This is a genomic window from Acidobacteriota bacterium (genome assembly GCA_026393675.1).
Lineage (GTDB): Bacteria > Acidobacteriota > Vicinamibacteria > Vicinamibacterales > JAKQTR01 > JBAXOX01.
Map to the genome: position 1 here is coordinate 1 of JAPKZQ010000008.1, position 53,336 is coordinate 53,336.

The following is a 53,336-nucleotide window of genomic DNA, read 5'->3' on the forward strand; positions in this document are numbered from 1 at the left end:
GGTCTCACGACCTCACGCAGGGGACCGCGCTACCCTACTGCTCAGCGGTTCATAGGGGTGGGCTCCTTTCATCCCACGAGGAACACGCCGCTTCACGGCGCACCAAAACGCGCCTTGTCGGGAAAAGTCGCCGACCTTACGATGTGGGACCCTCGCCCAGACCCTGTCCTGGCCCTACCGGCACGTTTTGCAAACTGACGCCCTTCGACTTCGCTCAGGACTTCGCTGTCGGCTTGGTTCGAGGGGCCGCTCCGGAATCCGCTCGCCCGCCGGCTCCCCGCCGGACCGACTCTTAGTACTTCCGCACGTCGGCGGCGTCGAGGCGAACCTCGACGCCACGATTGATCATCGTGATCGCGACCAGGAGCAGGGTCTTGGGTCCTTTGTGAATCAGCCGCCCAGTCACACCCGTGAGGGGACCGTGGATGACCTCGACCATGTCGCCCTCGTGCAGGAGCGGACATGCATCAAACTGCAGCTCGGACGAGACGACGCGCTGGATGGCCTCAATCTCGGCGTGGGGAATCGGCGCCAGTGTACCGTCAAACGAGATGATCGTCGCGACGCCCACGCACTTGCGCACATCGAGCGCTACGCGCGGGTCAAAGCGCGCGAAGCAATAGCCAGGAAACAGCGGCCAGTCGATCTTCTTCTTGCGGTCCTTCCAACGGCTCCACCGCTGGATCGTCGGAAGAAACACCTCGATCCGCTTCCGCTCCAACTGCTCGACGACGGATTTTTCCGCGCGGCTTCGCGTCCAGATGGCGTACCACGGGGATTGGTCGGCGACGACGAACTCGGGAATCAGAATGTCGATCGCGCCGGTGTCCTCGCTTACAGACATGGTCTACCCTTCGGCTCAGTTGAGTTGAGCACAACGTGGCTTTCTCCAGTGCCGCGAATCCAGCAACCAGCGCTGACTGCGTTCCCAACTCAAGCGAGCTCAGGGTTTCACACGCCCGGGTTCTTCGGCTCCGTGGGTGGCGCGGAGGTCTTCGCGATCCACAGCTTCTGCATCTCCTCGTTCTTCCACTCAATGATGCCTTCGCTGCGGAGTCTCCGGATGTACTTGTCGAATTCGGCCCGCCGTTTCGCGTCGTAGACCTTGTTGCCCACCTCTTCGCGCGCCTGCTCGAACGGCTTGACATCGGCCTTGGTCGCCGTCTCAAGTTTCAGAATGCCGTAACCTTTCGGCGTGCGATATACGGCTGTGGTCTGGCCAGGCTTGAGCGGATCAACCAGTTTCTTGATGTCTGGCGCCAGTTCCTCCGGCTGGATCGGCCCCACCAGGCCGCCGTTCGCCTTGGACGGCGAATCGGACAACTCTGCGACGAGCTTCTCGAAGGCCTCGCCCGCCTTCAGGCGCGCGAGCACGCCTTCGGCCTTTCGCTTGGTTTCCTCATCTCTGGCGACGTTGACGTTCTTGCCATCAGTGGGCACGTTCACAACAAGTTCGCGAAGCGTGATCGCCGCCGGCGTCGTGAAGTCACTCTTGTGCTCGTCGTAGTAGCGCCGGGCTTCCTCTTCGGTCAAACCGAGCTTGCCCATCACCTCAACCTGCTGCACCTGGTTGATGATGAGCTGCCGCTCGAGGTTCTTGCGCAGCACCGACATGTCGAGCCCTTCCTGTTTGAGGGCCGCCCCGAAGGCCTCGTCCGACTCGAGCTTGTTCTCCTTGCGGATGTTGTCGAGCACGCGCTTGTACTGGTCCTCGGTCACCTTGTAGCCGAGTTCCTTGCCGCGCTGCATCAGCAACAATTCGTCGACGGCAGCAACGAGGATGTCGGGCGTCAACTCGGCGATGGCCTTCTTCAGTTGATCGTCGTTGAGTGGCTGGCCGCGACGGCGGAGCTCATCGATCTGCCGCGCCTCGAGATCGGTCTTCGTGATGATGTCGCCATTCACTTTGACGAGGATCTGCTCGAGCAGCATGCTCGGCAACGCCGGCGCGACTGCTGGGGTGGCCGGGACCTGCGGCGCCTGCGCGGGCGGCTGCGCCGGGGGCTGGGGGGGTGCTGTCTGCGCCTGCGCGACGAACGGAAGAACAGCGAAAGCGGCGCCAAGGACGAGGACCTGCAACTTGCTCATGAGCATCCTTCTATCTTACCAATTCCGACGGGGTTCGGGCGTCGGGGTTCGGGATTCGGAGTTCCCGCTTTCTCACCACCGGCGTCGCTTCCGCTTGGCCGTGGTGCGTTGGTCCGCAAGGCGGCCCCTCGAACCAAGCCGACAGCGAAGTCTGCAAAACGTGCCGAAAGGGCCAAGACGAGCGGCGCGAATAGCGCGACCGTCAGGTCGGCGACACGTCCCGGCAAGGCGCGTTTTGCCGGCTTGCGTGAGCGGGGACGCCCTGCGGACTAACGCGCCACGGGTGCCCATGTCCCACTACCGTCAGGTAAGACGATCAGGACGTTCGCGTGGCCGCCGGCTACGGCAACAACTGCTTCAAGAGGCCGCCCACGCGGTCGAAAACGCCGCCCTCGGCGCGCGGCTGTTCGCTCGGCGGCTTCAGAATTTCCTGCTTCGAGAACCCCGACTCAACCGATCCTGCTGTCGCCCGGGCGGTCCACCACGAGGCGGTTGGACTCCTGCCCTCCGCTGGTCCCCGCCGCTGACCCTCTTCCCGCCCAGGCAGTCTGCCGCCGCGGTCCGGGTGATGAGCAAGGGACTTTGAAGCCGAGATGCCCGCGCGTGGTTGGACGCCCCGTTCGCCATGCGCCAGTCGGCCGGCCGACGCACGCGCATCCCCCAGCAAACTGAGGCGGAGAGACGATGGCGGCAGCAGCGTGAGATCCGGACGACGCGTCATAAGACCGAGAACGCGCTGGGGATCAGGCGCGCGCGACCCGGCGTTTTCGCGGAACTTGAGGACCACGTGCTCGCCGTGCCTGTCGACCGACTCCAATCCCAGTCGATCCGCCATCACCCGAATGCGGCCGTACTCTCCGAGGTTCAGCATCGATTCGGGCAACGGTCCGTAGCGGTCACGAACCTCGTCCAGGATCTCGTCGACCTCCTGTTCGCTTCGCGCGGCAGCCACCTTGCGATACACGACCAGTCGCTGAGCCATGTCGGGCACATAGCTCGCTTCGATTCGGATATCGATCCCCAGATTCACCGTCGCGCGCACATCGTCATCAATCTCCTCGCCCTTGAGTTCGCGCACGGCCTGTTCGAGCAACTTCATGTACATCTCGAAGCCCACGGCCTCGATGTGACCGCTCTGCTCGCCGCCCAGCAGGTTGCCCGCGCCGCGAATCTCCAGATCGAGGGCCGCCACGCGAAAGCCGCTGCCCAGGTCGCTGAACTCGCGTATCGCCGCCAACCGCTTCTTGGCTACCGGCGAGAGCGACATCTCGGGCGGAATCAGCAGATACGCGTACGCGGCGCGATCCGATCGACCGACACGGCCCCGCAACTGGTAGAGCTGCGACAGGCCATAGCGGTCGGCGCGGTTGATGATGATGGTGTTGACGTTTGGGATGTCGAGGCCGTTTTCGACAATGGTCGTCGCGAGCAGAATGTCGAAGCGTCTGGCGACGAAGTCGATCATCGCCTTTTCGAGTGCGTGCTCGCCCATCTGGCCGTGAGCGACGACGACCCTGGCTTCGGGCACGAGTCGCGTGAGCAGATTGCCAATCGAGAAGATCGACTCCACGCGGTTGTGGACGAAATAGACCTGGCCGCCGCGCGCCAATTCGCTGCGAATGGCCCGGGCAATCACGTGCTGGTCGAACTTGACGACATTGGTCTGAATGGCGAGGCGATCTTTGGGCGGCGTCTCAATGATGGACATGTCGCGAATGCCCACGAGCGACATGTTCAGCGTGCGCGGGATGGGCGTTGCGGTCATCGTCAGCACATCCACACGCTTGCGGAGTTGCTTGATCTTCTCCTTGTGCGCCACGCCAAAGCGCTGTTCCTCGTCTACGACCAGAAGACCCAGATCCTTGAAGACGACGTCCTTTGATAACAGCCGGTGCGTACCGACAATGATGTCGACCTTGCCTTCGGCGAGATCGGTGAGCGTCGCTTTCTGTTCCTGTTTCGTCCGAAAACGGCTGACCATGTCGATGCGGATCGGGAATCCGCCGAATCGTTCGCCGAGCGTCCTGACGTGCTGGAACGCGAGCACTGTGGTGGGCGCGAGAAACGCGACCTGTTTGCCGTCCATCACGGCCTTGAACGCCGCACGCATCGCCACTTCGGTCTTGCCGTAACCGACATCGCCGCATAGGAGGCGATCCATGGGCGTCGGCGATTCCATGTCGCGTTTGATGTCCTCGATGGCGGACTGCTGGTCCGGCGTCAGGACGTAGGGAAACGCGCCCTCGAATTCCTCCTGCCAGTGCGTGTCGGGACTGAAGAGATGGCCGGTGATGGCCTTGCGCGAGGCGTAGAGCTTGAGCAGTTCCTCGGCCATATCGCGCATGGCCTTCTTGACGCGCGTCTTGGCTTTTTCCCAGCTCGTTCCGCCGAGGCGATCGAGCGATGGGCGAGATCCGCCCGTGAACTTCTGAATCAGGTCCAGGCGCGACACCGGCACGAATAGCTTGTCATCGCCCCCATAGCGAAGCTCGAGGTACTCCTCGGCGCCTGCGGCCGCGGCGGTTCCCGCGCTGGCGAATCCGGAACTGACGTTCAGTTGCTTGAGGCCCACGAACTCGCCGATGCCGTTGTCGACATGGACGACAAGGTCGCCGACCTTGAGGTCGCGAAGGTCGGAGAGAAACGCCTTTGTCGCGGACCGGCGGGCCCGCTCCTGAGCGTGGTGCTCCTCCTCGAAGAGATCCGTCTCGGCGTAGATCTGCAGGTTGGCGGCCGGCAGACGGAAGCCGCGAGACAGCACGCCCGTCGTGACGAGAACGGTTGCGGCAAACGTGTCTTCGGCGTGATCAATTTGCGCGGCGCGCAACTCGTAGTCCGCGAGCACCTCAACGATGCGTTCGGCGCGTCCTGGGGTGGCAGCCACAAACAGCACCGTGTCGCCGCGTTCGCGGGCGGTGCGGATCTCGGCAATCCAATCGGCGAGACGCCCGGAAAACGAGAGGGCCGGCTGACACGGGATGTGAGTCGCTTTGTCTTCCGCGGTCACAGCTTCGAGACCAAGTTCGGCCAGGTGCGTTGCGCTAGCCAGATGCGAATCGACTTCCGACAAGGAAATCAGTAGTTGTTCGGGGGCTGGCGCGTTGTTCGTCTGGCTGTAACTCTCGGACACCTGTGCGAGCCACCGCTCGATGCGGTCGCGAATTTCATCTCGCTCTGAAACAAGAAAGACCGGGCGCTTGACGGGGTTCAGTGCTTCGACTCGCGAGTGCGGGCGACTAGCACTTTCGATCGCATGGCCCGCAGCGGCTCGCTCAGCACTAAGTCCCGAAGGCACAAATTCGTTGCCGGATTTGTGCGTCGAAGGACTTAGATAGTCGAAGAACGGGACCAGGTTGAGGTGCGAGTCCTGGTTCTCGGGACCTGCGTCGGGACGCTCGCGGAGCGGAACCACGCGGAGGCGGTCGATCTCGCCAACCGAGCGTTGTGTGCCCGGGTCGTAGCGTCGGATGGTTTCGACAGTGTCTCCGATGAGTTCGATGCGCGCCGGCTGGTCGTCTCCGGCCGGGAAGATGTCGATCACGCCGCCACGGATGCAGAACTCGCCGTGCTCGTCGACCGGATCGGTTCGCGTAAAGCCGGCCTCAACCAGCGTGATCGCCAGTTCTGTGGTGTCGATGTCGTTGCCGGCCTGCAGATCGAGGGCGAGGTTGGTGAGCACCGCCGGGGTACTGACGCGAGGCAGGAGCGCCGTTGCGGATGCGACGACAACCCGGGCTTCGCCGGTGGCGAGCGCGTACAGCGCGCGGGCGCGGGCCGACGCGATACGGAAGTGTGGTGCCAGCCCGCGGTATGGGTCGACCTCTTGCGAGGGGAACGGCAGAACGACGCGATCGAGTTCGTCGACTGAGCTGCCCTCAAGACCACCAAGGAAGAAACGGATGTCGGCGACGGCCTGATCAACATCGCGATCGGCTGGGACGATGACGATGACGACTTCGTTTCGCGGATCCCGGGTGGCCGCCCCAGCCATCCACAGCGACTTGGCGGCCGCGGAGAGTCCGCTAATCTCGCGGGGGGTCGCTGCGACTCCGGTCGTGGTGGGCGCTTTCGCCGACAAGGCGAAACCGGCGCGCACAAGTACGCCCCGCAGCAACTCTTGAAGCTTCAGTGACGGCATTCGTTGAAATGACTGGAGACGGTTTCAAAACCTGCGTCAGCGGCCCGCTTTTCGGCCGCCTTCGCGTGGGGCTCCGGCGTGCCAAGGCCGCCAGAACGGGCTTTGAAACCGGTTGCAACCACAATGCCCGCAGTGACGCCTGCGGCGTTCAGTCAGTGTACTGCAGATGCGTCGTCGCGATCTCTGTCTGATGCCGGCTTCCGACGGTGAGAAGAAGTAGTCGCCGCACAGTGTCGCGTCTTTGATACAGAGTATTTGCGTCAGTCTCCAAATCAGGAGACCGTGCCCGAGATTGCACAACATTTAATCCGTTGCCATTGGCGCAGCGGAACTACGTGTTAACCTTTCCGCATCGGAGTCTGTCTAAGTCGTACGATGCGCATGGTTGTGTTACTCGCTATCGCCGTTTTGCTGGTAGTAGCTGTGCCGGGTCTGGCGTGGGCCTATATTGACCCGGGGTCCAGCAGTATGGCGTACCAAGTGCTGCTCGCTGGTGCGCTGGCGGTCGGGTTTGCGTTAAGACGCGGTTGGCACTGGCTTGGCGACCATTTCGCCGGACGACGATGGTCGGATCGCAAGGCCACTGGGAATTTCGAGCCGAAGTCAAAGCCTTGAGCCCGGTGCAGAAACTGCCATCTTCATTCCGAGACCCTGCTGGACGGGTGTTCCTGGCTGGCGATCTCCTGCTTCGCACGGTCTTCGAGTCGGGTCGGCGGGACTACGAGCACCTCATCAGTTCAGGCCTTTACGATAGATTGGTGGGTCGAGGTCTGCTGATTCCCCATGAAGAAGTTCCGTCTGAAGGACAGGACCGGCTGGGATCGTGGAAAGTCCTCCGGCCCGAACGGATTCCTTTCATCAGTTACGTGCCCGAGTGGTCGTTCTCCCAACTCAAGGATGCCGCGTCGACAGTGCTGGAAGCCCAGATGGAGGCTCTTGCTCACGGCATGATCTTGAAGGACGCGCCGACAGCCAACGTGCAATTCCATCACGGGCGGCCCGTCCTGATCGACACGCTCTCGTTTGTGCGCGAGGACACCGCCGCGTGGCCCGCGTATTTCCAATTCTGCAAGCATTTCGTCGCGCCGCTGCTGCTCGCGACCTACGGGACCGATCGCGCGCTGAGGTGGTCGGCGGTCGAAACGGACGGCATCCCGTTGGCGGTGGCCGCTCGGCTACTGCCTCGGCGTTCGTGGTTGCGGCCGTTAGCCCTGTGGCACCTGCACTTGCACGCTCGCGCCAACGCGCATGGGAACAACCGCCTCACACCGCTCAGGCGAGCCGATGGGAAGGGAAGCGGGGCATACGAGAGGCTCGGCGTCGTGGACGATCGAGTGAATGGGTCGGAGGTGGCTTCGGCTGCGTCGATCGGGCGAACCCTTGGTCGACAATCCCTGATCATCGACAGTCTTCGGCGCGGCATTGAGAGGCTCTCTTGGACTCCGCCGGACACGCAATGGTCTCGGTACGGCGACGCGCGGCCGACCTACTCCGAAGCGGCGTGGAACGCGCGGTTCGCCATCGTTCGCCGGGTGCTGGCACAACTGAAACCCGCCGTCGTCTGGGACTTCGGGATGGCGGCGGGTCACTTCTCTCGCGAGGCCACAGCCGCTGGCGCCTTTACTGTTGGGTTTGATGCCGAGTCGTCCTGCGTCGAGAAGGCCTACCGCGGCGCTCGCGAGCGAGGCGATACCAGATTCCTTCCGCTGGTTCAGGATCTGTTGCGCCCGACGGGCCCGGGTGGTTGGGCAGAAGCGGAGACCCTGAGCCTGTCGGCCCGAGGACCCGCAGCCCTTCTGCTCGTCCTGGGACTGGCGCACCACCTCGCAGTCCCGGGAGGCGTGCCGCTGGATCACCAACTTGCGCACTTTACGCGCCTGGGAAAGACGGTGCTGTTTGAGTTGGTGCCGGACACTGATCCCGTGCCGCGCGGATGGGCGTCGAAGTTCGATGTGACAGGCCTGGATCGCGCAGCGTTCGAGTCGTCCGTGCTTCCTCACTTCAACGTGATTGAAACCGTGCCCCTTCCCTCTTCGGAGCGGGTGCTCTACCTGGTCCAGGCTCGCTGATGCGCAGGCACGCGCTCTCGGCGATGGGCGGGATAGGCCTCGCCACCGCCTTCTTCATGCCCATTGCGGCGGCCGGGACGATTGACGCCCCTCTTCTGATGTGGACGTCGCTGCACACGATCGAACTGGCTTGTGCGTGGGCTGTGTGTTCAATGATCGGCGCGGCCGGCCTGGCCTGGTTCGGACAGGACCCAAGGCCGCGACGCGAATCCGTCTTGATTCTGATCCTGTCCGCTCTAAGCATCCTGTCGCTGCTCGCGATCACCGGTCGAAATGCGACAGTCCTGGGCGAGGGCACAGATACCGTGCGTCTCGTGGCGATCGGCGGCCTCGCCATCGGGCTGATCATTGCGATTGTCCTGTGGCCCCTGAAGCCCCGTCTCCTCGTCAAGACTCTTCGCGGGGTTCTGCCGTTTGGTTTGATCCTCCTGGTGCCCGGTGTTCAGGCGCTGCTGGTTCTTCCAATGCCCTCTCGCGACGCCCGGCCGGTCGTCGATGCGGGTCTCACCCGTGTGACGACAGTGGGCGGCCGGTGCAACAACGTCTACGTGCTGCTGTTTGATGAACTCGCCTACGACGCGGTATTTTCTGGTGGCCGCGTCACGCTGAGCAGTCTGGCGGACAGAATGTCGACGGCGCGGGTCTACCATCGGGCCTTTGCGCCGACCGACTCGACCAACACCTCGATCGCCGTCTATGTCTCGGCGGAGCCGAAGCACGGGGAGAGTCGGCGCACCGACAAGGCCGGATTGTTTGAGGGGGCGCAGGCAGCCGGCATGGAAACCGAGGTCGTGGGCTGGTACTTCCCGTACTGCGAGGTTCTGGGGAAGGCCGCCACGCGCTGTCGGTCCTACAGTATGTACAACGCGGCTACGTCATATGACGGGTTCAGCCTGGCCGCGCCTGTCGAGACGGTGCTGAACATCTGGCCGTACCAGATGCCCACGGGTCTGCTCAAACGACCGTTCGCAGCGCGACTGCATCGGGCGGAACTCGATGCCATCACCGCCCTGGCGGCGGCACCCCCGCCGGCTGGCCCGGTGTTCAGGTGGGTCCATTTCAACGTGCCGCATGTCCCCTGGCTCCAGGACACGGGTCCGCTGGCGTTCCGGGCCTTCGAACAAACGCGCGAGCGCTACTTGCGGCAACTCGATGAAGTGGACCGTGCGCTCAACACGACGCTCGGCGCGCTGGAACAGACAGCGGCAGGTCGCACCACAACGGTGGTGATCACCGCCGACCACGGCTCGAGACGTGGCCACGCTGGGGATCCGCTCCACGTGCCCCTGATTGTCTGGACGCCAAGCGGCACTCACCTGGACCTTGCCGAGGATGTCCGCGTCGGCGACGTGCTCAACAGAGTCGTCGCAGGCGCATGCCGTCAATAGGCTAATTGCGGAGTTTGTCGACGATGGCGGTTGTCGAATGGCCTTCTTCGATGCTGACGCGAATGACCACCCCGCCGCGGGCTTCGACGATGTCGCGGCCGACAATCCGGTCGGCGGCCCAGTCGGCGCCCTTTACGAGGACGTCGGGCTGAATCAGGCTGATGATCTCGTGCGGTGTGTCCTCATCAAATACGACAGTCGCGTCCACACACGCCAGCGCGGCGACAACCTCGGCGCGCTCCGCCTCGGGATTGACGGGGCGTGTCGGACCCTTGATGGCGCGCACGGACCGGTCGGAGTTGATGGCCACGATCAGCACATCCCCGTGGCGCCGAGCTTCCGCGAGGTAGCGAACGTGTCCCGGATGGAGGATGTCGAAGACGCCATTGGTAAAGACGACGCGCTTCTGCTCGCGCCCTAGCTGCTCACGCCACCGCGCGGCTGCGTCCTGTGTCATGACTGGCATGTGGTTGGTCTCGATCCGGCGTTGCCTACCAGTACCTCAGGCGGTAGTAGATCGTCTTCTGCCACTCAACCAGACCCGCCAGTAGCGTGTTTCGGTCGGTCCACCATGTGTCTGGCTTGTACCGGTCCTGCGCCGCCGGCCGCATGCGGACGACAACGCCGGTTCCGCGCAACATCCATTCGAAGATGTAACCAGCCCGGCGCGTGTGGAACGAAGATGACACAATGATGACTTGGCGGATTTGGCGCGTCTTGATCCACGCTGCGACGATGGACGCCTCTTCGACGGTGGACTTGGCCTGATCTTCCAAGACGACGATGGCTGATTCCGGTACGCCGAGTTCTTTGAGGTAGCGCCGCTGGCGTTCGACGGCGCGCTCCACTTTCACCTTACGCCGAAGAAGTTCGGGAAGAGCTGCACTGTCGCGCTCCGTGGTCAGGACAATCAGCGGCGCCGCGTGGGCAGCAAACAGATCCGCAGCTTCGAGTTCCCGGTCGCCTTCACCTCCCGAGAGCACGATGATGGCGTCCGATGATTCCATCGCGTCCGCGCGCACCAGTTCGCGTCCAATCCACTGGAGGATGGGTGTTCTGGTGGCGTAGAGAACCAGCGCGACAGCGAGAAACGCCCCAAACCAGATCGCGAGACCGCGCCATGGCCTCTGGGTGCGGCGCTGTGGGCTCCGAGTGGCCCGCTGCTGGCTATGGCTCCTGCGTGTCATTCGTCACCGGAGGGTTGAAGCGCACTCCGCCGCTGAAGCTCCATGTGTGGCGCGGCCGGTAGATCCCGACGTCCTGCACGCGGGACTTGACGTGGAAGCTGTAGAGCAGGCGGTGATAGTCGTAGGGGTAGCCGTCGTGCCGATGGAGCGCCACGTCGAGCTTGTAGGTGCCGGCCACCAGGTCGAGTCCATCGATCCGGAAGTTGATCTCGGCCTCGCCCTCGAGGCCCTCGGCCTCGAACTTCTCATGATCGGTGTTGGTGCCAAAGCAGCAGACGCCGTCCATGTTGAACAGGCCGATCCCGACGACGAAATCCGTCAGCGGGTGCGCCGCGTGAAGCTTGATGCGGATGTCGACCCGCTCGCCGGCCTGGAACACGTGCGCGGGCTGGCCCTCCTCGCCCACAAGCTGCACGTCGGTAATCTCCGCCTCGCGCGATCCCCACCGGCCCTCGCCCGCCTGGAACATGTCTGGATGCCCGGCAGGCTCGCCAACAGCGTGTTCAGGTGACTCCTTCTCGGATGCGCCATCATCTGGCGCGTCCGGCCCGGATATGTCGTGTCCACCTTCGGTGGCAACTTCGTGCGCCGGTGCAGTTTCTGTCTCGGGAAAAAAGTCACCCAACCCCTTTTCCCCCAGAGAGTCACCCGCCCCCTTTTCGGCGGCGGTCGCCACGCTCGCCTGCGCCTTCGCATCGGCGGCGGCGATCTGGACCTCTTCCTGGCGGTCGACATCCGTGATGTATGCCGCCACGACGCGTCTCGGGTCGCCGATGCCGCGCGACCGCCCTTCGTCCAGCCACAGCGCCATGTCGCAGAACCGCTCGACCAGCGTCAACTGGTGTGTCACCAGGAGAATCGTCTTGCCGCGGCGGCGGAACTCCGCGAACTTGTCGAGGCACTTGTGCGAGAACGCCTCGTCTCCAACCGCCAGCACTTCGTCGACCAGCAGCACGTCCGGATCCACGTGAATCGCGACGGCGAATCCCAGGCGGACGTACATGCCGGACGAATACGTCTTGACCGGCGCGTCGATGAAGTCCTGCATCTCGGCGAACTCGACGATCTCGTCGAAGCGACGCGTGATCTCCCGCTTCGACAGGCCCAGCATGATGCCGTTGATGAAGACGTTTTCGCGCCCGGAGATTTCGGGATGGAACCCCGCCCCGAGCTCAATCAACGCCGAAATGCGACCTGCAACGGTCACGCGGCCGGATGTTGGCTTGGTGATACCGGCGACGAGCTTCAGCATCGTGCTCTTGCCGGAACCGTTGCGGCCAACAATGCCAAACGTCGATCCGGCTGGCACCTCAAACGACACGCCATTGAGCGCGTTGAACGTCTCGGCCGGATTCAGGTCGCCGACCATCGATCCGGACAGAATCGCGCTCTTGAGCGTCGCAAACTGGCGGCGCCGCGAGTACTTCCGGTAGGTCTTCCGGACGTCGACAACCTCAATGGCGGGTTTCATACTTCTTCGGCGAACGAATCCCTGAGTCGATCAAACATGAAGTAGCCTACAAAGAACAACAACACCGACGCCGCGCCCAACGCGAGCAACCACTTCCAGTGGCCGAAATCCCCAGGAAAAAACAGGATTTCCTGGTACGAGACCGCCAGGTGCGTGAACGGATTCAGATTCAGCACCGTCTTCATGATCGGCGGCGCGCCGTTCATCGAGTAGATGATGGGCGTCGCGAAGAACCAGAATGTCATCAGGTTCGACAGGACGTCCTTGAAGTCGCGAAAGTGCACGGTGAGCGCCGACACGATGAGCGCGAGTCCGAGCGTCAGGATCAACTGCACCAGCACGACGACGGGGAACCACACGACCTCCGACCATTGCAGCGGCGCCTGGTAGCAGATCAGGAACACGACGAGGATCGGCAGCGCCAGCAGGAAGTGCACCATGTTCGCCAGAACGGTGACGATGGGGAGCACTTCGGCCGGAAACATGACTTTCTTGATGAGGTTCCCGCCAGCGATGAGGACGTTTGAAGACTCCAGAAGAGACGAGGAGAACCACGTCCACGGGAGAATGCCGCAGAACAGGAACAACGGGTACGGGTTCATATCCGGTTGCCGCGACACCAGGACGTACGAAAACACGAACGTATAGATGAGCAGCAGCAGTAAGGGGTTGATAAACGACCAGAAGAAGCCCAGCACCGACGCTCTGTAGCGCGCTTTCAGCTCGCGTGCCACCAGGCTCTGGATGAGCTGCCGATACTTCAGCAGGTTTGTGAGGTTTTTCAGCACTACCCTGAACCTGTCTGGATGCGGGCTTTCGCCGGCATGACGAAATCAAACCACCAAAACGCGCCTCTACGATCTCTGGACGGGCACGGGGGCCCGCCCCTACGGTGCCGTCACATCCACAATCACGACCGTAATGTTGTCGGGGCCGCCGGCGGCGTTGGCTGCCTCGATAAGCGTCGAACACAGCGGGCCCGGGTCGCCGTGCGGTGTGCGCGCCATGATGGCGGCGATCGCCGAATCGGGCACGGGCGTCGAGAGGCCGTCGCTGCAGAGCAGGATTCGATCTCCTGGCTCCAACGCGATCGGCGTGATCTCGACATCTGGATCCTCGGCGCCAGCCAGCGCGCGCGTCACCAGGTTGCGCCACGGATGCCGCCGCGCGTCCTCGTCTGTCATCGCTCCCGTCGCGATCTGCTCCTCGACCCAGGAATGATCGCGCGTGATCTGTTCAAGCCGACCCTCGCGCCATACGTACGCACGACTATCTCCCACATGCGCCACGAGTGCCGGCAGGATCTGGGCCTCGCCGGACGCCGCTGGTGGTTGCGCGACCAGCAGGGCAACGGCCGTGGTCGCCATCCCGCGCAGCGCGGCGTCATCTGTTGTCCGTTGCTGGATCTGCCTGTTGGCGAGTCTGAACGCCGACGACAGCCGGTTGCCGTCGATGCCAAGAGCCGGGTTGTAGCCGAACGGCCACGTGGCCTGATCGCACTGCCCCGCGGTGTGTTCGACATACGCCTCAATCGCGTCAACCGCGATGTGCGACGCCACCTCGCCCGCGGCATGGCCACCCATGCCGTCGGCGACGACAAAGAGGCCAAGCGTTGGACGGAGGCTGAAGCTGTCTTCGTTTGATTCGCGACGAAGACCGGGATCGGTCGAGGCAGCGGACAGAATGTGCATCAGAACCTGGTTCGTGCCTTTGTCGCCACCTGAAGTCGGCTGATCGCCTTTATCAATGCGACGCGGGCACGCTCCATGTCGATATCCGATGCCCCTGTTCGCGCCGCCTGGATTTTGTCTTCGGCCCGGCGCTTCGCCTCTTCGGCTCGCCGCAAGTCGATCTCCTCGGCGCGCTCCGCGAACTGGGCCAGCAACCTGACGCGGTCGGGCAACACCTCGGCGAACCCGAAGGCAATCGACAGGTAGTGCTTCTCGGTGCCCTTCCGGTACCACATCTGACCGACGCGCAGACCCGTCAGCAGCGGTGTGTGGCCCGGGAGAATGCCGAGATAGCCTTCCGTGCCCGGCAACTGCACCTCGTCCACCTCCTCGTGGGCAATGGCGCGGTCGGGCGTCACGATCTCGAGCGTCAAATGCGAGGGTAACGACATTATGACGTCTTCATCTGCTCGGCCTTCGCGACGGCCTCCTCGATGGTGCCAACCAGGTAGAACGCCTGTTCCGGCAGCGCGTCGTGCTTGCCGTCGACGATCTCCTTGAAGCCCCTGATCGTCTCCTTCACCGGCACGTACTTACCCGTGAGGCCGGTGAACTGCTCGGCGACGTGGAACGGCTGCGACAGGAACCGCTGGATCTTGCGCGCGCGGCCCACGATGAGCTTGTCGTCTTCCGAGAGTTCGTCGATACCGAGAATCGCAATGATGTCCTGCAGGTCCTTGTACCGCTGCAACACCTGCTTCACCTGGCGCGCCACGTTGTAGTGTTCCCATCCAATGACGTGGGGATCGAGGATGCGCGAGGTCGACGCGAGCGGATCGACCGCCGGGTAGATGCCCAATTCGACAATCGCGCGCGAGAGATTTGTCGTCGCATCGAGGTGCGCGAACGTCGTCGCCGGCGCAGGATCCGTGTAGTCGTCGGCCGGCACGTAAATCGCCTGCACTGACGTGATCGATCCCTTCTTCGTCGAAGTGATTCGCTCCTGCAGTTCGCCCATTTCGGTGGCGAGTGTGGGCTGGTAGCCGACGGCGGACGGCATGCGGCCGAGCAGCGCGGACACTTCCGATCCGGCTTGCGTGAAGCGGAAGATATTGTCGATGAAGAGGAGCACGTCCTTGCCTTCGGCGTCGCGGAAGTACTCTGCCACCGTCAGCGCCGACAGAGCGACGCGGAGACGCGCGCCCGGCGGTTCGGTCATCTGGCCGTAGACCAGCGCCGCGCGCGATTCTTCGGGCACGCCAGCTTTGATGACGCCGCCTTCCTGCATCTCGATCCACAGGTCGTTTCCTTCGCGCGTCCGTTCGCCGACGCCCGCGAAGACCGACACACCACCGTGCTGCATGGCAATGTTGTGGATGAGTTCCATGATGATGACGGTCTTGCCGACGCCCGCGCCGCCAAACAACCCGATTTTCCCACCGCGCAAATATGGCTCGAGCAGGTCGACGACCTTGATGCCCGTCTCGAACATCTGCAATTCGGTCGACTGCTCTTCGAGCGTTGGCGCCGATCGGTGAATTGGCCAGCGTTCGGCCGAGAGCACCGGCTGGTCTGGAAAATCGACCGGCTCGCCGAGCACGTTCAGCACGCGACCGAGCGTCTGGGGGCCGACGGGCATGGTGATGGGGGCGCCCGTATCCACGACCTTCATGCCGCGCTGCAGGCCGTCGGTCGGCTTCATGGCGACGGTTCTCACGCGCCCCTCGCCCAGGTGCTGCTCGACCTCGACGATGATGTCGAACTTCCGACCTTCGACTTCGGCCAGGATGTGCAGCGCGTTATAGATGGGGGGCAGATCGCCTCCCGGGAACTCGACATCGACGACCGGCCCGATTATTTGGACGATGCGGCCTTCACGTTGGGTTGCGACTGTACTCATACGGTTCGTCATCCTTATAACGCCTGCGCGCCCGACACCACCTCGATGATCTCCCGCGTAATGGCCGCCTGCCTGACCTTGTTCATATAGAGCGTCAGGTCGTCCATCATCTCTGTCGCGTTCTTCGTGGCCGCGTCCATCGCCGTCATCCGCGCCGCATTCTCGGCCGCGCCCGATTCGAGCAGCACGCGCCATACGTGCGTCCGCACGTACGCGGGCAACAGTTGTTCGAGCAGCGCTTTCTCGTTGGGCTCGTACAGATAATCCACCCGCGCGGCCGGCGCCTCGTCATCCAGGCGCTCGCGTGGGATGGGCAGCAACTGCTCCGTCACTACGCGCTGCTGGAGGACCGACTTGAACTCGTTGTAGACCAGGTAGACCGCGTCCACCTTCTCCTCGACGAACTGCGCGGCCGCCAGGTCCGCGATTTCGCGCGCATCCTCGAAGTTAAGACGCTGGAACAGGCTTACCCGTTCGTATCTCACGTCGTAGCCACGGCGACGGAAGAAGTCGCGGCCCTTGCGGCCCACCAACCCCAGCGTCACCGCGCGCGATGGATCGCCAAGCAGAACGTGTCCGGCGGCCTTCATGATGTTCGTATTGAAGCTGCCGCAGAGACCCTTGTCGGCCGTGACGATGATGATGAGCGCCGACTTCTCTTCGCGCACGGCGAGCAACGGGTGCGCCGACGGGTCGGTGCGCGCCGCCAGACCGCGCAGCACGCGCAGCATCTCGTTGGAGAACGGCCGCGCGTTCAGGATGCGATCCTGCGACTTGCGCAGTCGCGAGGCGGCGATCATTTTCATCGCCTTGGTGATCTGCTGCGTCGACTTGACGGCGCGGATCCGGCGACGGAGGTCAATTAACGATGGCATCTTTGCTCAACCATCTACGCAACCGCGCTCTTCTTCCCTGCCGCAAACGTCTCGCCGAACTCCTTGAGCGCCGCGCCCATCTCGGCCTTCAGCGCATCGGCCAACTGCTTCTTCTCGGCAATCGCCCGCAGAATCGCCGGCTTGCGCGAGTCGAAGAAGCGGTAGAGTTCCTGCTCGTACTCGCCGATGTTCTCAACCGGCACGGGATCGAGATACCCGTTGGTGCCCGCGAAGATCAGCAGCACCTGCTTCTCGATCGCCAGCGGCTCATACTGCGGCTGCTTGAGAATTTCGACGAGTCTTTTGCCGCGGTTTAACTGCGCCTGCGTCGCCTTGTCGAGGTCGCTGCCAAACTGCGCGAATGCCGCCAACTCGCGATACTGGGCCATGTCGAGGCGTAACGTGCCGGCAACCTGGCGCATGGCTTTCACCTGGGCCGACCCGCCAACGCGCGACACCGAATTGCCGACGTTGATTGCCGGCCGGACGCCCTGGTGGAACAGGTCGGTCTCCAGGAAGATCTGGCCGTCGGTGATGGAGATGACGTTGGTCGGAATGTACGCCGACAAGTCGCCCGCCTGCGTTTCGATGATCGGCAGCGCGGTCAACGAGCCACCGCCCTGCTCCTTGTTCATTTTGGCCGCGCGTTCGAGCAGCCGTGAATGCAGGTAGAAGACGTCGCCCGGGTACGCCTCGCGGCCCGGCGGACGGCGCAGCAGCAGCGAGATCTCGCGGTACGCCTGCGCGTGCTTCGAGAGGTCGTCGTAGATGCAGAGCGCGTGGTTGCCGTTGTCGCGGAAGTACTCGCCCATCGAGCAGGCCGAGTACGGGCTGATGTAGAGCATCGCGGCCGGCTCCGACGCGGCAGCGGCCACGACAATGCTGTACTCCATCGCCCCGGCAGCCTCGAGTGTCTTGACCACCTGCGCGATCGTCGACTGCTTCTGGCCGATCGCGTTGTAGATGCAGATGACGTCCTGGCCCTTCTGGTTGATGATCGTGTCGACGGCAATCGCCGTCTTGCCGGTCTGGCGGTCGCCGATGATCAACTCGCGCTGACCGCGACCAATCGGCACCATCGAATCGATGGCCTTGAGGCCGGTCTGCAGCGGCTCGCGCACGGGCTGACGGGCGACAACGCCTGGCGCGATGCGCTCGATGGGCGAGAACTGCTGCGTCGCAATGGGACCCTTGCCGTCGACCGGCTGGCCGAGCGAGTTCACGACGCGCCCCACCAACTCCTCGCCCACGGGCACGGAGATGATGCGGCCGGTCCGCTTGACCGGGTCGCCTTCCTTGATGGTGTGGTACTCGCCGAGTAGCACGGTGCCAACGCTGTCTTCCTCGAGGTTCAGCGCGATCCCGAACACGCCATGCGGGAACTCGAGCATCTCGCCGGCCATCGTGTTCTCGACGCCATGGACGCGCGCGATGCCATCGCCCACAACGACCACGCTGCCGACTTCGGACACGTCGATATCGATGGCCTGGCTGCCAATCTGGTCGCGGATGACTTTGGTGATCTCTTCGGCCTTGATGTTCATAAGCTCGTGTCTAGGGTTACGCGGAACGTCCAATTCGCTCCCGCATCTTCTCGAGTTGCCGCTTCACGCTTCCGTCGTACACCGTGCTGCCGATGCGCGTGACGACGCCGCCCAGCACGGTGGGGTCGGTGGCCGTCGTCATCAGCACCTTTCGGCCCGTGAGCGCGCCCAGACTGGCTTCCAGTTTCTGAACGCGATCCGGCGGCAATGCTACGGCGGAGGTGACCTGCGCCCGAACAACCTTCTGATGATCCATCAACCGGCTGCGGTACGCCTCGATCAAATCCGGAAGCAGCGCGATGCGGTCGCGGCCGGCCATCATCGTCAGCAACTTGTTGAGCACCGGAGTCAGCTCGAGCTTCGGCAGCATCGCGGAGACGATGCCCTGCTTCTGCGTGGTGGGCACGGCGGGATTGGTCATCACTTTCCACAGGTCGGCGTGACCGCGGAACAGATCGGCCACCGCGGCGAGCTGCTGTTCAACCACCTGCGGATCGGCTTCCGCAAGGGCGACATCGAGTAATGCCCGGGCGTATCGTGCTGCGCTGGTTCGTGCTGTCATCGCCTACTTCCCGACCTGCACCAAGTATCTATCCACGAGGCGGATTTGATCCGCATCAGTGATCGTGGTCCTCACTCGTTCTGATGCGACGGCCACGGCCAGATCGGCGGCCTGCTTCGTCAGTTCGCGTTCGGCGAGTTTGAGCTGGGTGCCGATTTCGCGCCGCGTCACTTCGAGCAGCCGCTCGCGCTCAGACTGGGCGGCCTGCCGGATGCGCGCTTCCTCGGCGACGACTTCTTCGGCGCCGGCCTTGCGTAGTGCCTCAAGCTCGGCTGGCAGCGACTGCATCTTCTGTGCGATGGCTGCCTGCTCGGCGGCGGCTCCTGTGCGCATGTCGCTGGCTTTGACGAGACGCTCGCGGATCTGCGTGGAACGGTTCGTCAGATAGACGGCGAGCGGCGAGCGAAGCAGATAAAAGAGGGTGCCGGCCAGCAGCGCGAAATTGAACAGCCTGGCGATCGTGGCAACCATCGGATTGCCGTGTTCGGCTGCGGCTGCCTCGTTTTCGGGGCCTGCTGCCGCTGTCTTGTGTTCGCCGGTTGCGGCTGCCTGATGCCCTGCTTCCGCGCCTGCGACCGCGGTGGGTTTGTGTTCGCTGACTGCGGCTGTTTGATGCTCGCCTGCCGCGCCTCCTGCGGGCGGTGGCTGGGTCGCGTACGCGGTCGGCTGGGTCGTGGTCGCGTGCACAGGCTGGGCCAGCGTGACGGCCGCGCCGGCGACCGTAATCACCAACGCGGAGACGAGAATGGCGATGGTCCAGGAGTGTCGAACCGGCACGCGCATGTGGTCTGCCCCGATATCCTCACGGCGGGCCGGTAATCCGAACCCGATCTTACCCTTCGACCCAAGTCGTGTTGGGCGCCGCCTCAACGCTGCGCGCTGGTCGATCGCCGTCGTCTTGGGCCGTCCTCGATCGCAACACAGGCGGGCTCAGGATTCAGTTCGTGCGCCCAAGCACCTTGTCTGCGATTTCGCGTCCAAGCTGGTCCGCGTCCCGTTCGAGCGTGGTCCTGGCCTGGGCCACCTGTGCGTCGAGCTGTGTGCGCGCGTCGGCGAGCGTCTTATCAACCTCGCCCCGCGTTTTCGCTATCAACTCGGTGCGGTAGGCATCGCCGGCCTTGCGGCGCTCGTCCAACTGCTTGTAGAGATCGGCCCGTGCCACGCCCATCTTGGCGTCAAATTCGGCGCTCGCGGCTTTCGCTTTTGCGGTTGCGTCTTCCGCCATCTGCATCGCCGACTGGACAGCCGTCTCGCGCTCACGAATCACGCGCAAAACGGGCTTGAACAGCCAACGGTCGAGAATGACCGCCAACACCAGGATGGCTGCGATGACCCAGAGGACGGACAAGTCCGGAAGCACGCCTTCGCCTCCGCGTACGGCACACGTACGCCTTACGCCAAAACCTAGATTCTACACGGGATCGCGAGCGTTGGTCCAGTGGCTGACGTTGATATCAACGCTCGTGCGCAGGGCTGTTGTCGTTGTGAGAAGCCGATCCGTCTCGCGATATCGCGGAAGCACGGCCGTGACCAAACGGAAGGTTGGTTCATTGGCAAGCGCTGACCTCGGAAGAGGACTGGGGTCCAGTGAACGATGGAGTCAACGGCGGGTAATGGGGTCAGACCCTCTTTTTCACCCGTCCGACGCACCTACTGGCTGACCGGCACGTGCGGTCGCACGAGCTTCACGACCAGGCGGGCCGACTCGCGAGCGTCTGTCGCATCGCCCTTCCGATAGAAATCGGAGGGCGTTAGGTCCTCGGCACCGTAGAAGGCCAGTTCCCGATCGCGGCGTAGGGCGCGCGAGACCGCGGCCAGTCGTGGAATGTCCGGCCGGAGCGCCTCTGGAATCCGGTCACGTTCGGCCTCGAGCACGTCGGCGACGTCGTGGATGCGCGGCGGCTCGACGCCGGCCGCCCGCAGCAGACCCTTGAGGGCGAGCTCCACCACTTCCTGCGACTCGCGGACGACGTCGGCCCAGCTCTCGGCGTCGAACAACACGTCAAGCGCGCGCAGCCTGGCTTCCGCCCGGCGCACGTGATCGCTCGCGAGATCTCGATTTCGCATCAGGCTGCCACCGTCCAGTAGGGCTGGCCATGGACCGAGCGCCGCACCAGGCGGCCGGTCGCGATGTCGCCCCGCACCGCGGCCAGGTGGCGCGTCAGTGCGCCATCACGCTCGAACAATACGACGCCGTCGATGGCCGCTTCGCACCAGGCGCCCGGCATGGTCCGGACATCGGCTGGAATATGGACGAAGTGCGGATCGATACTAAGTGCCCCGATTCCGAAGTACGCCGGCGGATCAGCGTCCCACTCACGGTACAGGGCTCGCGAAAGCGGAATCGAACTGTCGACGACCACGAGGAGGTCGACATCCGACGTGGCGGCCGCGTTGCCTCTGGCGTACGAGCCAAACACGAGAACACCGATAAGTCTCTCGGAAAACTGCGCGAGCGACCACTCAACCGCCGCCCGAGCCCCTTCGTCGATCAACAACGTGGGTCCCGGCACACTCAAGCGGCGGGCGCAGTATTCGTTCAACGAGATGCCGAGGCCTCGCGCGGTGGCCCGGAGGCGCGCGTGGACCTGTGCCTGTAATCGCAGCAGGAAACGCCCAGATACCGATTTCGAGGCAGACCGTCGCATGGTTCTGAATGATATCACATGCGTTGGTGTGTCGATATCAGCGCGTGTGCGCAGGGCTATCGTCCTGGCGATTAGCCTGCCCCGTCTCGTCTTCAGTCGATGCCCAACAGCTCAGGGTTTAGACGATTTTGAGCAGGCGGTCGCCTTCTGGCAGCGCTTCCCCGATTCGCATCGCGACGACGCCGGCACGGGTAAGCGCTTTGTCGACCGCGGCGGCGTGTTCGGCGGCGGCGGCAATCAGCAACCCGCCCGATGTCTGCGGATCGAACAACAACAGGACGAGGTTCGGGTCGAGCCCGTCGGCGATGCGCACGCGCGCCTCGAAGTGGTCGAGGTTGCTGCGCATCCCTCCGGACTTGCTGTCGGCGGCCAGCGTCAACGCCCCGGTGAGAATCGGCACCTTGCGGGCTTCGAGTCTGAGCGTGACGTGGCTCGCGATCGCGACTTCGCTCGCATGCCCAATCAGGCCGAAGCCTGTTATGTCCGTACAGGCATGCACCCAGCCAGCGGGCAGCGCGCGGAGTGTGTCCGCGGCATCGCGGTTCAACTGCACCATCGATCTGGTCGCAGCCGACACGACGGATTCCGTTGCGCGGCCTGCCTTGATCGCGGTGCCTACGACGCCGGTGCCGATGGCCTTGGTGAGAAAAAGCTTGTCGCCGGGTCTGGCGCCGGCATTCGACAGCACCCGCGACGGATCAATTTCGCCAGTGACGGCGTAGCCGAACTTGATCTCGTTATCCTGAACCGTGTGGCCGCCAAGTAGTGCCACGCCCGCCTCGCGAAGCTTGTCGAAGCCTCCCCGAAAGACGGCGCGGATGGTGGCCGCGTCAAAATCCTTCTTCGGGAATCCTGCGATCGCGAGCGCGGTCAGTGGGCGCCCACCCATCGCATAGATATCGCTCAGCGCGTTGGCGGCGGCAATCTGGCCGTAGGTGTATGGGTCGTCGACGATCGGCGTGAAGAAATCAACCGTCTGAACCAGCGCAGGGCCAGCAGCCCACTTGTACACACCAGCGTCGTCCGCGGTCCGGAAGTCGATCAGGATGCGGTCATCTTGCTGCGCGGGAATGTCGCTCAGGACCTGAGCGAGCTCGCCTGCGGCGAGTTTGCTCGCTCAACCCGAGCAGGAGACCATCTCGGTCAGACGCTTTGCCATATCGATCCTTGTCACGCTTTCCTGTTCATGTGGTCTGTTCTTCGCAAAACGCCGCGCCAGCCAGAGCCCGCCCTCAACGCTCCGTCAGTGCCTCGTAAAGGCGCTGCAGTTCGTCCTCGTTCTTGAACGCGATCCGAATCACGCCGCCCTTTCCGCGGCGGATGATGTCCACGTTTGTGCCAAGCGCCATCCGCATCTTGTCCTGCGCCGCACGGGTGTGAACGTCGACGCCGCGCACGGCCGCGCCCTTCTTCGCGTCTCCAGCAGGCGTGGTCAGCGCTCGCGTGACCACCTGTTCTGTTTCCCGCACCGAGAGACTGCGCGCGACAATGTCGCGGGCGAATGTGCGCTGGGCCAACTCTGTTTCGAGCGCGAGCAGCGCCCGCGCGTGACCCATGCTGAGCCGTCCGGCCGACACGTCGTCCTGCACGTCGGCCGGCAGTTTGAGCAGGCGCAGATAGTTGGCAACCGAGGATCGGTCCTTGCCGACAGCCGCTGCGATGTCTTCCTGTTTGAGATGAAACTCGTCGGCCAGTCGCCGATACGCTTTCGCCTCCTCGATGGGATTGAGGTTCTCGCGCTGGATGTTCTCAATGAGCGCCCACTCGAGCAGTTTCTGATCGTGGTCGTCGGGCACGTCGCGCACCACAACCGGGACCGTCATGAGGCCGGCCCGCTTCGCGGCGCGCCACCGGCGTTCACCAGCAATGATCTGGTACGCGCCGCCTGCGCGTCGGACGACGATGGGCTGGATGACGCCGCTGGTTTTGATCGAGCGCGTCAGATCGTCGAGCCCCGCCTCGTCTGCGCGCGAGCGCGGCTGATACTGGTTTGGCGAGAGTTGGGCGATCTCGACTTCGAACGGCGCGCCGGCCGTCGGTACTGCCAACGAGAGCGGTTCACCAATCAGAGCGCCGAGTCCCCTACCGAGCGCGGGTCGTTTCTCTGGCATCGTCGTTCCTGACTATTGGCTGGCAGCCGCGGCATGGGGCGCGCGGCCGTTGCGGGCCAGCATTTCGCGTGCGAGCGAGACGTACGCCTCTGCCCCGCGCGATTTGACGTCGTACAGAATCACGGGCATGCCGTGGCTGGGCGCTTCGCCGAGCCGCACGTTGCGCGGAATGACTGTGTGGAACACCTTCTCCTTGAAGAACTCGCGCACATCGCGCGAGACCTGCTGTCCCAGATTCGTCCGGTCGTCGTACATCGTCAACACCACTCCCTCGATGTCGAGCGCGGGATTGAGCACGGCGCGGACGCGCTTGAGCGTGCTGACGAGATCGGCCAGGCCCTCGAGCGCGAAGTACTCGCAGTGAAGCGGAATGAGCACGGCGTCGCAGGCGACGAGCGCATTGAGCGTCAACAGGCCGAGCGAGGGCGGACAGTCGATCAGGATGTAGTCGTATTGCTGGCGAAGCGGCTGGACGATACGGCGGAGTCGCGATTCGCGAGCGAGGACGGACACCAGTTCGATTTCGGCGCCAGCGAGATTTCGATCCGCGGGAATGGCGAAGAGCCCGGTGATACTGGTGGACAGCACAAACGAGGCCGGATTGGTGACTTCGTCTACCAGCATCGCGTCGTAGATGTTGCCGGCCGCTGTGTGCTGACCTTTGAGGCCGACACCGCTGGTGAGATTGCACTGCGGGTCGGCGTCAACGAGGAGGACGCGCTGGTCGGCGAGGGCAAGCGATGCGCCGAGGTTGATGGCCGTTGTGGTTTTGCCGACGCCACCCTTCTGGTTAGCGACAGCGAGGATTCTTCCCATTAGGCTAGTCACCAGAAAACAGTACAATCTGATACGCGGCCACAGGAGAATATCACGAAACGGATGGAAAACGGAACGAAGAGCATACATGTTCCACGTGGAACTGTGATGTTCTAAAGGACTTTTCGGAGAACTACGAGCCGGCTGCGCAGCGATTCGACCAGGGGGAGGGTGGCCTCGTAGGCGAGAGGCGGTGCGACAAGCGGGGGCGCCTCGGTCGCGACGTTACTCCGAAAGAGCATGATGCGCCCGCCAAGTCTAAGGAACGCCTGGAGCCTGGCGAGAAGCTTCTGTTCGATGCGCACGGCGCGGACGGTGACGGCGTCGTGTGCTTCGTGCAGCTCGGGCCGGGTAAGGAGATCCTCGGCGCGCGCGGTTTCGACTGCGGCATCGTGGAGATCCAGGTGACGGATGGCTTCACGGAGGAAGGCTGATTTCCGCGTCTTCGATTCAACCATCAATAAATGAATCGCGGGCGCCGCAAGCTTGAGCGGAATGGCCGGGGAGCCGCCTCCCGATCCGATGTCGAGCACCCGGGGATGCGGCCCAAGTTGCGCTTGGCCGTGTCCGTGGCCGTGCGGGCCATGGAACAGGCGTGCAGCGACCAGTGGCTCGATGAGGAGGCGATCAATGGCCTCGTCTGGCGCATCGACGAGCGAGAAAGCCGTCAGGTTGATCTTCTGATTCCAGAACTCGAGCAGGCGGTAATAGGCGCCCAAAGCTTCGGCCAAGGATGGATCAATCGTGACGCCCGCTCGACGCGCGCGCTTCGTCAACCGATCCGAGAATTCTCGAGGCGTCATTGGGCAGCCGTTTCAGAAAAACCACCACAAGGGCGACCGCGGCGGGCGTGACACCGGGAATGCGCGCCGCCTGCCCAATCGTCAGCGGCTCAACTTCGGTGAGCCGGTGAACGACTTCTCGCGACAACCCCGGGATTCTCTCATAGAGGAACCCTGCGGGGATAGCACGACCTTCCTCTTCCCTGTTCTTTCCGACCTCCGCCGCCTCCCGCTTCAGGTATCCATCGTACTTCACCGTCGCTTCCGCCGTTGCCAGGTCGTGGTGTGCGCTGTCGGGATCGATGTCGAGGTCCACCGCGCCTTCCCGCCAAAGCGATTCCAGCGAAATCCCGTGTTGGCGCAGGCGCTGGTCGGCGGCCATCTGCCTGCCATTGTCGCACCGGACTGTTGCCGTTGAAATCGACGCCAGATTTCGATCGAGCCTGGTTCTGCGCCCCTCGAACCTGTTCCATCGGTCGTCAGAGACGAGACCAACCTCGCGGCCCCGCGGCGTCAGTCTGAGATCGGCATTATCGGCCCTGAGCAACAACCGGTGTTCGGCTCGCGAGGTGAACATCCGGTACGGTTCGAGGCAGCCCTTTGTCACCAGATCGTCAATCAGGATACCGATGTAAGCCTCATCACGGCCAAGCGTGAAGGCGGGTCGCCCCTTGACGGCAAGCGCCGCGTTGATGCCGGCCACTATGCCCTGCCCTGCGGCCTCCTCGTACCCTGAGGTTCCGTTGATTTGGCCCGCCAAGTACAGGCCGCCCACACGCTTTGTTTCGAGCGTGGATCGAAGCTCCGTCGGCAGGACGAAGTCGTACTCGACCGCGTAGGCCGGCCGAAGCATCTCGGCGTCTTCCAAGCCAGGCATAGCATTGACGATCCGCTGTTGGATGCCGCGAGGCAGGCTCATGGAGAACCCATTGACGTAGATTTCGTCAGCGTCCACGCCTTCAGGCTCGAGGATGATCTGGTGCCGCTCTCGATGCGGAAACTTGAGGACTTTGTCTTCCAGCGACGGGCAATAGCGCGGACCGACGCCTGAGATCTGGCCGTTGTAGAGCGGTGACTCCCCCACATGATCCCGGACAAGTTGGTGCACCGCGTCGTTCGTGAACAACTGGTGGCAGCGCACTTGACTCCGTTCGATGTGGCCTGTCATGAAGGAAAGTGGAACCGGGCTGGCGTCGCCGTGTTCCACGTGGAACACACCACGAGCGACTCCTTTTTCGAAATCGATGCTTCGCCGGTGAAGACGCGGGGGCGTGCCGGTCTTGAGTCGTCCCATCCGAAAGCCGAATCCGCGAATGGATTCAGCCAGCGCGGTGGCTGCGGGCTCGCCCGCCCGCCCGGCGGCCCTCTGCTCTTGGCCAATATGAATCAGCCCATTTAAGAACGTCCCGGTCGTGATGACCACGGCGCGGCAGGAGATGGATTCTTCTTGTTCTAGGTTAATACACCTAATCATTCCATTCTCAACGGAGATTTTCTCAACTACGCCAAACACCCACTTGATGTTCGGGTGCGCTTCGAGCGCCGTCCTCATCCACGCCGCGTACGCCGCCTTGTCGGCCTGCGCCCGCGGCGACCACACAGCCGCGCCCCGGCTCCGATTGAGCATCTTAAACTGTATGCCGGTCGCATCGATCGCCCGCCCCATCAGCCCGCCGAGCGCATCGACCTCTCGAACCAAATGGCCTTTCGCCGTGCCGCCAATCGCAGGATTGCACGGCATGTGGGCAACGGTGTCGCGCGACAGCGTACAGATCGCCACCGAACAACCCATCTGTGCGGCTGCCCACGCGGCCTCAACGCCCGCGTGCCCCGCACCAATCACAACGACATCAACGCTCGATCGCATTGTCAGATTCACCTGTCTCGCTGTGCGCATTCAATCGCGCATCCCGCTCGGTCCGCGTCATGCCGGCGAACGCCGGAATCCAGTCTGTGTGCTCCTCTGGATGCCGGCTGCCACCCCAACGCGGTTGCCGCGTCGGGGACCCCGGCTTCCGCCGGCATGACGAATCACACCTGTCAATCGCGCCTCTACTTCCCGATACAGAAGCGCTCGAAGATCGCGCGGAGAATGTCTTCGCTTGTTCGCTTCCCCACGACTTCGTCAAACGCGCGGCGCGCGGCCGCCAGATCCGCGAGCACCAATTCCTCGTTGAGACGCTCCCCCATCGCTTCAAGACCCAACAGTGCGCGGTCGATTGACTCGCGCGCGTCGCGCAGAAGCGCTTCGTGGCGGATGTTGGTGACGAGAGGCGCTTCAACGCGCGGTTCGGCGACTTCCAGCGCGCGCCCGATCGCGTCGCGCAGCGTGGAGAGACCGGCGCCCGTCTTCAAAGAGATCTCAACAGGAACGTCGACGAGTTCGACGGTGGTCCATGCGCGCGGCAAGTCGACCTTGTTCACAATCACCAACCGTGGCGCCTTCGCCGTACGCGCAAGAACCTCTTCGTCGTCTGCCTCCAGCGGCCGCGATGCATCCAATATCGCGAACACGAGGTCCGCCACGCTGTGGACTCGGCGGGCTCTCGCCACGCCCTCGCGCTCGATCTCGTCCTGAACGTCACGAATGCCCGCCGTGTCGACAAGGCTCAACCGCACGCCCTCGAAATCGACGGTCTCGCGCAGCAGGTCCCTCGTTGTCCCTGGAATGTCCGTCACGATCGCGCGTTCCGCACCGACGAGCCAATTGAAGAGGCTCGACTTCCCCACGTTTGGCTTGCCGACGATCGCAATCTGGCGGCCTTCCCGGATAATCCGCCCCAGACGTGCGCCGCCAAGCAACCGATCGATTCCGCCACCAACATCTCGCAGCGTCGCCGTCACTGTGGGCGGATCGACGAAGTGGTAACCCTCGTCTGGAAAATCAATCGACGCTTCGAGTTTCGCCACCAGATCAAACAACGGCGCGTCCAACGCCGCGATTGACCGCGTGAGCGTGCCCTCAAGTTGGTCGAACGCCACGCGCGCCTGCAACGGCGTCACGGCATCGACAAGATCGCCCACCGCCTCCGCCTGCACCAGGTCGATGCGGCCGCCCAGGTATGCGCGAAACGTAAACTCGCCGCGCTCAGCCAGCCGCGCACCCGCACCGATCGCGGCGCGCACAATCTCGCGCAGCACCGCTGGACTCCCGTGCGCACTGATTTCGACGACGTCTTCTGTCGTGTACGAGTGCGGCGCGGGAAAAAACGTCGCGACGACCTCGTCTATCCTCTGCGCGGGGCCGGAACCTGGCGCTCTTTCAGACGCGGCCGGCACGGCGGGGAAGTTGTGCGCCGCAATGAGATCCGGCGAGGCGCTAGCTTGCGCAACATCCTTGGTCGGTCGGAGCACGCCTCCACGCGGCGTTTCTGTTGCGGCGAGTGGCGCTGACCAGGGCCTGACAAACGTGTGTGTGGCATAACGCGGCTGGAGCGGATGCGGCGTCGCGAGAATGGCGCGGGAGACGTCTGCCGTGAGAGGTCCGCTGATGCGCACCACACCGATGCCCCCACGCCCGCTCGGCGTTGCGATGGCCACGATGGTGTCGGTGGGGGAGAACACGATGTCGAACGCGATCCTACACCGACAGACGTGCGAGGAAGATCCGAACCTCTCTGGATGCCGGCTTTCGCCGGCATGACGATTCACCAACAGGGGAGCCACGCGTGATTCGAGCGGGAACGGCCGCCTTCGCCTACGGCTACGTCGTGCCGAAGAGATCCGCCCCTACGGATTATTACCGACGGGCGGTGATGATCACGGTCTTCATGAAGGCGTCGCCGATCGATTCGGATGTCGCATTCGGCAATTCAGTGATCGCCATGTGGACGATGCGGCGTTCGTACGGGTTGAGGGGGCCCATTTCCTGCGACGCGCCGGTCGATACGGCCTTCTCCGCGAGAAACTTCGCCATCTTGTGCAACTCGGCGTCTTTGTCCTGCTGGAAGCCCAGGCAATCAACCGCCAGCCGTTGCCCCTCGGGAAGGTCGTCGCGGAAGATGCTCGACGCGATGTGCTGCAGCGCACTCAGGGCCTCGCCGCGCCGCCGCACAAGCAAATCGCCGCCTTCGCCATTCAGATTGACCCGCGGCCCGTCCGCCGTCTCTTCCATCGTCGCCGTCAGCGACAACCCCATGGCCGTCGTCACCGCCGTCACGAATTCCACAATGCGAGTATTCAGATCAGACATGGCTGCAACACCCATCACCTGACGAAAGCGTCCGTCATTCCGGCGAACGCCGAAATCCAGCCAGAGTGCCTCTCTGGATGCCAGCTGCCACCCCAACGCGGTTGCCGCGTCGGGGACCCCGGCTTCCGCCGGCATGACGATTCTCTGCTCGCGCGCGGCGTGCCGCGCCCCAACGGGAGATCGCCGGGTCTGAAGACCCGGCCTCCAGTGACGAAACACCCACCTCTGCCGCACGGCTTCGGCTGCGCGCGTCCCTACGGCAAATACCACCAGCGCTGGCGCAAGTCCGTGCGCGTCCCTACGAGACGCCGTTGGTCTTGCCTCCGCCGACCCTCTTAAGCTTCCGCTCCGCGGCCGGCCGCACCACGTGCACCACCTGCGGTCCGATAATCCGGTTGGTGATGACCTGCTGCAGAATCGCCAGCAGGTTACTGAAGAACCAGTAGATCACCAGGCCACTCGGCGCCCACAGGAACATGCCGGTGAACACAATCGGCATGAACATGAACATCTTCTGCTGCACCGGGTCCGCGGTCGATGGCGTCATCTTCTGCTGCACGACCATCGTGATGCCCATCAGCACCGGCGTCACGTAGAGCGGATCCTGCAGCGAGAGGTCTTTGATCCAGAACGCGAACGGCGCCCCGCGCAGCTCAATGGCCTGCGACAGCAAGTTGTAGAAGGCGAAGAGCACCGGCATCGTCAGGAGCATGGGCAGGCAGCCGCTTGCCGGGTTTACGCCGCGCTGCTTGTAGAGCTCCATCAGCTCAGTGTTCATCTTCTGCTTCTCGGGATCGGTCGCCTTCAGCTTGCCGTAGCGATCCTGAATGGCCTTGATCTCGGGCTGCAGCCCCTGCATCTTGCGCATCGACACCACGCTCTTGTGGCGCAGCGGGAAGATGACGAGGTTGATGAACAACGTGAGCGCGATGATCGACCACCCGTAGTTGTGCAGGTAGTCGTTGATCCCGTTGAGCATGCGCAGCAGCGGGACGGAAATGAACGCAAACCACCCGAAATCAACCGCGCGGACCAGTTCCTGATCAATGCCCTGCAGCAGATCGAACTGCTTCGGCCCGATGAAGAACCTGATGGTCGCATTCGAGCCCGCTGGCGGCTTCACGGTGTAGGAGACGTAGTCGCGTGTCGTCTTTCCATCAGCGTTCGGCACCGAAGTCGTGTCGTACACGAGGCGTGCGCCTGGAACCGCGAACAGTGCCGCCGACATGAAGTAGTGATCGTCAACGCCGCCCCAGCGCACGTCGCCTTCGTAGGTCGGTTGCGTCACAATCGCTTTCGCGTCGTGACGCTCGATGCTGCCCGCGCGGAACAGGATGCCTGCTGGCTTTTTGGAATACTGGCTTGTTGCGGCCGCCCCGACGTCACCAAGCCCGTAGCCCATCTTGAGCGCGAGGTTGGCGACCTCAACACCGGACGTAGTGCCGAGGCTTGCCTCGATGGTGTAGTTCTTCGGATTGATCGCAAACGTCTTGCGCGCGCGGAGGCCACTCGCTTCCCGGTATTCGAACGCGACGAGCGCGACGCCGGTCTTCGGGTCGGTGCTCGGTCCGTCACCTTCAACGCGAAACAGAGCGCTGTTCAGCCGATCGTCAACGCTGGCATTCCCGGTGTCGATGGAGAACGGCCGAACGTTGCGCGGGACATCTTGAGGTACGAGATCGAGGGGTTTGCCAGCCTTATCGGTGTAGCGCTTCAGGCTCCAGTTCTTCAGCGTGGCGCCTTGGTTCGTGAACGTCGCGCGAATCGTCTCGGTGTCGACGAGCACGTCTCGCGCGTCGGTGTCACCAATCAGCACGTCGACCTTCGCCCCGACAGGCGCCTGGACGCCGGCCGGACTGGCCACGGTCGATGGGGCAGTGGCTGTGGCCGCGCCGGCCGGTTGGGCCGTTGCGGTCTGGCTGCCAGCGGCCGCCGCGCTGATAGCGCCCGTGCCGGTTGCAGCCTGGGACTGTGCCGTGCGGGCCGGAGGTTTCGCGACCGGCTTCGGCATGAATAGCGACTGGTAGGCGTAAAGCACCAGGAACGACAGGACAACGGCAATGAGGACGCGTTTTTCCATGGATTCGATCAGGCCTCTCGTCGCGAATGGCTACCTGAACAACTTCGCCTGTGGGGCACGGGGTCGAGGCCGGAACCGCCAAAAGGATGACACTTTCCCAGCCTGGCGAGACCGAGACCGATTCCGACGATGGCGCCATGGCGCTCGACGGCCTCAGCCATGTAGTCGCTGCAGGAGGGAAGGAACCGACACGAACCTCTAAACAACGGTGAAATAAGCCGCTTGTACGACTTTATCAGGTAAAGAACAACGCGCGCGGTCAGGCTACGCTTCACGGATTCTATGCCGGCGCCGCATGATGATGGCGCAGTAATCGGCTTCAACGGTCCGGTAGTCAGCCACGAGCATCTCCCGCTTAGGGATCACGATGATGTCGAGCCCGACGTGGGGCTTGTGGCGCCTGAACGCCTCGCGAACGAAACGTTTGGCGCGGTTGCGCTGGATGGCGTTGCCCAGCTTCCGCGTGGCGGCGATGCCCAGTCGGGCCGTCGTACCGCCGTTGGCCAGCACGAAGATCGTCATCAGGCGACTCGAACTGCGGCTCCCGCGTTCGTAGCCGGCCAGAAACTCCGGGCGTCGGCGCACCCGCTCGCCCCGTGACAGACCGGTGTCGACGGGCGGTTCGGCGCGATGTCCACAGAATGGCTCGGACGTCACGGCTGACCCGTTTTCCGCACTATTCGGACGAAACCGTGAGCTTCTTGCGCCCCTTGGCGCGCCGGCGCTTCAGGACCTGCTGGCCGTCTTTGGTGGCCACCCGGACGAGAAAGCCGTGTGTGCGTTTACGATGACGAATATTGGGCTGAAACGTGCGCTTCATGCTGGCACCTTGTTTTCGCGAAAGATAGAACCATTTATACTATCGGGCCGCAGCCCTGGTCGTCAACCAATTGGAAGGCGGGGTTGGGTTTTTCTGGCTTCCAATCACCCCGAAAATTCGTCCCGCCCCGGCGCCGCCTGTGGTACATTCCAGAGCCTCGCTCTGGCCCTTCGACAAGCTCCCTTCGACTACGCTCGTGGAGCCCCCCGAGCAGGGTCGTGGGGCTCAGGGCCAGCCCTCAGCGAAGGCTCTGATTTTGGCCTGAGTCGAAGCCCGAAGGGCGGCCGATCCGGGCCTTTGTAAATAGGCCGGGCTGGGGACTTTTCAACAGATGTGGAAAAAGTTGTGGAAAACCCCAGAGGCGAAAGGTGGGCGCAGCCCGGGTTTTCCACATGTTTTTTGGGGTCCCTGGCGGTCGAAACCCGCTTCTGCAAGATTCCCCGGGGGCGAAAGCCCCGATAAGCCAGACCGGACGTCGCTTCCGGCTGGGTTCTGAGGCGTCTCATGGAAAGCCACAACGTCTGGGACGACATCCTCGCCCGCATCGAAACGAAGATCAACCGGCATAGTTTCTATACCTGGTTCAAGCCAACCACGTTCGTGTCCCTGGTCGGCGATGCGGTGACGATCAGAGTTCCAAACCCGCTGTTTCGCGACTGGCTGACCAAGCACTACTCAGGACTCATCAACGAAGCGCTAGGCGAGATCGACCGCCCGATGCTGGCGATCACGTTTGCGACGGACCCGCGTGCGGATGCGCCGTTGTCGGCCGAAGCCGCCCCGCCCATCGCTCCCGAAGAAGAGGAAGAGGCGTCGTCCTCTTACAGTGGTGTCGCCTACGAAGGCAGTCCGTCGGTAGGCCTCAATCCGCGGTACCTGTTTGACACGTTTGTGGTCGGACAGTCGAATCAATTTGCCGAAGCGGCCTGCCGCGCCGTCTCGGAGGCTCCGGGGCGATCGTATAACCCGCTCTATATCTACGGCGGGGTGGGCCTCGGGAAGACGCACCTCATGCATGCGATTGGGCACTATGTGCTCAAGCACAATCCGCTCTACAAACTGACGTACATCTCGACCGAGCGTTTCATGAACGAGATGATCAACGCGGTGAAGAACGATGGCGTGCTGAATTTCCGCGAGCGCTATCGGTCGGTCGACGTGCTGCTGGTTGACGACATCCAGTTCCTGTCCGGCCGTGAGGGCACGCAGAACGAGTTCTTCCACACGTTCAATGCGCTCTACGATTCACAGAAACAGATTGTGCTCAGCAGCGATTGTCCGCCCAACGAGATCACGTCGCTCGAGGAGCGCCTGCGCTCGCGTTTCGAGTGGGGGCTGATCGCCGACATCCAGCCGCCGGATCTCGAAACAAAAGTTGCCATTCTCAAGAAGAAAGCGGATGCCGAGAGCGTGCCGTTGCCCGACAACGTCGCCATGTACATCGCCGAAAAGATCAAATCTAACATCCGCGAACTCGAGGGATCGCTCATCCGGCTGCTGGCGTTTGCGTCGTTGTCGGGACGCGAGATCTCCATCAGCCTGGCGCAGGAAGTTCTGAAGAACGTCATCGGGCACGACGACCGCGCGATGACGATCGACATGATCCAGAAGGCTGTCGCGGATCACTACCAGCTCAAGGTGGTGGAGCTGCGTTCGCGCAATAACTCAAAATCGATCGCCCTGCCACGGCAGATCGCGATGTATCTCTGCAAGGCGTTGACGACCGCGTCGTTGCCGGAGATCGGCCGCGGCTTCGGCGGGAAACACCACTCGACGGTGATCCATTCGATTCGCAAGATCGAAACCCTCCGGAAGAAGGACCGGGATTTCAACAGCGTTATCAACAGGTTGATCGAGGCGATGCATTGATGATTGACGCCCACGCGGGCGTTTTCCACACCCCGTCGGCGCACGATGGTGTGGAGCATCTGTGGACGGGCGAAACCTTCAACAGGGTGCAGCCGAACCGATTCTTGATCTGCACGGAAAGTCAACAGGAATCGTGCCGCTCAAGTTCTTGTTTGACAATCACTTAACGCCTGTTTCTGTGCTTTTCAACACGCTTCTTTTTCAGTATAATTTCTTGTTCTCTGGATCTTCTCCTCTGGGTTACAGAAAGACCCGGCAGAATTGACTCGCTCCTCCAAGGACTGGACATCATGGAACTCGTTGTCCGGAAGACCGATCTCCTGAAAGAACTACAACTGTTCCAGGGCATCGTCGAGCGCAAGAACACCATTCCCATCCTGGCCAACGTGCTGTTGGAGGCCAAGGGTGACGAATTGCACCTGGCCGCCACAGATCTCGAGGTTGGACTCCGATCGAAATGCGCAGCCTCGGTCTCGAAGGCGGGATCGCTGACGCTTCCGGCCAAGAAGTTCTACGAGATCGTCAAGGAACTGCCCGAGACCGACATCCGCATCGAAGAAGACAAGACCGGCGCCGTCAAGGTGGCGGCCGATCGCTACGAATCAAAGATGCAGACGCTCCCGCGCGAAGATTTCCCGACGTTGCCGGAGATGGCCGCCGGCGAAAGTGCGTTGGTCGGCCGCGCGCAACTGCGCGAGATGGTCGCGAAGACGCAGTTTGCGATCACGGGAGAGGACACGCGGTACTTCCTGAACGGCGCGTTGTTCGTGCTGCGCGCGGACAGCATGCTCCTGGTAGCCACGGACGGTCATCGTCTCGCGCTTGTCAGCGCGCCGCGCAATGGGGACGCGACGAAGACCGAGGAGTCGCGCACCATTCTTCCGAAGAAAACCCTGCTCGAACTGGGACGGCTGCTGGCGGAAGGGGAGGGCGACATCTCGTTTGCCAAAAGCGAGAACCACATTTTCTTCGAAGTGGACGGCCGCTTGCTCGTATCGCGGATGATTGACGGCCAGTTTCCCGCCTACGAGCGCGTCATCCCGAAGAACAACGACAAGCGCATCGAGTTCGAGCGGGATCGCATCGCGTCGGCGATTCGCCGCGTCGCGTTATTGTCGAACGAGCGCTCACGCGCCGTCAAGTTCTCGCTGGAATCCGGCCGGGTGGAAGTCTCCTCTCACAGCCCGGAGTTGGGCGAAGCCCGCGAGCAACTCGCCGTCGAGTACGGCGGACCCGCGCTGCAGATTTCCTTCAACGCGCAATACGTGATCGACTTTCTCAACGCCGTGCAAACCGACGTCATCGCGATTGAGTTCCGCGACGAAGTCAGCCAGACCGTGATGCGCCCGGTCGGCACGACCGACTACGACTACACCTATGTCGTGATGCCCATGAGGATCTGATGGCGCACGACGAGACGGTTCAGCAACTGGGTTCCACTCCCGAGACGGTTCCGGCGGCAACGGGCATTCCAGCGGGCGGCGACGAGGCCACGCCGGCGGTGTCGCACGAAAACGGCCATGGCGGTCCGGGCGGCGCGGAAGCCGACGATTACTCCGCCGACAAAATCAAGGTTCTCGAAGGCCTCGAGGCGGTGCGCATGCGCCCCGCGATGTACATCGGGTCGACAGGCCCACTCGGCCTGCACCACCTGGTGTACGAGGTGGTCGACAACTCGATCGATGAGGCGCTCGCCGGGTTCTGCGACGAAGTCAACGTCACCATCCACGACGACAACTCGATCACGGTCATCGACAACGGCCGCGGCATCCCAGTCGACATGCACGAGAGCGGCAAGTCGGCTGCCGAGGTCGTGATGACGGTGCTGCACGCGGGCGGGAAATTCGACAACGACAGCTACAAGGTGTCGGGTGGACTGCACGGTGTCGGCGTGTCGGTGGTCAACGCGCTGTCGGAAGCGCTCGACCTCGAAATCTGGCGCAACGAGCAGGTCTACCAGCAGAGCTACGAGCGCGGGAAGCCCGAGAGCGACCTGGTGGCCACGGGCACGACCGACCGGCGCGGGACAAAGGTCCACTTCAAGCCCGATAGCGAGGTGTTTGAAACACTGGAGTTCAGCTTCGACACGCTGGCGCAGCGCCTGCGCGAGCTGGCCTTTCTTAATCCGGGGGTCCGCATTACGCTCGCCGACGAGCGCGAACACAAGCAGCACGATTTCAAGTACGACGGCGGCATTGTCTCGTTTGTCACGCACCTCAACACCAACAAGGTGGCGGTCAACGAGAAACCCATCTACATGCGCGGCGACAAGGACGGCATCATTGCCGAGATCGCCCTGCAGTGGAACGACGCGTACTCGGAAACGGTGTACTCCTTCGCCAACAACATCAACACGCACGAGGGCGGCACACACCTCTCGGGGTTCAGGGCGGCGCTCACGCGGACGATCAACTTCTACGCGGCCAAGAACAACCTGGCGAAGGACGCGGGCGAGGGCATCAGCGGCGACGACATCCGCGAAGGACTCACGGCTGTCATCAGCGTGAAGATTCCGCACCCGCAGTTTGAAGGCCAGACCAAGACCAAGCTCGGCAACACCGACGTCAAAGGTATCGTCGAGGCCATCGTCAACGATCTGCTCGGCGCGTACCTCGACGAAAACCCGGCGGTCGCGCGGCGGATCATCGTCAAGGCGGTGGATGCGGCCCGGGCGAGGGATGCGGCGCGCAAGGCGCGGGACCTCGTGCGCCGCAAGGGCGCGCTCGACAACAGCGCGCTGCCAGGAAAGCTGGCCGACTGCCAGGAGCGGGACCCGGCGCAGAGCGAGCTGTACCTGGTCGAGGGCGAGTCTGCCGGCGGCTCGGCCAAGCAGGGCCGCGATCGGCGATTCCAGGCGATCCTGCCGCTCAAGGGCAAGATCCTCAACGTCGAGAAAGCCCGTTTCGACAAGATGTTGGGCAGCGACGAAATCCGGACGCTCATCGCGGCGCTCGGCTGCGGCATCGGCGAAGAGGATTTCGACATCGAGAAACTGCGGTACCAGCGCATCATCATCATGACCGACGCGGACGTGGACGGCTCGCACATCCGCACGCTGCTGCTGACGTTCTTCTACCGGCAGTACCCCGAGATCATCAACCGCGGCTACATCTTCATCGCGCAGCCACCGCTCTACCGGGTCAAGCGGGGCAAGGCCGAGACCTACATCAAGGACGATCGCGAGCTCGACATCTTCCTCATCCGCCGCGCCGTGGAAAACCGGTCCGTCCGGTTTGGCGAAGATGGCCCTGGCGTCGCGGGCGCCGACCTCGAGAAACTCCTCCAGCGCCTGATCGCGTTTCGCACCCAGACGCAGGCGACCGAGCGCCGCGGCTTCACACGCGGCGTGTTGAAGGTCCTGCTGGATCGAGAGGTGAAGGACCGCGCGTTTTTTGCCGAGCGCGATCGCGTGGACGATCTCGCCGGACATCTGGCCTCGGACCAGCGCGCCGTCAACGTCCGGTTCGACCAGGAACACAACCGGCATCGCATCGAGATTGAAGACCGGACCGGACCCTACACGCGAAGCATGGTGGTTGGCGCGGAATTCGTTCTGTCGAGCGAGTTCCGGTCACTGAGCACGACGTATCGCGACATCAAGGATCTCAAGTGGCCGGCTACCGTCGTCGCGCTCAATGGAGAGCCCGAGCCGGACGCCGCGGAATCCGATGCCGCGGCAGCCGAAACGGCGAGCGGCCAGGAACATGGCGGCGTGGCGACGGAAGGCGCCGGGCCCGCACGGCCGCGCGGGGCGAAGACAAAGACGCCCGATGCGCAGGTGGCGAACTTCGACGAACTGGTCGAGTACTTCTTCGCGGCCGGCAAACGCGGTGTCGCCATCAACCGCTACAAGGGCCTTGGCGAGATGAACCCCGACCAGTTGTGGACGACGACGATGGATCCCGAGAAGCGGACGCTGCTGCAGGTGCGCGCCGAAGATCACACGGAGGCCGACCTGATGTTCACCACGCTCATGGGCGATCAGGTTGAGCCGCGCCGTAAGTTCATCGAAGACAACGCGTTGGATGTGAAGAACCTGGATATCTGACGCAGGGAATAAGCACGTAGCAAGAAGCGTAGGGGCGCGATTCGTCGCGCCCGGACAGAAGCAAGAAGTTAAGAACGCAGACGTAGAGGACCCCGCACCGCATCATGGAAGCCGCCGCACGAATCCCCGTCGCCATCGAAGACGAGATGAAGCGCTCGTACCTGGATTACGCCATGAGCGTCATCATCGGGCGTGCGCTGCCTGACGTGCGGGATGGCCTGAAACCCTCGCACCGGCGCGCGCTGTATGGTATGCGCCTGATGGGGCTGGGGTCGAATCGCACCTACCGCAAGTGCGCCAAGATCGTCGGCGAGGTCATGGGCAACTTCCATCCCCATGGCGACGCCGCCATCTACGACACCATCGTGCGGATGGCGCAGGGCTTCAACATGCGGTACCCGCTGGTGGACGGGCAGGGCAACTTCGGCTCTGTCGACGGCGATCCGCCCGCGGCCATGCGCTACACCGAGGCGCGGCTCAAAGCGCTCGCCGACGAGATGATGGTCGACCTCGACAAGGAGACGGTCGACTTCGTCCCGAACTACGACGAGACGACCACTGAACCCACCGTGCTGCCGTCTCCCATCCCGAACCTGCTGATCAACGGGTCGGCGGGCATCGCGGTCGGCATGGCCACCAACATCCCGCCGCACAACCTGCGCGAGATCATCGACGGCGTGGTCTGGCTCATCGATCACCGCGAGGCATCGTCTGCCGAGAAGCACGCCGGTCTCCGGCGCATTGTGCTCGGTCCGGATTTCCCAACCGGCGGTCAGATTGTCGGACGGGCCGGCATCGAACTGGCCTTGCGCACCGGCCGCGGGTCCATCACCATTCGAGCGAAGACCGAAGTCGAGGTCTCAAAGAAGGGCGACCGGCAGTCGATCATCGTCACCGAGATTCCATATCAGGTGAACAAGGCCCGGCTGATCGAGAAGATCGCCGACCTGGTGCGGGAAAAATCCGTCGAAGGCATTTCTGACCTGCGCGATGAATCCGATCGCGATGGTATGCGCATCGTTATCGAACTCAAGCGCGGCGAGATGGCCGACGTCGTCCTGAACAATCTCTACAAGCACACGCCGCTGCAGTCGACGTTTGGGATCATCACGCTGGCGATCGTGGGCGGGCGCCCGCGCGTCCTCCCGCTGGTCGAGATGCTCGACCTGTTTATCGACTTCAGGCGCGAGGTCGTGCGCCGGCGGATTGATTACGAACTCCGGAAGGCCGAAGCCCGCGCCCACATCCTCGAAGGCCTCAAGATTGCCCTCGATCACCTCGACGCGGTGATCACGCTCATCCGCAGTTCGCGTTCGCCGGCCGAGGCGCGCGACGGGCTGATGTCGACATTCGCGCTGAGCCAGATCCAGGCGCAGGCCATCCTCGACATGCAACTCCAGCGGTTGACGGGCCTGGAACGCCAGAAGATTGAAGACGAGCTGGTCGATGTGTTGAAGACCATCGAGCGGCTGCGCGCGATCCTCGCGAGCGAGACGCTCGTGATGGACATCATCGTGAGCGAGTTGCGGGCGATCCAGGCGAAATTCGGCGATGCGCGGCGCACCGAGATCACCGACGAGACGGGGGAATTCCGGGTCGAAGACCTGATTGCCGAAGAAGACATGGCCATCACGGTCACCAACACCGGCTACATCAAACGGACCGCCATCACGAGCTATCGGAATCAGCGGCGGGGCGGCAAGGGCCGCATCGGGATGCGGTTCCGCGAAGAGGACTTCGTCGACCACCTCTTCATCGCATCGACGCACGCCTACATCATGATTTTCTCGGACCGGGGGCGCGCCTACTGGCTCCGGGTCTACGAGATTCCCGATGTCGGGCCGGACGGAAAGGGCAAGGCGCTGCCGAATCTGGTCTCGATGGCCGAGGGTGAGCGGATTGCCGCGCTGCTGGCGGTCAGGACCTGGGACGACGACAAGTTCGTCTTCATGGGCACCCGCAGGGGCAGCGTCAAGAAAACCGCCCTGTCGGCGTTCTCGAACCCGCGGGCGGGCGGCATCATTGCCATGGGCGTCGAGCCTGAAGATGCGGTCATTGCGGTGCAGATGACCGACGGAACCGGTGAAATCTTCATCGGGACGCGCGACGGAATGGCCATCCGGTTCCCCGAAACCGATGTCAGACCAATGGGCCGGACGGCCTACGGGGTGCGCGGAATCAGCCTCCGGGAGGGCGACGACGTGGTCGCCATGGAGGTCGTGCAGGCCGACGGCTCAGGCACGGTGATGAATGTTTGTGAGAATGGATACGGCAAACGGACCGACCTCGACGAATACCGCGTGCAATCGAGGGGCGGAGTGGGTATCATCTCCATCCAAACGACCGACCGGAATGGCCGGGTGGTCGGAATTGCGTACGTCCGGGGCGAAGACGAGCTGATGCTCATCACGCAACAAGGCAAAGTGTTGCGGATGCCCACCAGCGGCATTCGTGCAATTGGCCGGGCGACGCAAGGCGTCCGGCTGATCGAAATCGAGTCGGAAGACCGGGTCGTGTCCGTGGCGCGACTGGCGGAACAGGAAGACGACAACCCACTAGCGGAGTAGAGGAGGCAAGTATGTCTCGGCCCAACACGTTCCGGGTCCTCACTGTCCCCGTCCTAATGCTGATCGTTGTGATCATGACCGCCTGTGGCGGAAATGCTGAGGAGCAGACGCTCTTCAACAAGTACTTCCAGTCGTCGAAGATGGCTGACAATCTCACGCTCGCCAACATTGCGACCGTGGCGTTCGACCCGGCCATCGACGGCCAGATGCAGTCACACAGCATCACGCTGGTGGGCGAGGAGAAGACGGCTCCGCTGACGCTCAAGACCGGCGCCGAAGAGGTCCGCAAGGCCGTGGCTGCGGAGAGCGGGTTCACCAAGAGCAAGAAGGCGTTCCAGGACGCCAACGATGCCGCGATCGAGCGGATCGTCAAGGCCGAGGGCAAGAACCAGAAACTGACCGGCAAGGACCTTGAGATCCAGAGAACCTGGACGAAGTGGCGCGACGATGCCAAGGCGATGTCGCAGAAGGTCTCGGACGTCAAGAAGCGGGGGAACAATCGCCAGGTCGTGGAGATCAGCATCCTCGATCAGCGCAACCCGATCGACGTGACGGCCTATGACGGCGAGATGGCGACGAAGGAAGTCACCATCCATGGCACGGTCAAGACGCCGGCGGGCGAGACCGTGACGAAGGACTACGTCTTCACGATGCAGCGCGCGACGCTGAAGAACGTCAACGGGAAAGACCAGGTCGGCCGCTGGGTGATTACGGGACGCAGGGAAGCGGCGAAGTAGCGCAGAGAATTTCTGGTGGTGTAGGGGCAACCCCCTGTGGTTGCCCCACGTGACTCGGGCGGGCACGGGGGCCCGCCCCTACGCTTTCCTACCGACCGCTGTCTTACGCCTTCTCCAGCTTCGCGTAGCGCGCCAGCAGGCGCTTGGATCCCACCGTCGCGAAGCGGACCGTCACTTTTACATCATCGTTGTGGTCCTCGACGCCGATGACGGTGCCCAGGCCAAACTGCGAATGCTTGACGCGTTGTCCCAGGCGGAAGCCCGACGCGGAACCCGACTGATCCTCGTCCTCGGGGGCGTAGGTCTGCTCGGATTCACGCACGCAGCGGCGGCCGTAGGCGCCGCGGTCGCCGGAGTCTCGATCGCCAGAGCGAAACCCGCTGCGGTTTCCATACCCTGCGCCGCGCACGCTGGAGTTGTAGCCTGTGTAGCCGACGAAATCGTAGCGCTGCACGAGTTCCGGCGGCACTTCGTCGATGAAGCGGGAGGGTTCAGTCGCGCGGTACTCGCCGAACACGCGGCGCCGGCTGGCGCTCGTGAGGAACAGCCGCAGCCGCGCGCGCGTCATGCCGACGTAGCACAACCGCCGCTCTTCCTCGAGATCGTCATCACTGTCTGACACCCGCGAGTGCGGGAACAGGCCCTCCTCGAGTCCGGTGATAATGACCGTCGGGAATTCGAGCCCCTTTGCCGCATGCATCGTCATCAGGAGAATGCGCGCGTTCTCGGCGCCCTGGCTTTCGTCGGCCTCCGACAGCAGCGACAACCGATCCACAAAACCGGAAAGAGAAGGTTCAGCCTCACGCGTCTCATATTCCCTGGCGGCCGACACGAGTTCGGCGAGGTTCTCGATCCGGCCCTGCGCTTCTTCGCTGCGCTCGTCCTTGAGATCCTGCAGGTATCCCGACTGGTCGAGCACTTTGGCGATCGTGACAGACACCGTCTCTCGATGGGCCATTTCCGTGAGCGAGAGCACGAGGTCGCGAAACGCCGTGAGCGAGGCCGCGGCCCGATTCGAAAAGCGTCGTCGGTCGAGCCCGGTCACCAGAGCCGTCCAGAGCGAACGGGGCGGAGGTGGCGCGGTCGGGTCGCCGGCAAGCAGCGGCATGTTATTCGCGTTCTGGTCTCTAACTTCTGGCGTCTGATTCCCGCCTTCAGCAGGCTCGTCGTCTTTGCCCGCCGCTTCAAGGCTGTCCATCACGCCTTTGCCGATGCCTCGCGCCGGAACGTTGATGACCCGTCTGAGGCTGACGCTGTCGTGCGGATTCAACAGGAGTTTCAGGTAGGCAAGAGCGTCCTTGACCTCTTTGCGCTCATAGAACCGGACGCTGCCGATGATCCGGTAGACCAGGTTCTCCCGGCGCATGGCATCTTCAACCACGCGCGACTGGGCGTTGGTGCGGTAGAGCACGGCCACCATGTCGTCGACGTTCTCGCCACGCGCGCTGCGCGCCGTTTTTGCGACGAAATCCGCTTCCTCGAGTTCGTCACCGCAGCGGGCATAGACAATGAGGTCTCCACCCTTCAGGTCGGTCCAGAGGCGCTTTTCCTTGCGATTGCGGTTGTTCGCGATGACGGCCGACGCCGCATCGAGGATCACCTGCGTGGACCGGTAGTTGCGCTCGAGACGAACGACCTTCGCCTCCGGAAAGTCGTGCTCGAAGTCGAGGATGTTGCGGATGTCGGCGCCGCGCCACCCGTAGATCGACTGATCGGGATCGCCGACCACGGTCAGGTTGCGATGGATCTCCGCGAATCGCCGCATCAGCAGGTACTGCGGCCGGTTGGTGTCCTGGTATTCGTCGACCATCACGAAGCGGAAACGCTGCGCGTAGTGTCGCCGAACCACCTCGGCCTTCTCGAACAGCTCTACCGTGCGCACCAGCAGATCGTCGAAATCCAGTGCACCGCTGGCTTCGAGCGTCTTTGTGTATTCGAGATACACGCGCGCGATTTGGTCCTCGCGATAGCCCGATCGCTCCGCCGCCATGGCGGCCGGCGATTGCATGCTGTTTTTTGCCCGGCTGATAGCCGAAAGCGCCGCTCGCGGCTGGATGAAGCTCTCTTCGATCTGGAGTGTCTTCAACACCTGCTTGACGGCCGACAGTTGGTCTGAGGTGTCGTAGATCACGAAGTCGGGCGGAAGGCCGACGTGGGTGGCCTCGCGCCTGAGCAGCCGGGCACAGAGCGCATGGAAGGTCGATATCCAGAGGCCCCGGTAGGCGCTGCCGAGCAGTAGTTCGACGCGCTGCCGCATCTCTTCGGCCGCTTTGTTGGTGAAGGTGACCGCCAGCACCTCGTGTGCCTCGGCCAGGCCGCTCCCGACAAGGTACGCCACGCGGTACGCAATGACGCGAGTCTTGCCCGAACCCGCTCCGGCAAGAATCAGCAGCGGCCCATCAGTATAGAGAACGGCTTCGCGCTGTTCTGGGTTGAGGGAATTCAGAAAGTCCATGCAGTCTTCGGCAAACAGTCGGAAGAACCAGGCCGCCCGAGCGGGACGCGACGATCACTCCACCGTCACACTTTTTGCGAGGTTCCTCGGTTGGTCCACGTCCGCGCCGCGACGCACGGCCATGTGATAGGCGAGTAATTGCAGAGGGAGCACGAAGAGCACCGGCGACAGCAGCCGGTGCGTCGTCGGCAGCACGACGATCGAGTCGGTCGCCGGGTCAACAACGTCCGCCAGTCCCGCGTCGTTCTCGTTGGTGATGGCGACAATCGAGCCACCGCGGGCCTTCACTTCCTGGATGTTGCCCAGCATCTTCTCGAAGACGTGATCCCGGGGCGCGAGGGCAACGACGGGAAGATCTTCGTCAATGAGGGCGATCGGGCCGTGCTTCATCTCGCCGGCAGGATAGCCTTCCGCGTGAATGTACGAAATCTCCTTCAGCTTCAGCGCGCCTTCGAGCGCAATGGGATAGTTGATCCCGCGGCCAAGGTACAGGAAGTCGCGACTGTGCTGGAACCGTTTGGCGATGGCTTCGACCGGCGCTGATGCCTTCAACGCTTGCTCAATCTGGGTTGGAAGGTGCAGCAGCGCCTCGATGTGCGGGCGCGCCTGGTCCGGCCCCATTGTTCCGCGCGCCTGGGCCAGATTCAGCGCGAGCAGGTGGAGCGCCACCAGTTGCGACGTGAATGCCTTGGTGGACGCGACACCAATCTCCGGGCCCGCGTGCGTGTAGATCGTGCCGTCACATTCCCGCGTCGCCATGCTACCGACGACGTTGCAGATCGCGAGGCTGCGGGCGCCCTTCCGTTTCGCCTCACGCAGCGCGGCGAGGGTATCGGCGGTCTCGCCCGACTGCGTAATCACGACGGCCAGCGCGTGATCGTCGACCACCGGGCTGCGATAGCGATACTCCGACCCGTAATCCACTTCGACAGGCAGTTGGGCCAACTCTTCAATCAGGAACTTGCCGACAAGAGCCGCATGCCACGACGTGCCGCACGCCAGCAGGACCACCTTGCGCACGCTGGCCAATTGCCCGTCCGACAGATTGATCTCGTTCAAGAACACGCGGCCCGAGTCGAGCGACACCCGTCCAAGAACCGTGTCACGGGCGGCTGCCGGCTGCTCGAAGATTTCCTTGAGCATGAAGTGTTTGTAGCCGGCTTTCTCGGCCTGGATCGGGTCCCACAGCACACGTTGTGACGGGCGGATGAGCGGAGTTCCGTCGAATGTTGAGAACGTGGCGCCCGCGCGTGTCGCGACGGCCATTTCTCCGTCACCAAGGAAGACGACATCGCGGGTGTGATTCAGGATCGCCGGGATGTCCGACGCGATGAAGCACTCGCCCGAGCCAAGTCCCACCACAAGCGGCGGACCATTGCGGGCCGCGACCAGCTTGTCGGGATCATCGGCTGAGAGCAGCACCAGCGCGTACATGCCTCGCAGATGCGGCAACGCCCGGCGGACGGCCTCTTCCAGCGGGCCTCCGGCCGCCATCTCGCGTTCGACCAGGTGCGCCACGACCTCGGTGTCCGTCTCGGTCGCGAAGCGATGACCCTGCGCCTGCAGCTCGTGCTTGAGTTCGAGGTAGTTCTCGATGATGCCGTTGTGGACCACCACCAGGCGCCCGCTGCAATCGCGGTGGGGATGGGCGTTCTCCTCGGTGGGGCGGCCGTGTGTGGCCCAGCGCGTGTGGCCGAAGCCGTAGTCGCCATCGACAGGGTCCGCCGCAATCGCGGCCTCGAGCCTGGCGAGTTTTCCCGCGCTGCGCCGGACGATCACCTGGCCATGGCGCACGAGCGCGATCCCGGCCGAATCGTAGCCGCGATACTCGAGTCGCCGCAGCCCTTCAATCAGGACGGGGAGGACCGGTTTGGGACCAAGGTAGCCGACAATGCCGCACATGGCGAGGGACCTCTCTACTGCTTCTTGTTCTTTTTCCTCTTCACCCATCCCTCGATATTCGTCTGCTTCGCGCGGGCGACGCCGAGCGCGCCGGCAGGCACGTCCTGCGTGATCGAGGAACCTGCCGCGACGTACGCGCCAGCGCCCACGGTGACAGGCGCAATCAGTTGCGTGTCGCTGCCGATGAACGCACCATCTTCAATGATGGTCAGGTGCTTGTGCACACCATCGTAGTTGCAGGTGATGGTGCCAGCCCCGATATTCGCGCCAGCGCCAATCGTCGCGTCGCCCAGATACGACAGGTGATTCGCCTTCGAGCCCTCGCCGAGCACGGTCTTCTTCAGCTCAACAAAGTTGCCCACGTGCGCGTTGCGCTTGACGTGAGACGCGGGACGGATGTGCACGAACGGTCCAACGCGCGCCCCAGCGTCGACGCGGGACTCAACGATGATGCAACTATCGTTGATGACGACGTTGTCGCCGATGGTCGAGTCGGTGATGCGGACCCACGAGCGGACGCGGCAGTTGACACCGATTGTGGTCTTTCCCTCCAGCGTGACGCCGGGATGGAGCACCGTCCCCGCGCCAATCGTCACCGTATCGTCAACATAGGTCGTCGCGGGGTCGAGCAGCGTGACGCCGGCCGCGACCAAGGCGTCGTGCGTGGCGGTCTTCAGCATGATGGTGATCCAAAACAGAAAAAAGGGTCAGGCCCGTTTCATCAAGCCTGACCCTGTCGATGACATGTTCCTGCTACCGTGCCGCCCCCCGGGCGCGCCGAGTGGGCCGCCGATCCTTGTCTTTGCGTGGCTGAACCGGCGGTGGAGGAGCCGACAGCAACGCGACGATCGCGGCGGTGTGGCGCAGCGCCTCGAGATCGGCTTCCTTGATGATCAGGTTCCGGGTCTCCGGATTCAGCGCCACGGCGCGTTCCAGATGCGTGATGGCGGCCTCGTGGTTGCCCCGAATCGCCAGCGCGACGCCCAGCATGTACTCGGCGTGATCGTTGGCCGAGTCCTGGGCGAGCGCGGATGTGAGCAGCGCCACGGCACGTTCGGTGTCGCCCGCATTGATGGCCAGCGTCGCGGCATAGACGCGCTCTTCTGGCGTGCTCGGCGTGGCGTCGAGCGGCGCGAGATGCCGCTCACACACGCGCAGGTAGAGTTGCCCGCGCTCGAGGAGTTCCTTTTCCTCGGGATAGGTCGTGATCACCGTTTTCAGCAGATGTGCCGCATCGCGGTACCGTTTGGCCTGCAACGCCTGCATGGCGCGCTCGTAGGTCAGAACGGCCTGCGCGTAGGTGCTCCGCGCTGGCGGTTTGGGCGGCGTCACCATTTTGGCCGGTCGCGCACGCCCGAGTGTCGGCTTTGCCGCGCCTGGTTTCTGTTTGTGCCTGGACGACGGATGCACTGCCCGCCGGGCGACCGGTTTGACCCGCGCCTTGAGGCGTGGGGCGGACCTGGGTTTCGCGGCCGGGGTTTTCTTGACGGCCTTTGCCGCCAGTTTGGCCTTCGTGGCTGGTTTGGCCGCCGCCTTCTTCGCTGGCGCGGGCCGACCGATGGTGCGCCGAAGCTTCGCCATGAGCCAGACTCCTGTAACGGGTGAACACAAACACGTCGACGTGTGGCGAGCGGCGCTACGTTAACAAAATGGGTGGGATGCGGTCAAGAATTCCGGACGCGCTCGATGACGGCATAGGCATCGCGCGAGCGCAGACCGTACTTTGATGCGACACCTGAAAGAGCGGCTCTCCGCCCCAGCCCAGATTCTGTCAAACGACAGAATTCTGCGTAAACGTCTGTTTCATTTACACTTGTTACATCGACATTAGCTTCTACTTCCCGTCGTCCAGCCATGACGATCGTGAATTCTCCGCGCAATTCTGTCAAACGACCCAACACGTCAGAAATAGGTCCTCTGACCAATTCCTCGTGAAGCTTCGTCAACTCGCGACCAACCGCCACCTGCCTATCACCAATCACGCGCAGCGCGTCGTTCAAGGTGTCCACGATTCGGTGGGGCGCCTCGAAGAACACGACCGTGCGGGTTTCGGCGCGCAGGATCTCCAACCAGGTCGCGCGAGCTTTGGCCCTGACTGGCGGAAAACCCACGAAGACGAAGGCATCGGTCGGCAGCCCTGATGACACAAGGGCTGTCAACACCGCGCTGGGACCCGGAATCGCCTCGACGCGGATCCCGGCCGCAATGGCGGCCTGGACCAGTCGAAACCCCGGATCCGAAACTGCGGGCGTGCCCGCATCCGATACCAGGGCGATGCAGTGGCCCTGTTGAAGTTTCTCAACAAGCGCCCCGGCCTTCACGTGTTCGTTGTGTTCGTGCACACTGGTGGTGGGCGTCCGGATGTCGAAGTGGTGCAGGAGTTTTGCGGTGTGGCGGGTGTCCTCGGCGGCGACGAGGTCGCACTCGCGCAGCACGCGCAATGCACGTAGTGTGATGTCCTCGAGGTTGCCAATGGGCGTGGCGACCAGATAGAGGATTCCAGCAGTGTTGAGAACCATAGGCGGCCGCGTTCCAGCAAAGTTATTGTACCATTACAGACTTATTGGCTTTGCCGGCCCACGGTGAAGCCGCGTCCTGGTTTTCAACTTCGTCGCCGGCGAGCGTGTTCATGATTGCTTCGGAACCACTGCACCAATTCGTCGACGATTACCTCTACAGCCTGCGCGAGTCGAATCCGACGGCTGCCACCTTTGACGGCATCCACGAGTTCGACGACCTGCTGGACGATTTCAGCCGGACGGGCATCGACTCTCAGACCCAGGCGCTCGCCGGCTTCGCGCGGCGCCTGGCGTCGATCTCCAACGACTCGCTAACGGCCATCGAGCGGATCGAGCGCCCAATGGTGGCGGCACACATCCAGTCGAAGCTGCACGATCTCGAGCAGGTGCGCGGATGGGAGCGAAACCCGCAGATCTACGGCGAGATGCTTGGCGCCAGCCTGGCCGGCCAGGCGCTGTTTGAGTACGCGCCGGCCGAGGAGCGCGCGCGCCGGGTGCTGTCGAAGCTGCGCCAGACACCGAAGCTGGTCCAGGCCGCCCGAGACAACATCAAGGAGCCGCCCGGGATCTTCGTCAAGAAGGGGCTCCAGACGCTGCGCGGCGCGCTGCGCTTCATTGATGTCGATCTCCCAAAGGCGTTCGCGGATGTCGACGACCTCGGCCTGTTGAGCGATCTCGCCGACGCGCAGACCGAAGCGAGCGATGCGATCAAGGGCTACGTCGACTACCTCGAGAACGACCTTGGTCCGAAGTCGCGCGCGTCGTTCCGCCTGGGACCCGAGCGTCTTGCGAAGAAGTTTCGGCTCGAAGAAGGGCTCGAGTTGCCGCTCGGGCGGTTGCTCGACATCGGACTCAGAGAACTCGGCGTGGTCCAGGAGGAATTCCGGCGCGCAGCGTCGAAGATCGAACGTGGCGATCCGGTCGACGTCTGGCGGCGCGTCAAAGAGACACGGCTGGCCACCGACGGCATCGTGAACGCGGCGCAGCGGCAGGTGAGCGCGCTGGCCACGTTCATCGAGCGAAAAGACCTCGTGTCGCTGCCCTCCGGTGAACCCGTCATCGCGGCACCCACCCCCGAGTTCTTCCGGTGGACCGGCGCCAGCATGTGGACTCCCGGGCCGTTCGAACCGCGTCCGACCCGTGCGTACTACTACCTGACAGAGGCGGATCCGGCGTGGTCGGACGAGCAGAAGGCGGAGCACTACAAGGACCTGAATCTCCCGACGCTGTGGTCCATTTCCATCCACGAGGTCTACCCGGGACACTTCCTGCACTTTCAGCACCTGCGCCATGTCGAATCACGGGCGCGCAAGTCGTTGCTGATGGCCTCGTGCGCGATGGTGGAGGGCTGGGCCCACTACTGCGAGCACATGATGATCGAGGCGGGGTTCGAGAAACAGGACCCGGCGGTTCACCTGGGCCAGCTTGCCGAATCGCTCATCCGCATCGCCCGCCTGATTGTCGCGATTCGCCTGCACGCCGAGGACCTGTCGGTGGAGCAGGGCGTCCGGTTCTTCCGAGACGAGGCGTTTGTCGAAGAGAGCACGGCCCGCCGCGAGGCCGAGCGGGGGACATTCGACCCTGGCTACGGCGTGTACACGCTCGGCAAACTCATGCTGCTGAAACTGCGCGAGGACTACAAGGCGCACGTTGGCGACACGTTCTCGTTACGGTCCTTCCACGACACACTGCTGCGCAATGGCGTCGCAACCATTCCCGTGCACCGGCAACTGCTGCTCGGCGAGCATGCAGGGGCGGCTATCGAGTAGACGGAGTGCAGCGCGCGAGGCTGGGCTGGATGCCGGCTTCCGCCGGCATGACGCTATCAACTCGTCATTCCGGCGAACGCCGGAATCCAGCCACGCGATACTCGAGCCGTGTGTACGCGGCCAGACCCGGCGCAACGTGCTCTGGGCGAGGTTTGCCCGCGAGTGTTATAGACTGGTATTAGCACCATGCCACTGTACGAGTACGAATGCGGCGCCTGCGGCCACCGGTTTGAGGTAATCCAGAAGTTTTCGGATTCCCCGATCGAGCGATGCCCGTTGTGCAGCGAACCGGTCCACAAACTGCTGTCCGCGCCCGCGATCCAGTTCAAGGGCACCGGCTGGTACGTCACTGATTACGCAAGCAAGAGAAACACCGAAGCCGCCGCCGACAAGGCATCCTCGTCATCAGCCAGCGCGTCCGGCAGCAGCAAGACCACATCGCCCGAGGAGTCGGGCGGCAGCAAGACCACCTCGTCCAGCGAGTCCGATAGCAGCAAGACCACATCGACGAGCGAGTCCGGCAGTAGCAAGACCACGTCGACGAGCGATTCCAGCGCGGCGAAACCCGACACCAAGCCATCGAAATCCGACTAGCCCGGCCGCCAACCTCCTTACCCTTCGACCCGAGTTGTGTTGCACATCGCCTCGACCACACGCCCGTCCAGCGCCGTTGCCTTGGGCCGGCCGCGATGGCAACACACGTGAGCTCAGGGCTTACAGCTTGAGCGAGCGCAGGTACTCGGCAAACGGTTCCGCCAGGCCTTCACGCTGCAGCGCAAAGTACACGACCGCCTTCAGGTAACCGAGTTTGTTGCCCGTATCGTGGCGGACGCCCTTGATCTCGTACGCGTAGATCGGGCGCTTCTTCAGGAGTCGACGCAGGCCGTTGGTGAGCTGGATTTCGCCCGATCGATCCGCGGCTGTCGCCTCGAGTTCTTCGAAGATGTCGGGCGTCAGGATGTAGCGGCCGATGATGGCGAGGTCCGAGGGCGCATCGGCGCGCTGCGGTTTTTCCACCAGGTCGCGGACCTTGTAGATCCCGTCGGATTCGCTCTCGATGTCGACGATGCCGTAGGACGAGACACGGTCCCACCCCACGCGCTCGACGGCCAGCACGGGGCCCTGAACTTTCTCGAAGACTTCGACCATCTGCTTGAGTCCCGCCGGCTGTGCGTCAATCACATCGTCGGCCAGCACGACCGCGAACGGCTCAGGACCGACCAGGTCGCGCGTGACCAGGACGGCATGGCCCAGCCCAAGCGGCTCTCCCTGCCGGACATAGGCGACATGGATGAGGTTTGAGATCTCGCGGATTTCGGCGAGCAGATCGGTCTTGTGTCGAGCTTCCAGGTAGGACTCGAGCTCGACGGCGACATCGAAATGATCCTCGATCGCGTTCTTGCCGCGACCCGTGACAATAATGAGGTTGTCGATGCCTGAGGCCACGGCTTCTTCAACGCCGTACTGAATGATGGGCTTGTCGACCAACGGCAGCATCTCTTTGGGCTGGGCTTTGGTCACGGGCAGGAACCGCGTGCCGAGCCCCGCTGCCGGAAAGACCGCCTTCCGAACTCTCGCCATTCTCACGCTCCTTGGAGAAGCGATCGTATCGCAGCCCAACCGACTTTGGATATACGATCTTGGCCATGCTCGACGCAACGTTCGTCCGTGACCACCTCGACATTGTTCGCGAGAAGCTCACCCAGCGCGGGATCCGCATGGATGCCGAACTCGACGCACTGGCGCGACTCGATGCCGAACGACGCCTGAAGATTCCCGAAGTCGAGGAGTTGAAGCGCCAGCAGAACGCGTCGGCCGAGCAGATCGCGCGGGCCAAGAAGGCCGGACAGGACGTCGCGCACTATTTTGCCTCCAACAAGGCGCGGGGTCAGCAGATCAAGGAACTCGAGGCCCAGCTCGATCAACTCGAGGAGCGGCGCAGGGCCATTCTGCTCACCATTCCCAACCTGCCACACGAATCGGTGCCGGTTGGCGCAAGCGCCGCCGACAACAGGGAAGTGCGTCGCTGGGGCGATCCGCCGCGATTCGACTTCACGCCGAAACCGCACTGGGACCTCGGCGCCATGCTGGGGATCCTCGATTTCGAACGGGCCGCGCGTATGTCGGGTGCGCGGTTCGCGGTGCTGATGGGCGCGGGTGCGCGGCTGAGTCGGGCACTGGTCGACTTCATGCTCGACCTGCATACGCGCGAGCACGGCTTTACGGAAATCGATCCGCCGTTTCTCGTCAATGCGGCCGCGCTGGTCGGCACCGGCAACCTGCCGAAGTTCGAGGCGGACCTGTTCAAGATTGCCGGCGACTGGGACCTGTACCTGGTGCCCACCGCCGAGGTGCCGCTGACCAACCTCCATCGCGGCGAAATCCTCGATGGCCGCAAGTTGCCGATCCGCTACACCGCCTACACCCCGTGCTTCCGCAGCGAAGCCGGGTCGCATGGCCAGGATGTGCGCGGCCTCATCCGCCAGCATCAGTTCCACAAAGTCGAGATGGTGAAGTTCGCCACGCCGGAGCAGTCGTTTGACGAGCTCGAGAGCATGGTCGCGAGCGGCGAAGAAGTGCTGAAGCGACTCGGGTTGCCGTTTCGCACCATGCTGCTGTGCACGGGCGACATGGGGTTCGCGTCCGCCAAGACCTACGACATCGAAGTGTGGCTACCGAGCCAGGACACCTACCGCGAGATTTCGTCGTGCAGCAACACCATGGCGTTCCAGGCGCGCCGGGCAAACATCAAGTACCGGCCGGACGGCACGGGCAAGGTCGAATTGGTGCACACGCTCAACGGGTCCGGGCTTGCGGTCGGCCGAACGCTCATCGCGATCCTTGAGAACTACCAGCAGCGCGATGGGTCGGTCGTGATTCCGGAAGCGTTGCGCCCCTACATGCGCGGGCTCTCGGTCATCGAGCCGAGTCATCCGTAGAAGGGCGATTCTTCACGCGCGTGGCTGCGGGCCGACGTTTCCCTCCGCGGCCCCGCTCACGCAAGCCGGGTGGAGTAGGCCCCAGTCCGCCGTGGAATCACGCACGGACCAGCAACCCCTCGTCAAACCGTACGTGCGGATTTCCCGCATACGGCTTCCCTCGACGTTCACCGAGTATGCCTTGCGTCGA

The 53,336-nt window shown here is 63.2% G+C and carries 44 protein-coding genes and 1 pseudogene; 10 read left to right on the plus strand and 35 right to left on the minus strand.

The window, feature by feature from the left end; translation table 11 throughout:
- Positions 1-292 precede the first annotated feature (292 nt).
- The 3 genes from NT151_03300 to mfd all read right to left on the minus strand — a co-directional run bounded on the left by NT151_03300 (position 293) and on the right by mfd (position 6,226).
- On the minus strand, positions 293-844 hold the full coding sequence (locus NT151_03300) for a UpxY family transcription antiterminator (GenBank protein ID MCX6537953.1): 552 nt from the start codon (positions 842-844) through the stop codon (positions 293-295).
- Positions 845-951: 107 nt separating this feature from the next.
- A complete protein-coding gene (locus tag NT151_03305; GenBank protein MCX6537954.1) occupies positions 952-2,088 on the minus strand; it encodes a peptidyl-prolyl cis-trans isomerase in 1,137 nt (378 codons plus the stop codon).
- 340 nt (positions 2,089-2,428) lie between these two features.
- On the minus strand, positions 2,429-6,226 hold the full coding sequence (mfd, locus tag NT151_03310) for a transcription-repair coupling factor (GenBank protein MCX6537955.1): 3,798 nt from the start codon (positions 6,224-6,226) through the stop codon (positions 2,429-2,431).
- Between the two features lie 758 nt (positions 6,227-6,984).
- Between mfd and NT151_03315 the strand changes: the two genes are divergently transcribed.
- Positions 6,985-8,295, plus strand: coding sequence for an SAM-dependent methyltransferase (locus NT151_03315; protein ID MCX6537956.1), 1,311 nt, complete (start codon positions 6,985-6,987; stop codon positions 8,293-8,295).
- Entirely contained in the window at positions 8,295-9,683 is a 1,389-nt protein-coding gene (locus NT151_03320; protein MCX6537957.1) for a sulfatase-like hydrolase/transferase, read from the plus strand. Before NT151_03315 ends, NT151_03320 begins: the two co-directional genes overlap by 1 nt.
- A 1-nt stretch (position 9,684) precedes the next feature.
- Here NT151_03320 and rfaE2 read toward each other — a convergent pair whose 3' ends face one another.
- The 25 genes from rfaE2 to rpmH all read right to left on the minus strand — a co-directional run bounded on the left by rfaE2 (position 9,685) and on the right by rpmH (position 32,341).
- Positions 9,685-10,149 carry a D-glycero-beta-D-manno-heptose 1-phosphate adenylyltransferase gene (rfaE2, locus tag NT151_03325; GenBank protein ID MCX6537958.1) on the minus strand — a complete coding sequence of 155 codons (465 nt, stop codon included), beginning with the start codon at positions 10,147-10,149 and terminating at the stop codon, positions 9,685-9,687.
- 25 nt (positions 10,150-10,174) lie between these two features.
- Positions 10,175-10,870: a YdcF family protein gene (locus tag NT151_03330; protein ID MCX6537959.1), complete on the minus strand. Its 696-nt coding sequence runs from the start codon at positions 10,868-10,870 to the stop codon at positions 10,175-10,177.
- Entirely contained in the window at positions 10,851-12,341 is a 1,491-nt protein-coding gene (locus tag NT151_03335) for an ABC transporter ATP-binding protein (GenBank protein MCX6537960.1), read from the minus strand. Before NT151_03335 ends, NT151_03330 begins: the two co-directional genes overlap by 20 nt.
- A complete protein-coding gene (locus tag NT151_03340) occupies positions 12,338-13,129 on the minus strand; it encodes an ABC transporter permease (GenBank protein ID MCX6537961.1) in 792 nt (263 codons plus the stop codon). Before NT151_03340 ends, NT151_03335 begins: the two co-directional genes overlap by 4 nt.
- A 99-nt stretch (positions 13,130-13,228) precedes the next feature.
- Positions 13,229-14,032 carry a protein phosphatase 2C domain-containing protein gene (locus NT151_03345; protein ID MCX6537962.1) on the minus strand — a complete coding sequence of 268 codons (804 nt, stop codon included), beginning with the start codon at positions 14,030-14,032 and terminating at the stop codon, positions 13,229-13,231.
- Positions 14,032-14,463 carry a F0F1 ATP synthase subunit epsilon gene (locus tag NT151_03350; GenBank protein ID MCX6537963.1) on the minus strand — a complete coding sequence of 144 codons (432 nt, stop codon included), beginning with the start codon at positions 14,461-14,463 and terminating at the stop codon, positions 14,032-14,034. The genes NT151_03345 and NT151_03350 overlap by 1 nt, the downstream gene beginning before the upstream one ends.
- Entirely contained in the window at positions 14,463-15,911 is a 1,449-nt protein-coding gene (atpD, locus tag NT151_03355; GenBank protein ID MCX6537964.1) for a F0F1 ATP synthase subunit beta, read from the minus strand. The genes NT151_03350 and atpD overlap by 1 nt, the downstream gene beginning before the upstream one ends.
- A gap of 14 nt (positions 15,912-15,925) precedes the next feature.
- Complete coding sequence (gene atpG / locus NT151_03360) at positions 15,926-16,786, minus strand: ATP synthase F1 subunit gamma (protein ID MCX6537965.1); 861 nt, start codon at positions 16,784-16,786, stop codon at positions 15,926-15,928.
- Between the two features lie 14 nt (positions 16,787-16,800).
- Complete coding sequence (gene atpA, locus NT151_03365; GenBank protein ID MCX6537966.1) at positions 16,801-18,330, minus strand: F0F1 ATP synthase subunit alpha; 1,530 nt, start codon at positions 18,328-18,330, stop codon at positions 16,801-16,803.
- A gap of 16 nt (positions 18,331-18,346) precedes the next feature.
- Positions 18,347-18,892: an ATP synthase F1 subunit delta gene (gene atpH, locus NT151_03370; protein MCX6537967.1), complete on the minus strand. Its 546-nt coding sequence runs from the start codon at positions 18,890-18,892 to the stop codon at positions 18,347-18,349.
- 3 nt (positions 18,893-18,895) lie between these two features.
- Positions 18,896-19,675 carry a hypothetical protein gene (locus NT151_03375; protein MCX6537968.1) on the minus strand — a complete coding sequence of 260 codons (780 nt, stop codon included), beginning with the start codon at positions 19,673-19,675 and terminating at the stop codon, positions 18,896-18,898.
- Positions 19,676-19,829: 154 nt separating this feature from the next.
- Positions 19,830-20,252 carry an ATP synthase F0 subunit B gene (locus NT151_03380; GenBank protein ID MCX6537969.1) on the minus strand — a complete coding sequence of 141 codons (423 nt, stop codon included), beginning with the start codon at positions 20,250-20,252 and terminating at the stop codon, positions 19,830-19,832.
- A gap of 290 nt (positions 20,253-20,542) precedes the next feature.
- The gene (locus tag NT151_03385) at positions 20,543-20,959 is read right to left on the minus strand and encodes a HEPN domain-containing protein (GenBank protein ID MCX6537970.1); all 417 of its coding nucleotides are present in this window, start codon (positions 20,957-20,959) and stop codon (positions 20,543-20,545) included.
- Positions 20,959-21,540, minus strand: a complete 582-nt coding sequence (locus NT151_03390) for a toxin-antitoxin system HicB family antitoxin (protein ID MCX6537971.1) — start codon at positions 21,538-21,540, stop codon at positions 20,959-20,961. Before NT151_03390 ends, NT151_03385 begins: the two co-directional genes overlap by 1 nt.
- A 118-nt stretch (positions 21,541-21,658) precedes the next feature.
- On the minus strand, positions 21,659-22,699 hold the full coding sequence (gene selD / locus NT151_03395) for a selenide, water dikinase SelD (protein ID MCX6537972.1): 1,041 nt from the start codon (positions 22,697-22,699) through the stop codon (positions 21,659-21,661).
- A gap of 73 nt (positions 22,700-22,772) precedes the next feature.
- Positions 22,773-23,651 (minus strand): ParB/RepB/Spo0J family partition protein, encoded by an 879-nt coding sequence (locus NT151_03400; protein ID MCX6537973.1) that lies wholly within the window; start codon positions 23,649-23,651, stop codon positions 22,773-22,775.
- 12 nt (positions 23,652-23,663) lie between these two features.
- Entirely contained in the window at positions 23,664-24,467 is an 804-nt protein-coding gene (locus tag NT151_03405) for a ParA family protein (protein ID MCX6537974.1), read from the minus strand.
- 113 nt (positions 24,468-24,580) lie between these two features.
- Positions 24,581-25,198 (minus strand): class I SAM-dependent methyltransferase, encoded by a 618-nt coding sequence (locus NT151_03410; protein MCX6537975.1) that lies wholly within the window; start codon positions 25,196-25,198, stop codon positions 24,581-24,583.
- A 7-nt stretch (positions 25,199-25,205) separates the two neighbouring features.
- On the minus strand, positions 25,206-27,146 hold the full coding sequence (gene mnmG / locus NT151_03415; GenBank protein MCX6537976.1) for a tRNA uridine-5-carboxymethylaminomethyl(34) synthesis enzyme MnmG: 1,941 nt from the start codon (positions 27,144-27,146) through the stop codon (positions 25,206-25,208).
- Between the two features lie 155 nt (positions 27,147-27,301).
- Positions 27,302-28,813 carry a tRNA uridine-5-carboxymethylaminomethyl(34) synthesis GTPase MnmE gene (mnmE, locus tag NT151_03420; GenBank protein MCX6537977.1) on the minus strand — a complete coding sequence of 504 codons (1,512 nt, stop codon included), beginning with the start codon at positions 28,811-28,813 and terminating at the stop codon, positions 27,302-27,304.
- A 175-nt stretch (positions 28,814-28,988) separates the two neighbouring features.
- On the minus strand, positions 28,989-29,441 hold the full coding sequence (locus tag NT151_03425) for a hypothetical protein (protein MCX6537978.1): 453 nt from the start codon (positions 29,439-29,441) through the stop codon (positions 28,989-28,991).
- Positions 29,442-29,739: 298 nt separating this feature from the next.
- Positions 29,740-31,521: a membrane protein insertase YidC gene (yidC, locus tag NT151_03430; GenBank protein ID MCX6537979.1), complete on the minus strand. Its 1,782-nt coding sequence runs from the start codon at positions 31,519-31,521 to the stop codon at positions 29,740-29,742.
- Positions 31,522-31,529: 8 nt separating this feature from the next.
- Positions 31,530-31,796 carry a membrane protein insertion efficiency factor YidD gene (gene yidD, locus NT151_03435; GenBank protein MCX6537980.1) on the minus strand — a complete coding sequence of 89 codons (267 nt, stop codon included), beginning with the start codon at positions 31,794-31,796 and terminating at the stop codon, positions 31,530-31,532.
- Complete coding sequence (rnpA, locus tag NT151_03440) at positions 31,786-32,178, minus strand: ribonuclease P protein component (GenBank protein ID MCX6537981.1); 393 nt, start codon at positions 32,176-32,178, stop codon at positions 31,786-31,788. The genes yidD and rnpA overlap by 11 nt, the downstream gene beginning before the upstream one ends.
- Positions 32,179-32,197: 19 nt before the next feature.
- Positions 32,198-32,341, minus strand: a complete 144-nt coding sequence (gene rpmH, locus NT151_03445; protein MCX6537982.1) for a 50S ribosomal protein L34 — start codon at positions 32,339-32,341, stop codon at positions 32,198-32,200.
- A gap of 504 nt (positions 32,342-32,845) precedes the next feature.
- On the opposite strand from rpmH, the gene dnaA reads away from it, so the two are divergent.
- The 5 genes from dnaA to NT151_03470 all read left to right on the plus strand — a co-directional run bounded on the left by dnaA (position 32,846) and on the right by NT151_03470 (position 41,562).
- On the plus strand, positions 32,846-34,210 hold the full coding sequence (dnaA, locus tag NT151_03450) for a chromosomal replication initiator protein DnaA (protein ID MCX6537983.1): 1,365 nt from the start codon (positions 32,846-32,848) through the stop codon (positions 34,208-34,210).
- A 290-nt stretch (positions 34,211-34,500) separates the two neighbouring features.
- Complete coding sequence (gene dnaN / locus NT151_03455) at positions 34,501-35,613, plus strand: DNA polymerase III subunit beta (protein MCX6537984.1); 1,113 nt, start codon at positions 34,501-34,503, stop codon at positions 35,611-35,613.
- Positions 35,613-38,258, plus strand: coding sequence for a DNA topoisomerase (ATP-hydrolyzing) subunit B (gene gyrB, locus NT151_03460; GenBank protein MCX6537985.1), 2,646 nt, complete (start codon positions 35,613-35,615; stop codon positions 38,256-38,258). The genes dnaN and gyrB overlap by 1 nt, the downstream gene beginning before the upstream one ends.
- 104 nt (positions 38,259-38,362) lie before the next feature.
- Complete coding sequence (gene gyrA, locus NT151_03465) at positions 38,363-40,825, plus strand: DNA gyrase subunit A (protein ID MCX6537986.1); 2,463 nt, start codon at positions 38,363-38,365, stop codon at positions 40,823-40,825.
- 11 nt (positions 40,826-40,836) lie between these two features.
- Entirely contained in the window at positions 40,837-41,562 is a 726-nt protein-coding gene (locus tag NT151_03470; protein ID MCX6537987.1) for a hypothetical protein, read from the plus strand.
- Between the two features lie 103 nt (positions 41,563-41,665).
- Here the strand turns inward: NT151_03470 and NT151_03475 are convergent, their stop codons facing one another.
- From NT151_03475 to rsmI, 5 genes are all read right to left on the minus strand, one after another.
- The gene (locus tag NT151_03475) at positions 41,666-44,017 is read right to left on the minus strand and encodes a UvrD-helicase domain-containing protein (protein ID MCX6537988.1); all 2,352 of its coding nucleotides are present in this window, start codon (positions 44,015-44,017) and stop codon (positions 41,666-41,668) included.
- 54 nt (positions 44,018-44,071) lie between these two features.
- On the minus strand, positions 44,072-45,919 hold the full coding sequence (gene glmS, locus NT151_03480; GenBank protein ID MCX6537989.1) for a glutamine--fructose-6-phosphate transaminase (isomerizing): 1,848 nt from the start codon (positions 45,917-45,919) through the stop codon (positions 44,072-44,074).
- A 14-nt stretch (positions 45,920-45,933) separates the two neighbouring features.
- Positions 45,934-46,599 carry a DapH/DapD/GlmU-related protein gene (locus NT151_03485; GenBank protein MCX6537990.1) on the minus strand — a complete coding sequence of 222 codons (666 nt, stop codon included), beginning with the start codon at positions 46,597-46,599 and terminating at the stop codon, positions 45,934-45,936.
- 73 nt (positions 46,600-46,672) lie between these two features.
- Positions 46,673-47,500 carry a tetratricopeptide repeat protein gene (locus NT151_03490; GenBank protein MCX6537991.1) on the minus strand — a complete coding sequence of 276 codons (828 nt, stop codon included), beginning with the start codon at positions 47,498-47,500 and terminating at the stop codon, positions 46,673-46,675.
- 83 nt (positions 47,501-47,583) lie between these two features.
- The gene (gene rsmI / locus NT151_03495; GenBank protein ID MCX6537992.1) at positions 47,584-48,438 is read right to left on the minus strand and encodes a 16S rRNA (cytidine(1402)-2'-O)-methyltransferase; all 855 of its coding nucleotides are present in this window, start codon (positions 48,436-48,438) and stop codon (positions 47,584-47,586) included.
- Between the two features lie 110 nt (positions 48,439-48,548).
- Here rsmI and NT151_03500 point away from each other — a divergent pair, with 110 nt between their 5' ends.
- A complete protein-coding gene (locus tag NT151_03500; protein ID MCX6537993.1) occupies positions 48,549-50,207 on the plus strand; it encodes a DUF885 domain-containing protein in 1,659 nt (552 codons plus the stop codon).
- A 186-nt stretch (positions 50,208-50,393) separates the two neighbouring features.
- Positions 50,394-50,534 (plus strand): annotated as a pseudogene (locus NT151_03505) (zinc ribbon domain-containing protein).
- A 26-nt stretch (positions 50,535-50,560) separates the two neighbouring features.
- Here the strand turns inward: NT151_03505 and NT151_03510 are convergent.
- Together NT151_03510 and galU are read right to left on the minus strand one after the other, a co-directional pair.
- Positions 50,561-50,779 carry a hypothetical protein gene (locus NT151_03510; GenBank protein MCX6537994.1) on the minus strand — a complete coding sequence of 73 codons (219 nt, stop codon included), beginning with the start codon at positions 50,777-50,779 and terminating at the stop codon, positions 50,561-50,563.
- A gap of 142 nt (positions 50,780-50,921) precedes the next feature.
- A complete protein-coding gene (galU, locus tag NT151_03515; GenBank protein MCX6537995.1) occupies positions 50,922-51,788 on the minus strand; it encodes a UTP--glucose-1-phosphate uridylyltransferase GalU in 867 nt (288 codons plus the stop codon).
- A 65-nt stretch (positions 51,789-51,853) separates the two neighbouring features.
- Here galU and serS point away from each other — a divergent pair, with 65 nt between their 5' ends.
- Complete coding sequence (serS, locus tag NT151_03520) at positions 51,854-53,146, plus strand: serine--tRNA ligase (protein ID MCX6537996.1); 1,293 nt, start codon at positions 51,854-51,856, stop codon at positions 53,144-53,146.
- Positions 53,147-53,336: the final 190 nt, after the last annotated feature.

What these genes read in the sequence shown, in the direction of transcription:
- NT151_03300 (MCX6537953.1), bottom strand. Translation starts at nt 844, where the DNA reads ATGTCTGTAAGCGAGGACACCGGCGCGATCGACATTCTGATTCCCGAG.
- NT151_03305 (MCX6537954.1), bottom strand. Translation starts at nt 2,088, where the DNA reads ATGAGCAAGTTGCAGGTCCTCGTCCTTGGCGCCGCTTTCGCTGTTCTT.
- mfd (MCX6537955.1), bottom strand. Translation starts at nt 6,226, where the DNA reads ATGCCGTCACTGAAGCTTCAAGAGTTGCTGCGGGGCGTACTTGTGCGC.
- NT151_03320 (MCX6537957.1), top strand. Translation starts at nt 8,295, where the DNA reads ATGCGCAGGCACGCGCTCTCGGCGATGGGCGGGATAGGCCTCGCCACC.
- rfaE2 (MCX6537958.1), bottom strand. Translation starts at nt 10,149, where the DNA reads ATGCCAGTCATGACACAGGACGCAGCCGCGCGGTGGCGTGAGCAGCTA.
- NT151_03330 (MCX6537959.1), bottom strand. Translation starts at nt 10,870, where the DNA reads ATGACACGCAGGAGCCATAGCCAGCAGCGGGCCACTCGGAGCCCACAG.
- NT151_03335 (MCX6537960.1), bottom strand. Translation starts at nt 12,341, where the DNA reads ATGAAACCCGCCATTGAGGTTGTCGACGTCCGGAAGACCTACCGGAAG.
- NT151_03345 (MCX6537962.1), bottom strand. Translation starts at nt 14,032, where the DNA reads ATGCACATTCTGTCCGCTGCCTCGACCGATCCCGGTCTTCGTCGCGAA.
- NT151_03350 (MCX6537963.1), bottom strand. Translation starts at nt 14,463, where the DNA reads ATGTCGTTACCCTCGCATTTGACGCTCGAGATCGTGACGCCCGACCGC.
- atpD (MCX6537964.1), bottom strand. Translation starts at nt 15,911, where the DNA reads ATGAGTACAGTCGCAACCCAACGTGAAGGCCGCATCGTCCAAATAATC.
- atpG (MCX6537965.1), bottom strand. Translation starts at nt 16,786, where the DNA reads ATGCCATCGTTAATTGACCTCCGTCGCCGGATCCGCGCCGTCAAGTCG.
- atpA (MCX6537966.1), bottom strand. Translation starts at nt 18,330, where the DNA reads ATGAACATCAAGGCCGAAGAGATCACCAAAGTCATCCGCGACCAGATT.
- atpH (MCX6537967.1), bottom strand. Translation starts at nt 18,892, where the DNA reads ATGACAGCACGAACCAGCGCAGCACGATACGCCCGGGCATTACTCGAT.
- NT151_03375 (MCX6537968.1), bottom strand. Translation starts at nt 19,675, where the DNA reads ATGCGCGTGCCGGTTCGACACTCCTGGACCATCGCCATTCTCGTCTCC.
- NT151_03385 (MCX6537970.1), bottom strand. Translation starts at nt 20,959, where the DNA reads ATGCGAAATCGAGATCTCGCGAGCGATCACGTGCGCCGGGCGGAAGCC.
- NT151_03390 (MCX6537971.1), bottom strand. Translation starts at nt 21,540, where the DNA reads ATGCGACGGTCTGCCTCGAAATCGGTATCTGGGCGTTTCCTGCTGCGA.
- NT151_03400 (MCX6537973.1), bottom strand. Translation starts at nt 23,651, where the DNA reads ATGCCAGAGAAACGACCCGCGCTCGGTAGGGGACTCGGCGCTCTGATT.
- NT151_03405 (MCX6537974.1), bottom strand. Translation starts at nt 24,467, where the DNA reads ATGGGAAGAATCCTCGCTGTCGCTAACCAGAAGGGTGGCGTCGGCAAA.
- mnmG (MCX6537976.1), bottom strand. Translation starts at nt 27,146, where the DNA reads ATGCGCACAGCGAGACAGGTGAATCTGACAATGCGATCGAGCGTTGAT.
- NT151_03425 (MCX6537978.1), bottom strand. Translation starts at nt 29,441, where the DNA reads ATGTCTGATCTGAATACTCGCATTGTGGAATTCGTGACGGCGGTGACG.
- yidC (MCX6537979.1), bottom strand. Translation starts at nt 31,521, where the DNA reads ATGGAAAAACGCGTCCTCATTGCCGTTGTCCTGTCGTTCCTGGTGCTT.
- rpmH (MCX6537982.1), bottom strand. Translation starts at nt 32,341, where the DNA reads ATGAAGCGCACGTTTCAGCCCAATATTCGTCATCGTAAACGCACACAC.
- dnaA (MCX6537983.1), top strand. Translation starts at nt 32,846, where the DNA reads ATGGAAAGCCACAACGTCTGGGACGACATCCTCGCCCGCATCGAAACG.
- dnaN (MCX6537984.1), top strand. Translation starts at nt 34,501, where the DNA reads ATGGAACTCGTTGTCCGGAAGACCGATCTCCTGAAAGAACTACAACTG.
- gyrB (MCX6537985.1), top strand. Translation starts at nt 35,613, where the DNA reads ATGGCGCACGACGAGACGGTTCAGCAACTGGGTTCCACTCCCGAGACG.
- gyrA (MCX6537986.1), top strand. Translation starts at nt 38,363, where the DNA reads ATGGAAGCCGCCGCACGAATCCCCGTCGCCATCGAAGACGAGATGAAG.
- NT151_03470 (MCX6537987.1), top strand. Translation starts at nt 40,837, where the DNA reads ATGTCTCGGCCCAACACGTTCCGGGTCCTCACTGTCCCCGTCCTAATG.
- NT151_03475 (MCX6537988.1), bottom strand. Translation starts at nt 44,017, where the DNA reads ATGGACTTTCTGAATTCCCTCAACCCAGAACAGCGCGAAGCCGTTCTC.
- glmS (MCX6537989.1), bottom strand. Translation starts at nt 45,919, where the DNA reads ATGTGCGGCATTGTCGGCTACCTTGGTCCCAAACCGGTCCTCCCCGTC.
- NT151_03485 (MCX6537990.1), bottom strand. Translation starts at nt 46,599, where the DNA reads ATGCTGAAGACCGCCACGCACGACGCCTTGGTCGCGGCCGGCGTCACG.
- NT151_03490 (MCX6537991.1), bottom strand. Translation starts at nt 47,500, where the DNA reads ATGGCGAAGCTTCGGCGCACCATCGGTCGGCCCGCGCCAGCGAAGAAG.
- rsmI (MCX6537992.1), bottom strand. Translation starts at nt 48,438, where the DNA reads ATGGTTCTCAACACTGCTGGAATCCTCTATCTGGTCGCCACGCCCATT.
- NT151_03500 (MCX6537993.1), top strand. Translation starts at nt 48,549, where the DNA reads ATGATTGCTTCGGAACCACTGCACCAATTCGTCGACGATTACCTCTAC.
- galU (MCX6537995.1), bottom strand. Translation starts at nt 51,788, where the DNA reads ATGGCGAGAGTTCGGAAGGCGGTCTTTCCGGCAGCGGGGCTCGGCACG.
- serS (MCX6537996.1), top strand. Translation starts at nt 51,854, where the DNA reads ATGCTCGACGCAACGTTCGTCCGTGACCACCTCGACATTGTTCGCGAG.